The following is a 57,467-nucleotide window of genomic DNA, read 5'->3' on the forward strand; positions in this document are numbered from 1 at the left end:
CTGTCAGGGGAAGGTCCCCGCACCTTGGAGGTGCGGGGACCTTCTGCGTTCTTGGGTTCAGGATTCCTGCGCCGCGCGAACTGGCGGACCGGGTCGAGGCTGGCACCACACCGGCGCACACCACGGCAGCACTTTGGCTCAGCGGAGGCTCAAGCGCTAGGCCGTCTGCGGACCACCCGCACCAGACCTGCAATGGTCAGCCCCAAACCCACTAGCCCAATGAAGCCCCCCACCAGGATCCCGGCCGCACCCACCCAAATGCGAGATTCCACCAGCGCCGGACCAACCAGCACCATGGCCGATGGGGAGACCCCCGGGCAAGTGACGGTGTGCAGGCCAGATTTGGACACCTTGAAAGTGGAGGCTGAGCTCTGGCCGGTTACCGTCGTCACGATGGCGACGCCGTCGGGCCCCTTCACGGAACAGTCACTGGTTTTGTAACCAAACTGGGTGGTGTAGACACCAGCCTGAGTGCCCTGCTGCAGGTAGACAGCACCGGACTCGGGTACTACGGCGGCAGAAGCGGCGTTGCCGCCGGTTACATAGTTAACTGCGCCGACCATCACGGCCATGGGCAGCACCAGCAGGGTGACTAATCCAATTAGGAATAGGCCCCAGCGGCCTTTGGGTTTGGCGGTGCCACCAGCCGCTTGGGAGCGTGCTGACTGCTGATTTGGGGTGCGCACATTGGCACGCCCAAAACCAGCAGCGACGTCGCCGCCCTTGCCAGCGGGAGCTTGGATGCCCTGCTCCCGCATGATCTGGGCCAACTCCTCAGCGCTGACGCGCTTGCCGTAGGCCGGCTCGTCAGCGATCTGCTTGTCCTCTGTCATGCTCATTGCGCTACGGCTATGCCGATGCGCTCAGGGCCGGGCCAGGCTTATTCCTTGCCCTTGCCTAGGTTCGCGGCGATCTCCACCACTAGACGCAGCATGAACAAGTGCACGCCTGCGGCCACTAGGCCTACCAGCAGCTGCTCAATGAAGGCGATGACGGCGGTGCTACCGGCGTAGCTGTCTCCCAGGCGCATGCCGTCGCGGATAAGGCCGAATAGCCAAGCACCGAAGTAAGCCACAGCGCCCAGCATGATGACGATCTTGCCGTACTTCTGCGCGAAGGTGCGGGTGGTGTCAAAGAGGTTGGTGAACAGGGAGTCCTGCGCAGGGCCTGCCGGAGCAGCGGGGACACCGGGCGCACCGGTCATGCCAGGGGCTGAGGGGGCCGAGGGGTAACCGGGTGCGGAGTAGGTGGTCTGCGGCGCCTGGCCACCCTGGTAGGAGGCATATACCGGGGCGGAGCCAGCGGAGGGAACAGAGGCGCCAGCCTGCGGGTTGTAGGGCTGTCCGGGGGTGACGGGGTTAGACATAGTACCTTCCTTCAAAGATGCTTCCCGCACAGGGTACATGGATACGAGCCGGATGCCAGTGGCTTTTTCTCCCCATGGCGGGCCAGCTGCGCGGCAGCAACTGCCAGGGCAGCGTTCAAGCGCGGGCACTCTTGTCTGGGCGGGCAGCTCTAGGTGAGCGCGTAACCAGCTGCACTTCGCCGTCGGCAGCGGCAGCAAAGACGCGCGCCACGGCAGCCTGACGCAGCCGCAGGGCACGATTCTCCCGTTCTAGGCGCTCCACCTGGCGTTCCAGTTCCAGAATGCGGCGGATGCCCTCCAGGTTGATGCCCTCCTGACTGAAGGCCTGCACGCGGCGCAGCCGCTCGACGTCGCGATGTGAGTAGCGGCGGCCCCGGCCCGAGGTGCGGGCGGGACGGACCAAGCCTAAGCGGTCGTATTGACGCAAAGTTTGGGGGTGCATGCCAGCCAGGTCGGCGGCTACGGAAATCACGTAAACCGCCCGCTCTGCCGCGTCAGCAGCCGGGAAGCCGAGGTCCTGGCCGGCGCGCCTCATTTAGTGGCTGCCTCACGTACCGCCGCCCGGAGGTCGCACTCCCCCATTGCGGCATCAAAAGCCTCCAGGGCCTGCTTAGCCTCCTTGGACAGGCGCTTAGGTACCGCCACTTCCAGGATCACCAGCACATCGCAGGGCTTGCCACCCTTGGACTTAGGACCTTTGCCGCGCAGGCGCATGGTGGTGCCAGAAGCCGTGCCGGCTTTGATGCGCATGCGGGCGGTGGCGCCGTCGGGAAGTGGCACCTCGACGTCGCCGCCCAGGGCAGCTTCAGAGAGGGTGACCGGCAGCTTCATGGTCAGGTTGGTGCCGTCAAAGCCGTAGACGGGATGCTCCGCCACCTTAATGGTGACGATCATGTCCCCGGCCTCGCCGCCACCACTGCCGGGACGGCCTTTGCCGCGCAGGCGGATCTTCTTGCCGTCGGTTACGCCCGCGGGGATGCGCACGCGGGTGGTGCGACCATCGGCGGTCAGCTCAGCATCTGTGCCGGAGACGGCGTCGCGCAGGGGCAGGGTGACGGTGGTGGTTACATCCGCGCCGCGCTGGGAGCGCCCCCGGGATCCAAAGCCGCCAAAGCCCCCAAAGTCGAAGGCGCCGGGGCGGCCGTGTTTGCGGGTGGGGCTGGCCTGTCCACCGAACATGCGCAGGAGTTCGTCAATATCTGGCTCGGCGCCGGGGCGACCGGTGGAAGCGCCGCCAAACATGGAGGAAAAGATGTCCTCGAAGCCTGCACTCCCCGCGCCGGAGGCACCGGAGGTGAAGCGAGCACCGCCGCCAGCCATAGAGCGGATGGCGTCGTATTGCTTGCGTTCACCCTCATCGGACAGGACAGCGTAGGCCTCACCAATGTTCTTGAAGCGCTCGGCGGCAGCTTCATCCCCGGGGTTGCGGTCCGGGTGGTACTTCTTGGCGAGCGTGCGATAGGCCTTTTTGATGGCGGCCGCGTCGGCGCCCTTGGAGATACCGAGGACCGCGTAGAAGTCCTTGGTCATCCAGTCCTGGCTGGCCATGGGCCACCGCCTCCTATCTGCTGGCGAATTGGTGTTGCTTTGCTTGCCGTTTGTGCGGCGCGGTAGCTGTGCCGGGGCTGGCCGCAGGGGGTACTGGTCTGCTGCGGGTGGCACCGGTGGTGCGGGTGCCTCGGGCGGAGGCGCCCGCACCACCGGCTGTGTGCAGTTTGAGCCACCTTCGGTAGCTCAGGTGACCGGGGGTTCGACTTAGGTGGGGTTAGCCACCTGGACGCGAGCTGCCCGGATCACCTTTTCCCCCAGCCGGTAACCCGGCTGTAGGACTAGTTTGATGGTTGGCTCCGCGACCTCGGCGTCCTCCACGGCCATAAGGGCCTCGTGTAGGGCCGGATCGAAGAGCTCCCCCACCTCACCAAAGCGTAGTAGACCGTACTTCTCCCCCAAGATGGACTCGAGTTTGACGGCCATGGCCTCAAAGGGGCCAGTAAGGTCCCCGTGCTCGCGAGCTAAAGCCACCTCATCTAGCACTGGGATCAGTGACTCGACGACGGCGGCCTGCCCGGCCTCACGGTGGCCTTGGGCCCCCTCGCGGGAGCGGCGCACGAAGCCTTGGTACTCCTGCTGGAGGTTATACAGGTCCGCCCGGGCTCGCGCTAGGTCTTCAGTCGCTTGAGCTGCGGCAGCCTGGGCCACCTCGACTTCACTGGGTTCTGCCGGGGCCGCCGCGTCCTCGCCGCCCGCGACCGGGTTGGCTGCGGCGGCGTCTAGGTCGACGCCGTCGAAGGCTGATTCCACTGCCTCCGCGAGGTCCGGATCGACCTCGCCCTCGTTGGGCTCTTTGGCGTGCTGGCTCACTTGGTGCCCTCGTCCTCGATGATCTCGGCGTCGACGATGTCATCGTCCGCAGCGGCCTTGGGGGCCTCCTCGGTGGCGCCCGTGTCCTGGGTAGACTGGGCGGCCTGCTCGGAAGCGTACAGGGCCTGGCCGATCTTCTGAGCGACGTCGTTGAGTTTGGTCTGGGCGGCCTTGATGGGCTCGATGTCGGAGCCCTCCAGGGCCTGCTTCAGCTCGTCGACGGCGCCGGAGACCTCCGTGTGGACGTCCTCGGGCAGCTTGTCCTTGTTGTCCTTGAGAAGTTTCTCGATGGAGTAGGCCTGCTGCTCAGCGGAGTTGCGGGTCTCTGCGTCCTCGCGGCGCTTCTTGTCTTCCTCGGCGTGGGCCTCGGCCTCCTTGACCATGCGGTCAATGTCCTCCTTGGGCAGGGCCGAGCCGCCGGAGATAGTCATGGACTGCTCCTTGCCGGTGCCGCGGTCCTTGGCGGAGACGTGGACGATGCCGTTAGCGTCGATGTCGAAGGAGACCTCGATCTGCGGGATGCCGCGCGGGGCGGGGGCGATGCCGGTGAGTTCGAAGGTGCCCAGGGGCTTGTTGTCGCGGGCGAACTCGCGCTCACCCTGGTAGACCTGGATCAGCACGGAGGGCTGGTTGTCCTCGGCGGTGGAGAAGACCTCGGAGCGCTTGGTCGGGATGGCCGTGTTGCGCTCAATGAGGCGGGTCATCACGCCGCCCTTGGTCTCAATGCCCAGGGACAGCGGGGTCACGTCAATCAGCAGGACGTCCTTGCGGTCACCCTGGATGACTCCGGCCTGCAGGGAGGCGCCTACGGCCACGACCTCATCCGGGTTGACTCCCTTGTTGGGCTCCTTGCCACCAGTGAGTTCACGCACGACGTCGGAGACGGCGGGCATGCGGGTGGAGCCACCGACTAGGACCACGTGGTCGATCTCAGAGAGCTGGACGCTGGCGTCCTTGATGACGTTGTGGAAGGGCAGCTTGGTGCGCTCCAGCAGATCGGCGGTCATCTCCTCGAACTGGGCGCGGGTGAGCTTCTCGTCCAGGTGGACGGGCCCGGCCTCGCTCATGGAGAGGTACTGCAGGTTGATATTGGTGCTCATCGCGCTGGAGAGCTCCTTCTTGGCCTGCTCGGCAGCGTCCTTAAGGCGCTGCATGGCGATCTTGTCCTTGGCCAGGTCGACGCCGTTCTTGTCCTTGACCTGCTTGACCAGCCAGTCGACGATGCGGGCGTCCCAGTCGTCGCCGCCTAGGCGGTTGTCACCGTTGGTGGCGCGCACCTGGATGGTGGAGAAGCCGTCCTCGTCTTTGCCAACCTCCAGCAGGGAGACGTCGAAGGTGCCGCCACCCAGGTCGAAGACCAGGATGAGCTCGTCTTCCTTGCCCTTGTCTAGGCCGTAGGCCAGGGCTGCGGCGGTGGGCTCGTTGACGATGCGGTCCACGGTCAGACCGGCGATGGTGCCGGCCTCTTTGGTGGCCTGACGCTCAGCGTCGTTGAAGTAGGCGGGCACGGTGATGACGGCGTTGGTGACGGTCTCACCCAGGTAGGCCTCGGCGTCGGCCTTGAGCTTGGCCAGGATGCGGGCGCTGATCTCCTGGGCGGTGTACTTCTTGTCGTCGATGTCCACCGACCAGTCGGTGCCCATGTGGCGCTTGACGGAGGAGATGGTGCGGTCAACGTTGGTGACCGCCTGGCGCTTGGCGACCTCGCCGACCAGGACCTCACCGGACTTGGAGAAGGCGACGACGGAGGGGGTGGTACGGCCGCCTTCGGCGTTGGGGATGATGGTGGGCTCGCCACCTTCAAGGACGGCGATGGCGGAGTTGGTGGTTCCGAGGTCAATACCGACGGCGCGTGCCATGTGAGGCTCCTAATTGGTGGTTGGACGGTTGAGTCTGATGCACTCAGGATTGTGATTGAGTGAGGTCTTGTCAACTTCATTCGCGACAATCTTGAGTCTGATGCACTCAACCTCCTAGGTGGCGCCGGTATTCCCACGCTAAAGCGAGCTGCGACACACCCTTAGGCGTCATTGGCGTCATCAGTCCTGCCAGAGCCTGCAGCAGCTTGAGCAGCCCCTCAGCTGCCTGCCACCAACAACCGGCCCGCAGCACCTCCTGTCCTGCCTAGCCCTCAGCCGCCCGGCACCACCAGGCCCGCCTCATAGGCAGCGACCACCAACTGAGCACGGTCCCGCGCACCCAGGCGAGACAGCAAAGCCGTGATATGCGTGCGGCAGGTAGCCCGAGTTATCGCCAACTCCGCCTCTATCTGCTGGTTGGACAAGCCCCGGGCGATCAGCACCAGCACCTCTCGCTGGCGAGGCGTCAACCTAGCCACCTGCTCCACCATCCCCTCAGCCATCCCGCCGTCGCAGCCACGCACCCCACGGGCCAACAACCGAGCCATCACCTGTGGACTGAGCAAGGACTGCCCCGCATGAACCGTGCGCACAGCATCCACCACCGCCTGCGGCGCGGCGTCTTTAAGCAAGAAACCGCTAGCCCCGGCGCGCAGCGCCCCCAGCACGTACTCCTCCACCTCAAACATGGTCAACACCAGCACGCGCGTGCCCGCAAGCGCCGGATCCGCACAAATACGCCTGGTGGCCTCCACGCCGTCTAGGCGCGGCATCTGCACATCCATCACGACGACGTCGGGCCGTAGGCTGCCCGCAAGTTCCACTGCTTCCAGGCCATCGGCTGCCTGGGCCGCCACCTCCAGGTCGGGTTCTGCGCCTATAAGGGCGGCCAGCGAGGAGCGCAGGAGGGCCTGGTCCTCCGCGATGAGGACACGGATAGGCGCTGTGCGGTTGGGATGGGAGCTGGTCTTGGCTGCTGGCCTGCCGACCGGTGGCTGGCTCATGCGGCCTCCTTCGCAAGTCGCCAGCGGGCAAGCAGGGCAAAACCGCTGCCGGCAGGCCCGTACTCCAACTGCCCTCCCAGGGCCTCGACCCGCTCTGCCAGGCCTCGCAGCCCCAGCCCGGCGCCGGGCTGGTCTACCCAGGTCGGCGAGGGACCTTCGTCGACGATGCTGATCTGCAGGATTTCACCCTCCTGGCGCACGTTTACTTCAGCTCGGGTGGGACCGGCGTGACGAGCTACATTGGACAGGCCTTCCCGGACTACCGCAAGCACAAGTGGCTCTAGGGGAGAAGGAACCGACCCTTGGACTGTGCAGTCCACCTTTAGACCGGCGGTCTCCAGACAGGTCAGCTCGGCTTGCAGGGCGGCGCTAAAGCTGGGGCCTGCGCCTGCTGCTGCCACGGCAGCTGGCCTGATTGGTGTGCCTGAGGCTGCCGCTGCCCCGGCGTCGCCCGCTCCAATAGCCTCTCCTCGTAGGACCGCGAGCATCCGCCGCAGTGCGTCCGTGGACTGGCGTGAGGCAGATTCGATGTCGGCCAGGGCTGCACGCAGGCCTGCGGCGTCGCCCTCCAGGCGTTGGGCAACCGCGGCGCGCACGGTTATGGCACCCAGGCCGCCGGAGACTAGGTCGTGCAGGTCCCGGGCGATGGCCAGGCGTTCTTCGGCGACGGCGGTACGGGCAGCAGCGCGGGCCAGCTCGGCCTCGTGCGCGCGGCGTTCGCCGCGCCAGGCCCACTGCCCCCAGACGAGCACGGCGGCCAGCAGCAGCCAGGCAATAGTCCGCGTCACCGGACCGGGGGCATGCGGCCAGCCGACCACGCTGAGCAGCAGCATCAGCCCGGCAGCGACGGCGGGGCCGAGCAGGCGGCGCAAGGTCCGATTGGGCATATATGCAGGCTAGCGGGACCGGGTGGCGCCGGCCTCAGACCAGGGTCTGACAGACCCGAGTCCTAAGGTGCCGCAGCACTTCGCCCGCAGGGCCGAGGCGCAGGCCTAACTGCCCGAAGCACGCTGGATTCATGATCCAGATAGCACAGCTCACCAAGCGTTATCGCGGCCAAACCATACTCGATGGGGTCAGCCTGGAGGCGCGGCCGGGCCGCGTCACTGGCTTTGTTGGACCCAACGGCGCCGGCAAGTCCTCCACCCTGCGCTGCTTGCTGGGATTAGACCCGGCTGATGGCGGGATCGCGCTCATCAATGGTCGTCGCTACCGGGATCTGAGTGATCCGTGGCAACACCTTGGTGCGGTGCTAGACGGCTCGGGTGCACATCCTTCGCGCACGGCCCGGGCTCACCTGCGCTGGGTGGCAGCCGGGGCGGGGGTAGGCCGGCAGCGGGTTGCGGAGGTCTTGGAGGAGGTGGGGCTGGCTCAGGCGGCGCGCCAGCGGGTGCGTACTTTTTCTCTGGGGATGAGCCAACGCCTAGGTCTGGCGGCGGCGCTCCTGGGTGAACCTGAGGTGCTGGTGCTTGACGAGCCCATCAACGGCATGGACCCGGAGGGCATGGTTTGGATCCGTTCGCTCCTACGGGAGCGCGCGGCAGCCGGAGGCACCGTGTTGGTTTCCAGCCATATGCTCTCCGAGCTCAGCGAGGTGGCTGACGACGTCGTCGTAATCGCGCAGGGGAGCGTACGGGCGGCGGGAACCTTGGCGGAGGTTGCCGCCGGATACGCCAACTTGGAGGAAGCCTTCTTCGCGCTGACCAGTGGGCACGGTCTGGCGGCAGGCAAGGCCCCTGGCTTGCGTGCTACCGACGAGCCCAGCGGAGCCGCCAGGCCTGGCGCCACCTCGGTTAAAGGAGGGCGGTGATGGGCAAGGCGCTGCGGGCTGAGCTGTTGAAAGCTCTAACCTTGCCGACGACTTGGATTGCGGCACTGATCGCCATCGTGTTGCCGCTGGGATTAGAGATTTACCAGACTCGTGGTCTGGTGGCGCTGTTGGAAGCGAGCGATGCCTATTCGCTGGGCTTTGTGCCAGATGCAGGCTTCATCAGCCTGGTGTTTGGGGCGTCTGCGGCGATCATGCTGGGCACAGGGGTGATGGCCAGCGAGTATCGGGCTAATGCCCCGTCAGTGGGTTCTTCCCGACAGGCGAGCACCACCTTGCTGGTCATGCCTCGTCGGGTTCTGGGGATGACGGCGCGGCTGCTGGTAGTGCTGGGGCTAGTGGCTGTGCTGGCAGCGGCAGCCAGTGGACTGACTTTTGCGTGGACCCATCACGCGCTGGGCAGCTGGTCACAGGTTTTTCCTTTCCCCTGGGGGCGTTGGCTGGCGCTGTTGGGGTGGTGGGAGCTCAATGCCGTGTGGGCGGTGGCCTTGGCGGCGGTGTCGCGGGGCTCGCTGCTGCCTTTGGCCTGGTTAATTCCGACGGCCACGCTGGTCTCTCCCAGCCTGTTGTTCTACCGGATGGGCTCGGCGGTGGTGCAACTGTTGCCGGACTATACGTCATTGCGGCTGATTGCCCACAGCTGGCCGCCTGCGGGAGGGCCGGGCACCGGGCCGGCTCCGTTCATCTCTTCGGCTCTGGCCTTTGGGGTGCAGGGAGTATGGCTGGTGGTTGGGGCACTGGTGGCCTACGCGGCTTGGGTGTGGAGGCGGGCATGAACCCGGCACGGACGAGTCAGCCAGTAGGGGCAGGCCTGGCTGCTGCCGGGCAGTGGCGAGCGGACCGTGTGCCTGGGGCGCCGGTTGGGGGCCGTGGCTGGTCCGGCCCCGCTGCTCCCTGGAAAGTGACGGCTTATCGGGCGCTGGCTGCGCAGTGGTGCCAGGTGGTGACGCTGCCAGCGTCGTGGGGGTGTGGTCTGGCGGCGGTGCTGCTGTCGGTTTTGGCGTCTTTAAGCGTGCGCCAACAGGTGCCTGTGGGGGTCGACTTTGGCTTTAGCCAGGCGGCCTGGGCTTGGGTGATGTTCCCGCAGGTGGCCTTTCTAGCACTGGGACTGGTGCTTTCTGGGGCTGAGCACAGCTGCGCTCAGGGGCGCATGAGTCTGTTGGTTTTGCCGGTGAGGGGAGCCGTGTGGGCGGCACGGGTATTGGTCACTGGTGCGCTCGCGCTGGTGGTGGCCTTGGTGCTGGGGTTACTTGCGGCCTGGGCCTGTCCGGCTGGCCTTACGGGGCAGGTGGTAGTGCTGGCACGGGTGGTGCTGTGGCTAGGGTTGGCTGCTTTGCTGGGGCTGGGGGCTGGCGAGGTGTTGCGTTCACCCACCGCGGCCGGTGTGACAGCGCTGTGCCTGGTGGTGGTGGCTCCGGCAGCCAAGCAAGTTCTGGGCTACGCCGTGGTCTGGCTCCCCGGGGCGGCGGCCAGTGAATGGGTCAGCGGCGTGCACACCAGCCGTGCGGCTGTAGTGCTCGCGGCTTGGGCAGTGGCTGCAGTGCTTGGGGGTGGTGTGCGGCTGATGCGCACGGAGGCTTGAACTCCGCTGCTTCCTCGCACCCTGCGTTTTCACGCACTTAGACCGTGCACCCAGCAAACAGTCCTTCCTTGAGCGAGCCGAAAGTGCGCAGACTTCCAGAGCCTTCACAAGCGTGCGCTTACAGCATGACTGCCATACCGGCCACCACCGCGCGCGCCAACCGGTGAAGCTTCAGGGAAGCCGCGGCCAGCTACTAGTCAGGTAGGCCTCGATTGCCCGGTTGCGGAACCGGTAGGGCTTGCCGCGCTCAATGATGCCGCGCTGTATGTCTAGGCGCCGAGAGGTCGGCCCAGCCGATTCTGGACGACTCAAGCCCATTGCGCGGGAAATATTCGTCAGCATTCTTTCTGAAGCCTCAAGGGAAGACATCGTTTCAAGGAAGTCCCGCTCTCGTTCAGGCAGTCGCTCCAGCAATCTGACCACATGTGCCTCCGCCTCCCCGGCAGCGCTCGCCCACCCAGCTCGCACTTCAGCTGCAGTAATAACCGGCCCTGAGCCTGCGAACCAGGCTCGCTCGCCTGCCAGCTGAAATAGGAAGGGTTCCCCGTGAGCTAGCTCGACAATGGCCCGTTGAGCCTCGGGTTCCATGAAGACTCTTCCGTGAGAGTTATCTTCAGCAACCACCTCCCAGCCTTGGGTGACGAATTCCTGGAGCGCGACTATGAGGGCGTCGTCGTCAATGGCCTGGAGAGTGTTGGTCTGAAAGCGCCGCGCGAAAGTGGCTCCAGTGCGAGTACCGGCCATTTCTGAGAACTCCGGCAATCCCGTTAGGTAGACGGCGATTGGTAAGGCGCGCTGAAAGCTGACGCCGCCGGGGGCCTGAGCTGACTCCTCATGGGTTAGGGCGTCCCCAAGCGCAATGAGCAGCTGAGAACGAACCACTTCATCCTTAATGTTTTGCACCTCATCCAAGTGCACTAACACCATGCGTCCAGGTTCTCGCATGGCCTGGCAACCAATCTCAACCAGCAGGTCAGTCAGCGAGCGATAGGCCTCAGGCCCTTCCTGCTGACGGACTTTCAGGGACACCCCAGAGACTGCCACGGACTCCACTCGACTTAGCATCTGGCCGATACGTCGCTCCGAGGACGCCGCCAGGCCTGCGGCCTCAGCTATGTCAAGCAGCTGCGCAGCCACAAGTTTGATCGGATCGGCACCTAGCGGAACCCTGATCTGCTGCGTGACCCAGGAACCGGCCTCTGCGGCTTCAGCCGCGATCCGACGCACCAGCACGGACTTGCCCGTGCCAGCTTCCCCAAGGATCGTGCGTCCTCGCTCCGCAACTCCCGCTGTGCGCCTTGGCTGGAGGACCGTGCGCCAGTCATTCAATTGAGCGTTCCTGCCAGCCCACACCTGCGGCACGGCGTCAGAGCCTGGGCTGAATGGGGAGTTCACCGGTGAGCGCATGCTGATAAGTTTATCAAGCACATGGCCTGTTGATAAACTTATCAAGGCGCCTCTTAGGGTTGGCGTCAGAGCACTCCCAGCACTCGGAGCTTGCAGTTGGCGCCCCCACCAGTCCACGACGCCCAGCAAGTTTGCCCCTAGTACAGGCCGACAACCGTCCGATGGTAAAAACCGCATGCCGCGCAAGCCAGCCGAATGACTGACCCCAGAAAGCCCATCAACTGATTGCCTCCATGGATGAGTCTCCGTATGGTCGGTGACAGCCGTCACACGCCTTGTGCGTGTAGCGCGGTCCCTGCACAACCGCATAACCCTGAATGTCACCATGGCCCTGAGAGAAACAGTCCGTACCACCACCAGAACCAGAGACAACACCATCCTCATCCGGCGGCCCACCGCGCCGCAGCCCCAGCGCCAGCCGCGCCGTCACGAGCTGGATGTGCTGCGTATCTTCGCGGTCGTCATGGTGGTCATGGCTAACACCAATGCGGGACTCTTCAAAGGCGCGGCTACGCATGACCATGCCTTCGTTGTGGCTGACGTCTGGGCAGCGCTGCAGTGCGCAGGCATCCCCCTGTTCTTCATGATCTCCGGCGCCACGCTTCTGCGCGGCCCAGACCTCGACCGACGTCGTCTGCTGTGGCAAACCATTGGGCGGTTGCTGTTCCTGTACCTGTTCTGGTCGGCCTTCTACGCCGCCTACAAGGTGCACGCTCAGGGCGACTACTCGAAGTACAACATTGCCCTGCAGCTAGCCAAGGGCTATGAACACCTGTGGCTGCTGCTGGCGATGATCATGGCTTACCTGTTGGTTCCGCCAATCCACGCGGCCTTGCACCGAGGACACCTTGAAGTGCGCTGGCTGGTCGCGGCCTTCGTCGTTGTGGTGCTGATCTGGCACGCCTTGAACCTGGTGCCATTGCAATCTGCGTTATGGCACGAGCTCGTCGCGAAGTTCGCCCCCGCGCAGGCCCAGTATGTGGGTTACATGCTGCTGGGCTACTGGTTGGACCATTGGCGCTTCGGCTCTTCCACGCGCTTCCTGGCGCCGATCGTGTTCCTGGCAGCCTCCGCCGCCAGCGCCTACGGCACCTACTGGTACTGCCTGCACCAAAGCAGCTACAAGGTGGAGTGGCTTTTTGGTCCCTTCTCCCCGACGACGGTCCTGCAGGCCGTCTCCTTGTTCTGCTTGGCCTTGAGTTGGCGCAGTTGGAAGCCCGACGCGATCGCCTCACGGGCGGTGCGGGAGGTCTCCGGCGCCGCGCTTGGCGTGTACCTACTCCACCCCTACATCCTGGAGGTGCTCAAGAATCGCGGCATCCAGGCGCAGCAGCTTGGGGTGATATTTGGGGTGCCGCGCCTGGCCTTGATTGTGGCCTTCGGCTGCCTGGTGGTGACCTTCACGGCCAGGCACCTACCCCTGGTGCGTAGAACGGTGTGAGGTACCGCCGCGCGTCGACGTCGTGATTAGGCGGCGGGGCCGCCCACCACATCAGGCCTGCTGTTCAGCAGCCTTGGCCTTGACCTCATCCATGTTGAGTTCGCGAACCTGGGTGATCAGCGCATCCAGGGCCTTGGCAGGCAGGGCGCCGGCCTCGCGGTAGACCAGTACGTCATCACGGAAAACCATGACCATTGGAATGGAGGAGACGCCCAGGGCCATGGCTAGGCCTTGTTCAGCCTCCGTGTCCACCTTGGCGAAAGTGATGTCCGGGTTGGCCTCCGAGGCCTTCTCAAAGACGGGGCTGAAGCGCTGGCACGGACCGCACCAGGTGGCCCAGAAGTCGACGATGGTGATGCCCTCGCCGCGAACGGTCTCGTTGAACTTCTCCTCAGTGAGGTTGACGGTAGCCATGGGTTGTCCTTTCAGAACGATTGCGTGACAGCCACCCCAACCGGCCAAGCCCGCTCCGTATTCCAGCCGAGCCAGCCAAGTTTGTCAGCTGCGCCGGTGCAGGCAACGGAGCGCCCCTGAGATCGCTCTGACGATATGAGCCAATCTGCGAGACCGGCTTATGTTGTTAATTGGGGCCGCACACCGGGAGTACTCACACCACCTGCACAAGATGGAGAAACTATCCAGAGAATGCACGCGTCCCTAAAGGAGGTTCCAACCAGCCCAAATCCTGTCCAGCCTCCCGTTAAGGGTTACCCCTCATTACAGGCACGCGGGCCGTCTCAATGTTGCGCTGGCCACAATGAACGGCCGCAGACTGATTGGTCTGCGGCCGTTCGTTTGCTCAGACACTGGGTCTGGTGAAGTGAGAAAAGACGTCGACCTCAGTTCTCACTTACCCTGGGTACAGACTGCTCCCTCCTCTGGGAGCTTACCTTCATTTAGGTAAGCCGTTGCAGCTGCGTCAACGCAGGTGGACAGTTGGCTAAAGGAGGCTCCGTGACCGATTCCCTTCAGAGTAAGAAAACTGGCGTTTCCAAGCTGTCTCGCGAGCTCCTTGCCGTGCTGGAAAGGGGTAGCGTGGTCGCCAGTGATACCGATGACAAGGAGAGGATTCTTCGTCTTTGAGGCATCGAAATCCGTAAGTTCAGTACCTGTTCCTGGAAGAGGTGCACAATCGAAAGAGGTAAACTCAGAAAGAAGGTCATCAGTAAGTTCAGGGCCACCAAGGTACTCGGGGACACCGACCTTCTTGATGTGTGCGATGAGCCCATTAAGGTCGGGGGTCTTCGGCGCGGAGGGGCAGAAAACAAGCTGTCCGGCTGTATCGATTTCGGCTCCTCCGCCCTTAATTTGAGTGGCCATCTCATCAATGGCTTGCTGATCACCGGACTTGGCGCGACCGAGGAGGTCGAAGGCGTCACCAGGTATTGAATAGAGGGCAGCCTGGAGGAAGTCACGAAGGGCCTTCTCATTGATCTCGGTACCGTCGCTCGCCTTCATGGGATTGTCATTCAGCGACTTCTTGTAGTCGAGCATCTCACGTTCAGTGGCGAATGGGCAGCTGACCGACCCGCCCGTGCTGGTGGTCAACGAGGAGCAGTTCTCCACCAGCTCACCAACTGTCCGGGCGATTGCGACCTGTTGATCATAGCTGTGTTCGAGCGTTGCCCACTTTGAGTTCTCAGCTGAATCAAGGATCATGCGTCCCGCATTCTCGGGGAAGAGGGTCGCGTAGGTAGCACCAAGCATCGTGCCGTAGGAGTAGCCGATATAGTCGAGACGGGGAGCACCTGAAAGGTTGCGGAGCAGTTCGAGGTCACGGGCGACTTGGGAACTACCCATATAATGCCCAACCGGATGGGAGTTGGCGCATTCGGCAACCTGGACTGAGCTGATATTTGACTTGGACTCACAGGTGACTGGGGTGGAGCGACCGATGCCACGCGGGTCAAATCCCCAGAGCTCATGGGTTTTCATGACTTCTCCAAAGGAAGCATTGGTCGTCATGAGAATCGCATCCTTAATACCGCTGACTCCTGGTCCGCCAGGGTTCGTGAAGATCGGGACCGCTTTGGCGGTATCACCGGTAGATGGGACCCTCATCACGCCTAGGTCAATGGTTCTGGTGTCAGAGGGGTCTGCCCAATTCAGAGGCGCTTTTACCGTTCCGCACTTGAACGCGGAGGAGTCGCCCCCTGTTTGCTTGAGGGCCTCGGAGACTTCTTCGTCCAACCCGTCTTCTGATGTGCAGGCGCGCCATTCGATCTTCTGCTTATAGAAATCAGCATAGGAGGCCTGTTGCCATGCTGCATCGAGCGCTATACTGGATGCGAGTTGTTTGCCAGTTTCTTTGGGTTTTGCTATTTCAGTGGTCGAAATTGAACATGCTGACAATACCAGGGATATGAGTGTAGCGCTAATTACGGCGAAGGGTCGGCGCCAAGCGACACGGCCAGTCATCATTGCGGGCACGAGGTCATTCTCCTTATCGAGGTTGTTGGTTTTAAAATGGAGGAGGAACGTTCAGATGATGTCTTATTAGACTTACATTTAATTGCTCCATCTATGACGGCGACGCCCTCCTCGGGCAAGTAGCCTTTAGGAGATAGTCAGCGACCGTTGCATCTAGGGGCGGGAAAAGGTACAGCGAAGGAGAGACAGTGTCCGTGCGCATCGAAGGTTAAGAGACGATCTTTACCAAACTGACCGACGAGGCATTGTAGGTACTCGGTAGTGTGGTCACTCTTAGTACTGATGACGAGGATTGGCGTTGTCGTGTTGAGGACATGGAGGGAATCGGTAATGCTTGAAGGTACCTCAGGCGGGATGGTACAACACAAGTCAATATAGTCACCGAGAGTTTTGTTGTCGATTTTAGGTCAACCGAAGAACTCAGGCATGCCCTTCTCTTTGATGCATGCAATGACATTCGCAATGTCAGTGTTCTTGGGGAAGGAGTTGCACTTGACAATCTCTCCGCTCGGGTCGATCTTGGGAGCCCCACCCTCATTACCGGATTTTCTAGAACCGGGCTGAGCTGCATCTGTCGGAGCTATCTTATCTACGGAAGTCACCAGGCCAGCGAGAACGAGAAGCACGTCAATATCTTTCTGATCACCTCTCTTAGCCTTTCCGGTTGCCCCAAGGCGTTCATTGCGCTCCGTTGGGGCTTTGTAGAGGGAGCCAACGAGAAACTGGGTTAGAATTTCGCTTGACAAGCCAATGTCTTCCACCGCCTTCCCGGGAGTGACATCCAGACAGCCGGGTAGTGTGATGAGCTTAGAAGTCGACACGAAGGGGTAGTCCGAACCCATGCCTGACGTTATCATCTTTTTGATCTCAGTGGCCAGTGCCACCTGCTGATCGAAGCCTACAGTGAAGGATGCCCGGTCGGCCACGAGGGTTGAATCGAAGACCATACCTCCAGCCTTGGCAGGGAACAGGGTTGCATAGGTGTCATCCAGGATCGTTGCGTAGGAGAAACCAAGGTAGTCAAAATGCTCAGCTCCACTGAGAGAACGCATCATTTCCATTTCCCACACAACCTGGGAGTTGGCCACGAAGTGCGTTCGAACGTTCTCCGCATGGACGCCTTCTTCCTTCACCTTCTTTTGTTTGCAGAAACCAGCGTAGGAGGCCTGCTGCTAGGACACATCTAGGGAAGTGTCGTAGGCGAGAGTAGATGTAGCTGTTTTTTGCCAACTTATTTGACACTGTCGCGACTGGGGTGCGAGCGCCGAGCGCAAGCACTGTTACCGTGAAGATAGCGGTGAGGAAAGAGCCGGTGCGACGGTTGACGATGTCGCCGATCGTCGTTTTGGAAAAAGGGAAGGGCTCCTTGTATGGTCGCGACATTGCTTTCCAAGCAAGCCAGGCATAACGATTACGGTAGCCGGGCCTAAGGCAGCTTACTCAGGCCTGCCGGGCAACAACTGTTACAGTTTTTCCTGAGAATTTCCTGAATAAACGTAGGGTGGTGGTCGCGTTTGTTGCGCATCACACTTGCTTACAAGACCATTCTGCGGGCTACTCATAGTTGAGTATGTCTGAAGCATTCTTGCTTAGGCGCGCAGTTCGTCGGCCAGTAGCTCCGCGATCTGCACAGCGTTAAGGGCCGCGCCCTTGCGCAGGTTGTCCCCCACCGCAAACAGCGCAATCCCGTGCCCCGGCTCATAAGCCTGGTCAGCGCGCACCCGGCCCACAAAGGTGCCATCACGGCCAGCAGCCCGCAGTGGGCTAGGCACCTGTTCAAAGGTCACCCCCGGCGCCGCACGCAGCAGCTCAATGGCCCGCTCGGCACTAATCTCCCGCTCAAACTCCCCAGAAACGCTCACACCATGCCCGGAGAACACCGGGATGCGCACGCAGGTGCCAGAGACCAACAGTCCTGGAATACCAAGGATCTTGCGGGACTCATAGCGCAGCTTCTGCTCCTCATCCGTCTCCCCCGAGCCATCACCGGCATCTCCCCCCGCCCAGGCCACCGCGTTGAACGCAATCGTGTCCACATAGACCTGCTTCTCGGGGAAAGTCACCGCGCGGCCATCCAGCGCTAGGACCTCAAAATCCTGATCGACGGCGGCACGCACCTGGCTAGCCAACTCAGCCACACCCGCACGCCCAGAACCGGATACTGCCTGGTAGGTAGAGGCCACCAGGCGCTTAAGCCCGGCTTCCTCGTGCAGCACCTTCAGCGCCGGCATGATCGCCATGGTGGTGCAGTTAGGGTTAGCGATTATGCCCTTGGGGCGGTGGGCCAACGCATCCGGATTGACCTCAGCAACCACCAGGGGTACCTCTGGGTCTTTGCGCCAAGCCGAAGAGTTGTCCACCACCACGGCTCCGGCCACAGCAAACTTGGGTGCGTACTCCTTGGAGGCGGCGCCCCCGGCGGAGAAGATGGCGACGTCGATGCCAGCAAAGTCAGCGGTGGCCACGTCCTCCACCTCAACCTTGGCGCCCCGGAACTCCACAAGCTGCCCGGCAGAGCGGGCGGAAGAGAAGAAACGCACGGCGCGGGCGGGGAAGTCGCGCTCCTCCAACATGGTGCGCATGACGCGGCCAACCTGGCCGGTAGCGCCTACAACTGCGACGACGACGCCGTCGGTAGGTCCGTGGTACTCGTTAACGGGGCTGTGGCTCATGATGGCTCCTGAGGTTTGAAAATCTGGGGTGGGCGCTGGCAATAACTGGCATTAGGCGGTGCCCACAAGCGGGACCGCGGCGTCCTTTAACGCCCGGTGCCGCCGTAGACGACGGCTTCAGCGGTGTCGGCGTCCAGGCCAAAGGCAGTGTGAACCGCGCGCACAGCCTCGTCCAGGACGGCGTCGTCAACCACCACAGAGATGCGAATCTCAGAGGTGGAAATCATGTGAATGTTGACGCCAGCGTCACTTAGGGCCGAGAAAAGGCGGGCAGAAACGCCCGGGTGGGAACGCATACCGGCACCCACCAGGGAGAGCTTGCCGATATTCGGGTTGAAGTGCAGGGACTTGAAGCCAAGCTCACCCTGGGCCGTCACCAGGGCCTCGCGGGCGGCGGCAGAATCGCCGTCGGGGCAAGTGAAAGAGATATTGGTAAGGCCTGTGCCCTCCGCGGAGACGTCCTGCACGATCATGTCGATATTGGCGTCGGTACCGGCCACGATCGCAAAGATGCGGGCGGCGGTGCCAGGCACGTCAGGCACGCCCACCAGAGTGATCTTGTTCTGGCTGCGGTCGTGGGCGATTCCGGAGATGACTGGGGCTTCCACGTTGGTCTCCTTGGCGGATTTGCGGGCGCGGGCGCCCGCACGGGTGGCGATTGCGGTCTGGTGGGCGGCGTCAACGTTAATGAGATTGGGCTGCTCAGCGCCCTCGGGGGCCACGACAGCGCCGGTCACAGCGTCCATGGAGGCGACGCCAAGGGCAGACAGGTGGCGGGGGCGGGGGCGGGCTCCACCGGGGCGGGGCAGGGAGTCAGCGGGATGCGCCTCAGGGTCGGCGTCAACCACCTCATCCAGGCGCTGGGCGACGGCCGGGAGGGTGAAGCCTTCCCCGCGGGAGCCGTCGTAGATCCACGTGCCGGTCTTATCGGAGAAGGAGGAGCGCACGTGAATCGGCACCCCAAAGCGCCGCGCATACTCCACGGCCCGCAGGTGCAGGATCTTGGCGCCATTGGCGGCCAACTCCAGGGTCTCCTCGCTGGAGAGCGCCGCAATGCGGTGGGCGGTGGGGACGATGCGCGGGTCAGCGGAAAACAGGCCATCGACGTCGGTGTAGATCTCACAGACATCCGCGTTTAGGGCGGCGGCCAGGGCCACGGCGGTGGTGTCTGAGCCACCGCGCCCCAGGGTGGTGACGTCCTCCACCTCGTTGAGGCCTTGGAACCCGGCGACGACAGCTACGGCTCCCATCTGGATGGCGCGGGCCACGCGCTCAGGCAGCACGCCCACGATGGAAGCACGCCCGTAGTGGGAGTCTGTCAGGACGCCAGCCTGGGCGCCGGTATAAGCGCGGGCAGGCACGCCCAGCTCGTTGATAGCCATGGCCAGTAGCGCCATGGAGATGCGCTCACCGGCGGACAGGAGGATGTCCATTTCCCGGCCCGGGGCGTCAGTGGTGAGGGCGTCGGCCATGTCTAGAAGCTCATCGGTGGTGTCACCCATGGCGGAGACCACCACGACGACGGTGTTGCCAGCGTTGCGGGTGGCCACCACACGTTTCGCGATGCGCCGCATCGCCTCAATGTCGCTCACAGACGAGCCGCCGTACTTCTGCACCACCAGTGCCATTGGTTGCGCTCCTCTGGGTCAGGGCCGCAGCAGCGCCCATTGCGTGGGCAGGCACGCGCTTGGGGTTTGCGCGTTGGGCACGACGGCGGCCGGTTGGCGTCGCGCTGCCGTGGGTGGTCAGGCCCGCCGTAGCGGACTGATTCCACGACGGCGTGACATCACGCCCAGCATACGGCTAGACCGGTCAGCGAGCGTGTTGAGTCTCCCATAGCGATACGGCCGGAGGCTGCTTATCCACCACCGGTATGCATTCCCGCACAATTCCCTCCTCTACCAAAGCAGCGGGGTTTGAGAGATGAACAAAAGGCCGCAGTTTCGTAACATGGCCGAATGAGCATTGAGGTCAGCGGAGTCACCAGGTTCTTTGGCTCCACCCGCGCCGTCTGGCAGCTGGACATGTCTGTGCCTGCAGGCACCATCACTGGCCTAGTTGGGCCCAATGGGGCCGGAAAGACCACCCTGCTGCTGATGTTGGCCGCCTTGCTGGCCCCTGACACCGGTGAGATCAGAGTGGCGGGACTGGACCCGGTCACCCAGCCCCGCGACGTGCACCGCACGGTCGGCTGGATGCCTGACACCTTTGGCACCTGGGACACCCTGACCTGCAGCGAGATCCTGCAGACCTTTGCGGCCGCACAGGGACTGGACCGCACTGCTGGCAAGGCCCGCGCCGAGGAGATGCTTTCCGCCGTCCACCTGGACGAGCTGGCCCGTACCACCGCCCGGGTTCTGTCCCGCGGGCAGAAACAACGCCTGGGCTTGGCTCGCGCCCTGATCCACAACCCCAAAGTGCTGCTGCTAGACGAGCCTGCCGCCGGCATGGACCCCCGCTCACGCGCCGACCTGCGCAATCTGCTGCGGGACCTAGCCGACGACGGCGTCACCGTCTTGATCTCCAGCCACATCCTGTCCGAACTGGAGCAGATGGTGGACGGCGTGGTCTTCATGGCTGAAGGCAAGTCAGTCAGACCGCAACCCGCCAAAGAGAAACCTGAGGTTCAGGAGGCTGATAACGGCACGGATTCCGACGCCGTAGCCGTAGTCCCACCGAATAAGTCAGTCCACAATCAGCACGATCTGGCCACCTTGGTGCATCCCCAGTGGGGTATGAAGGCGCTGAACGCCCAGCGGCTGAACTCCTGGGCAGCCACACTCGACATTGAGACCAGCACCGGGCCGGATGGCTCCCTGCGCCTGGACGTCCCGGAGCATGTGACGGCCTCCCGTCTGCTGCGTGAGGCCGTGGAGGCGGGGGTTCACGTAGTGTCCTTTGGCCCAGTGGGCGGCAGCCTGGAAGAGATCTACCTGTCAATTGAGGGGGAGCGCCGATGAGCCTGTCAGCGATTCGCACGGTGGCGGTGCTGGAACTCCGCCAACGCGTCAGGTCCACCCGTTGGCGGGTAATGCTGGTGGTGTGGGCGATTGTCCTGATCTTGGTGACCGGGGGCTTGAGCTACGTGGCTTGGGCTTATAACGACGGCGCAGCCAACTTCGCCCCGCCCCTGTATGACCTGATCGTGTGCTTTGTGCTGGGCATTGGCCTGGTGGTGGCACCGACCCTGTCCGCCTCCTCCATCAACGGTGACCGGGCTGACGCCACCCTGGCCCTCCTACAAGCCACAGCGCTGCGTTCCCGCGAGATCGTGGTGGGCAAGTTGGTGGCTGCGTGGCTGGCGGTGCTGGCATTCCTGGCGATAGCGATGCCCTTCCTGGTGACCCTGATGGCCTACGGAGGCACGTCCAAGCGAGCCTTACTCGGGCATGTGCTGGTTCTGGTGGTAACCCTGGGGGCAGTATGCGCCGTGGGCCTGGGCTGCTCGGCGGCGACGGCGCGGCCTTCGGCGTCGACAGTGCTGACCTACCTGGTGGTGGCGGTGCTGGTGGTAGGCACGCCCTTGACGATGGCGGTATCCTCCCCGCTGGTGCGCAGTGAGCAGGAGCGGGTGACCTACAAGCTGGATTACGCGAACTCCACAAGCCAGCGGCAGGTGTGTTTGCCCGATCCTGAGGTGACTACTTCACAGATCATGCACGAGGACCGCATCTGGTGGGTGTTGACAGCCAACCCCTTTGTGGCGCTTGGTGATATCTCCCTGCGAGCGCCGGGGCCAGCCGCTGGTTCTACTTGGTTGAACTGGTCACCGCTGACGGTAACTGGCGTGACGGTCAACGATCTGCGCCGTCATGATCCGGAGCAGGTGGTGGTGAATCCTTGTGATCCGGAGAATGTGCAGGCTATTGCGGCGGCTACGGTAGCTGAAGCAGAACCGCATCTGCGGTTTTGGCCTGTGACGCTGGGAATCTTGCTGCTTTTGGGCTTGTGGGCGACGGTGGGTGCTTCGCGGGCGCTGCGCACGCCAGTGCGCAAGCTGCACCGTGGGACTCGCGTGGCCTAAGTGCTTGTGGGGCGCCTCGCGTCTGTGGGCTTTGCTTAGGCGTCGACGCGACGGCGGCCTTCAAAGGCGCGGCCGAGAGTGACCTCGTCGGCGTACTCCAGGTCGCTGCCCATGGGCAGGCCGGAGGCCAGGCGGGTTACGGGCACTTCCATGGTGGAGAGCATGCGGGTCAGGTAAGCGGCGGTTGCCTCCCCTTCGACGTCAGGGTCGGTGGCCAGAATGACCTCCTGTACTTCCGCACCTAGGCGGGCGAAGAGCTGGCGCATGCGCAAGTCGTCCGGGCCGATGCCTGCCAGCGGGTTAATCGCCCCGCCGAGCACGTGGTACAGGCCGCGGTACTCGCGGGTGCGTTCCACCGCGACGACGTCTTTGGGCTCTTCCACCACGCAGATAACTGACTGGTCGCGGCGGGGATCCCGGCAGATGGGGCACTGGCTGGCCTCCGCGATATTGCCGCAGGTTTCGCAGAAGCGGACCTTGGCTTTAACGGCGTGCAGGGCGGCCACGAGTCGCTCGACGTCGGCAGAGTCCATGGACAGAATATGGAAAGCGAGGCGCTGAGCCGATTTAGGGCCGATGCTGGGGAGGTTGCCGAGCTCGTCGATGAGGTCTTGGACGGCGCCTTCGTAGACGGCGGGCATGCGTTATTTGCCTTCCTGGGTCACGATGACCTCTTCAATCACGGTGGCACCCAGCACCCGCTTGACCACCTCAATGCCGACGACGCCCGCTTCCTCCGCGTCCTCATCGTCCTCACTGGGGATGTCCTCTTCCAGGGGGACGGCAGCTTGGCTGGCAGCCAGGGCGCTGACCCGGGAGGCGGCGCTGCGGGCAGCGGCCACACGAGAGCCAGGACTGTGCTGGGGGCTGGCTGACTGCGGGCTGCTGGCACTCTGCTTGGCGACGCCGCTGGCCTGGCTGGCAGGGGCGTCGGTGGGAACCTTGGTGGTGGCCTCAGCCTTGGGGGCGCCGGGAGATTGGGGGGCGACTCCGGGCAGGTCCGCGGGGTCAGACCAGGAGACAGGGGCAAGCGGTGCGAAGCGCGGCGTGGGCTCTGGTGCGGCCTCAGCTTGAGCGAGGGCGCTAGCCATCTGCTTGTCTCCAGCATTTGGTTTGGCGGGGGGCAAGTCTGGCAGGGCGTGGAGGCGGTGCACGCTGGCGAGCTTCGGCTCAGCGGCAACAGCGGGGCTGCTGGTGGCCTGGGCCGGGCGGGACTGTTGCACTGCAACGGGCGCAGCCGCTTGGCTCGTGACGGGTGCAGCCGCCTTATTGGCAGTGAATGCTGAGCTTGGTCGAGATTGCTCGCCTGCGGCAGGGCTTGCCGCTTGGTCATCGGCGGGGGCTGGGAATGGTGCCGAGGGGTGCCATTCGTCAGGCGGGGGTGGGGCGTCCCAGTCCGACTCGTACTCATAAAAGGGGTTGAAGCCGGGGTCCCCACTGGGGGTTTCCGGCTGCCTCTGCGGCTGGATGCTTGCGGTGGATTCGGGCGGGGCAGGCGGTGCCGTGGGGCGGCTCGGCTTGGGTGCTGGTGCAGCATTCCCCTGCTCCGCAGGAGGCTGGGAACGCATGGCGGTGTTACCGCCGCGCGCCTGCGCGGAGGCCGGAACTTCAGCACTGGTCTCGGTGGTGCTTCGAGAACTTGTCTCGGTGCCCGGTGAAGAAGCCGACCTGGCAGCGGTATTTTTCTCAGCCCTTGCTGGGGCCTCGGACGCAGCTGCGGCGAAAGGGTTCATGGGCCCGGTGGCGGGGCTACGAGTAGCAGTGGGCGGGTTCTGCTTTGCAGCTGGCTTAGGTGCCGGTGAGCCGCTGGGCTGGTTGGGGCCGCCTTGGTTGCCGCCGCCTCCGCCGTCACCCCCTGAAAGCACGGCGCGCACTTGGGCCTGCACGCCAAGGGCCTGATGCAGAGCAGTGGCAACCACGGGCGCGTGACCGCCACCCTCAAAGGTGCTGATGAGCCCTTGGGAGGGCAGTAAGAGCGAGAAGACACCGTTTTCCAAAGTGCCTGGCTGGCCGTAAGGGCTGACTAGGGCCCAACTCATGCGGCGTTCCCGCTTGATGATCTCCAGCACCTCACCCCAGCGCTGGCGGATCATCTCCGCCTCAGCCGCGCCACCGGCCGGATTTGCGGGTGTACCACCGGCAGGACCAGCAGGTGTATGCCCAGCTAGGCTAGTGTGAGCAGCCGGAATGCCGGGGCCATCTGCCTCAGAGTGCGCGGCAGGGGCAGGTCGCGAATTGTGGGAGGGGGCATCCGTGGGTCCCTTGGATGCTGGGTCTGCTGCCTGACTGCGGGCAGCGCCCGTTTCCGGGGCCTCCGGGGGCTCCTCACGCAGGAAGGGATTGGGACCGGCGGGCACAGTCACTGCTGCCTGCGCGCCACGCTGAGCCGTGGTCTCTTGGCCGCCGCCCGCCCTAGTGCCTTGCTTCTGTGGGCTCGCGCTTGGGGTCCTGGGACTCTGTTCGCTGCGCATGGCAGCGCTCCGGCCTGGCTGGCCTTGGGACTCACTCACCCCACCTGGCTGCGCCACAGCAGCGCCAGGCCGCCCCGCTGCAGGCCCGCCAACTACCGGTGCGGAGCCGCCAACAGCAGTGCCTACGGCGCTGCCCGCCGTCGTCGGCACTAGGAGCCGGGCCATGAGCAACTCCAACTGCAGGCGGGGGGAGGTGGCGCCAACCATCTGCCCTAGGGCCTTGGAAGTTGCGTCGGCGGCGCGAGACAGTACCACCCCACCGAGGGCGCGTGCCTGAACCTCCATGCGGCCCAGCTCATCGGTGGGCAGGGAGCCGAGCGCAGGCCCAGCCTCCTCCCCCGCCAGGGAGATGACCAGTAGGTCGCGCAGACGCTGCAGCAGGTCCTCCACAAAACGGCGCGGGTCATGACCGGAAGAGACCACGCGGTCCACCACTCGGAAAACGCCAGCGCCGTCGGCCGCCGCGATAGCGTCCACACACTGGTCCAGGAGTGTGGTGTCCGTGTAACCGAGCAGCGCGACGGCCCGCTGGTAATCCACAGAGCCGTCAACCGCGCCACCGATCAGCTGATCCATGACGGAGAGGGTGTCTCGCACTGAGCCACCGCCCGCGCGCGTAACCAGGGGGAAGACGCCGGGACCAACCTCCACCTGCTCAGCCTGGCAAAGGTGCGCCAAATACCCCTCCAGGACATCTGGCGGGACTAGGCGGAAGGGGTAGTGGTGGGTGCGGGAGCGGATGGTGCCGATGACTTTCTCAGGCTCCGTGGTGGCAAAGATGAACTTCACATGTGCTGGCGGCTCCTCCACCAGCTTCAGCAGGGCGTTAAAGCCCTGCGGGGTGACCATATGAGCCTCATCCAGGATGAAGATCTTGTAGCGGTCACGGGCGGGGGCGAAGGCCGCGCGTTCACGCAGGTCGCGAGCGTCGTCCACGCCATTGTGGCTGGCGGCGTCGATCTCCACCACGTCCAGGCTGCCCGGGCCACCGGTGGCTAGGTCTCGGCAGGAGGGACAGCTGCCGCAGGGGGAGTCTGTGGGGGCTTGCTCGCAGTTGAGGCAGCGAGCCAGGATGCGAGCAGAGGTGGTTTTGCCGCAGCCGCGCGGGCCGGAGAAGAGATAAGCGTGGGTGACCCGGTCACCGCGCAGGGCCGCCATAAGCGGGACGGTCACGTGGTCCTGCCCGATCACATCCTGGAAGGTGTCGGGGCGGTAGCGACGGTAGAGCGCAGTGGTCACAGTCCGACTCTAAACGGGAGCACTGACACTAACCACTGCCTGGCGGCAGGACGTCGTCAGCAGGTAGGAACCGGGGTGGGTAGATGAGGACCCCCCGTGCACCCGCCAGAGCCCGCTTACCCTTGCTACCTTCCGGTCCTGGGGGATTCACTGGATGACGCCGCACGAGGGGCCGGGGGTGAGTGTACCTGACCTAGGGCACGGTGGTCACCGTCGTCGGCTTGCACGGGGAACTGGGCTGGGTTGTGGTCTCCGACTGTCCCGTGGGTTGCTTGGCTAGGTCTTGCTGGGCTGCGTGACCGATGCCACCTGGGCAAAGTGGCCGCAGCAGGGGCCCTTCAGATATATTCGCGTTTCGTTGCACGTGCCCGTTTGCGGGAGCGTGGAGCGCCTGGAGGATTCGCCTAGTGGCCTATGGCGCACGCTTGGAAAGCGTGTTGGGTGCAAGCCCTCGGGGGTTCGAATCCCCCATCCTCCGCCACAAACACCCCGGAGCCCCAGCGGCTTTCCGGGGTTTTGTTTTGCCTAGCCTGGACTACCACCCGATGGCGCATTGCGGACCTAGGTACCTAAAGAGCCTGCTGTTGAGTTAGCATCGTTAGCGTCATAGCGTCGTATGGAAAGAGCGCGATCATGGCAAACATCGATACGAAGGATTGGTCGAACACAGATCTGAACGTCTTGTACGACATTTTCTTTGAGACCGGCACGCGGCTCGGTGGCGAGTTCGTCGCCTTGGGATATGCCGCCGAAAGCGCAGGCGACGAGGAACAGGCGCAGTTCTGGAGGGACGAGGACATGCGCATGATGCGTGAGCGCAGCGCGGTAGACTCTAGCGACCGTGAGGCGATCATCGCCCAGATGAAGGCATTCGATCGCGAGTGGCGCTACCTGCGCTATGCCCAGGGCGAGAGAGCTATTGCATGATCGACGAGGCTATCCGCGCCCGCGCATGGCGTGACACGCGCGAGAAGCTGTTCAGTTCGGCTGCCCCGTCACCTTCCCAGGTCCTGTTGTCGATTGGTGCACAACCCGGCGCAGGCAAAACCCGAGCTTTGGACTCCTCCCTGCGGCGCTTCTACCCGGGCCAGAGCTTCGTGCAGGTAATCGGCGATGATCTACGTCGACAACACCCCGCTTACGCACAGCTGTGCGCCTCCCCAGACCCAGAGTTAATGCCGCGCCAGACGGCGGAGCTTTCCGCGTGGTTGGTTGGCCAAGCACTGGAATACGCCGCCGCGCACAGCTACTCGACTGTAGTCGAGGGCACTTTACGCAGACCTGAGACGACACTGGGCACAATTCACCAATTTGCCACAGCCGGTGCGTCAACACATCTGGTCGTGCTAGGTGTGAGCCCAGCCGACTCGTGGACCGGATGTATAGACCGTTATCTAAGCGCTCTGGAGGTCGGACAGGCGGCCCGCTGGACCACACTAGAGGCGCACGACGCTGGCCTTGAGGGAACACCAGGAACTCTAAGGGCTGCCGAAAGCGACCCTGCGGTACACCACATAAGCGTTGTCGACCGGTCAGGGACCGTCCACTATGACAACACCCGCAGCCCAGACGGAGCGTGGCGGAACCCTGCGCGCGCCGTCGAGATGCTCGAAAAGCTGCGGCAGCACCCCACTGATCCGCAGGAACTAGCCGCCCGCATCGAGGCACTCGCAGAGCGTGCCGCCCGTCTAGGTGCCCCTACGTCCGTCCGTGCCGGAATCGAGCGCGCCCGTGAACTCGCACAGCACAAACCGACCGCAGTAGTGGGCACAAAAGCAGAGGTCCTGGAAGCCCTTCACAGCAAAGCACGCGCTCACACCATGGAGCCTCGCGCGAACAGCGTAGCCCGGAATAACGCCCACAGGCTCTAGAGCAGCCCCCAAGGAACCGTGGGTATCGCTGCAATGCTCCCATTGTCTTGCGATGAACAGTGGTCAGGACTGAGCCCGCCAGCACCCCATCAACGGGCAAAGCTCAGGCGTCGCACCGGCACCGCCCCAGCGGCCAGCGCCGCCCCATAAGAGCAGCCTCCTAAGCCACGAGACTCCAGTCCCGACAGCACTTCTTCCAGCAGCCGCGGCTTATCCACCCCGGTCACCGGCAAGTCCACCGCCCCGTCACTAGCGTCAGCTGCGCCGTCGTGTGCCAGCAGAATCGCCCCCGGCACAGCATCACGCATAGCCTTAGCCACCCGCTGCTCGTGACTGACATCCTTCCAATCCCACGTGGTCCCCGACCACAGCACCGGCGCCAGCCCCAAGCGCCCCGCCGCAATCCGGTTAGCTACGCTCTGCGCGCCATGCGGCGGGCGGAACCAACGCACTGGCTGCCCCAGGATTTCCTGCAGCTCATTGTGCCCCCGCTTCAGCCACTCGGTGGCCTCGGCGGCAGGCAGAGTGGTCATGCGCCGGTGGTCCAGGCCGTGCAGCGCCACCTCATGGCCCGCAGCCGCTACCTCCCGCACCAAGGACGGCGCTTTGCGGGCCCGGGTCAGCAGCATGAAGAAGGTGGCGGTCATCTGGTGCGCCGTCAACACCTCCACCAGCTGCTCGGTAACCCCAGGCAGAGGTCCGTCGTCGAAAGTCACCACTACGCGGCGCCCTCCACCGCGCACCCGCACCACCGACCCCAGGCTGGGGCCCAGGGCAGCATCCAGAGGCCTGCGCACCGCACGCTTCACCGCGGAAACAGCGCTCATTCGCTTTGCTCCTGACTTGCGGCAGCATCCTGGTTGGCAGCCTCATCTCCGACGCCGTCGGCAGGCTCGGCAGGCTCATGCCGTTTAGGCGGCTCAAGCTGCTTTTGCACGCGCGCAGGCTCCACCTTGATCCGGGGGGCGCGCACCAGGCGCTTGCCTTCGCGGGAGTACTCGTTCCAAGACAGGCCCAGCCCTGCCAGCGCCATCCCGGCACCGCGTGAGGCCGTCCGCCAACCCTTTGCATCCTTAGCTAGATCATGGGTTACGGCGCCAATCCCAGCCTTAGCCACTCCCGCAACCATGCGGGCAGCACCACCGACCACCACTTTGGCGCGTGCCCCTACCCCGGAGCGCAGATACAGGTCCATCAGCCCGGCGCTGTTGCCTTGGCTGAGCTGGCGTTGCAACACCCAGCGGCGAGTCACTCGGTTGACCGCCACCTGGTCCACCACTACGGCATTGGGTGCGAATACGATCTTGCCGCCTCGCGCCACAAGCATGCGGGTGAAAAGCGTGTCTTCACCACCGCTGAGCCCCAGGCTGCGCGCAAAACGCAGGTTACCCACCTGTTCCAGGTCCAGCAGCAGGTTGCCGCAAGCCGCCGCCGGCCGCTCCACGCCGTCTTCAAAACGACGCCGTTCAAAAAAGCCCCCAGCCAGAATCCAAGGACTGGGCTCCCCTAAGTAACGGGTGTCCACCCAGCCAGCCACCGCCGCAGGCTTAGTTTTGCGCCAACGCTTAATCATGGAGACCACCCAGCCTGAGCCGGGGCGGCCGTCGTCGTCCATGAACAGCAGGACATCGCGGCCAGCAGACTGGCACTCGTCCAGCGCACGGTTGCGGCCAGCGGAAATACCGGGAGTGGGCTCGACGACGCAGCGCACGCCGCCACGCCCCAGGGCCTCCACGGCACGGCGGCCAGAGCCTGCAGGGTCATTGTCAACCACCAGAACGTCTACCTCGCACCAGCGGGGTGCGGCGAGGGCCTGCGCCAAAAGCTGGCGCACGGTCTCGCGGATTTGCTCGGGCCGGTGGAAAGTGAGGACCGCAACGGTGGCCTTGATGCGCGGCGGCGGTTGGGTGGCCTCATCGAATTGTTCCCGGCGGTTCATAACGCAAGGCTAGCGGAGCGATGCCTCCTTGCGGTTGAGGATCGCACTCGTGACAGTTGCGGACTTGAAGCAAAGCGGATACAGCGGTTACCGGCTTGTGGCACCAGTGACGGCTTAGAGACTGCCGGTGGGGTGGCAGCTGGGCGCTAGCCTCAGGGCATGAGTGAGGCGGAAGCAGCAGTAAACAGGCCGCCGGGTCTAACAGGAGTGGAACTGGCATTGCAGGTGGGTGAGCGTTACCCCGTCAAGGAACGCCAGCACCAGCTCACCCCGCGCCTGGCCGCAGCAACTGCCGCAGCGCGCGAGGTGCTGGTGGATGTGGCCAAGCATCGAGAGACCATCACCTATGGCGAACTCAGTGAAGCGATTGGCGGAGCGGTGCTGCCCCGCCACCTGGGACCGTTGCTGTGGATGCTTGGCCACGACTGTGCTGCCCGCGATGAACCGAATCTGCCAGCGCTTGTGGTCTCTGCAGCCACCGGTGAGGTGGGCACCTCGGATACCCGTTGGGCTACCCCCGCGCGGCAAGCCTGCTGGGAATACTGGGCCAAGTAGCATCCATTCGCCAGAACGCCCGTTTGTGACCAAAACGCCCGCACTGCAGGCGAACTCGTCACAAACGGGCGTTTTCAGCACAAAGGGGCGCCCCAGTGAGCAAGGTTCCAAGTGCGTTAAGCGCCACATCCACTAACCTGTCTATGTGACCTCTGATCCCCGCACCGCTTACCGTCGTCGCCTCCAGCACCGGCAGACCACTGTCATTGGAGCCGTGCTAGTGGCTATGGCCGCGATAGCCGTCGGTGGCCTGACGGTATGGACCGGCATGGTGCCGCCACCTTATGAGCCCGGCTTCTCCACCCCGTCGCCTAAGAACGACAAGCTTGTGCGCACCTGCCCTGCCGACGGCGCCGTCACCAGCACCGTCGCCCAGATCCAGATCAACGTCTACAACGGCACGGCTCAGGCTGGCCTAGCTGGCGGTGTGGCGGACCGTTTCCGGGACGCTGGTCTAAGCGTGGCCAACACGGCTGACTGGCCCCACGGCACCTTCAACGGCGACGTGCTGATTACCGCCGGAGTTGATGGCCTAACCAACGCTTACACGATTGCCAGGGCCTTCGACACAGATGTCTATGTGGGGATTGACCCCACCATCGCTGCCGGTGAGGCAACCGTCAATGTGGTGCTGGGCAAGAACTACTCGCAGACCGTCAAGGTCAAGGAAGCCATCGCCGCGATCCCGGCCGGTGAGGCAATTCAGGCCCCGGCTGACTGCAAGCCCGCAGTCGCCACCGCCGCACCCAGTGCCTAAGGCAGAGCCCGCCCGCAGGCCAAGCACAATCGCACGAACCTAGGCGATCTGTGCGATACGTCCAGGGGTCAGGCCGACGGCGCCAGCGACGTCACGCACGGACCAACCGGCACCAAGCAGATCGTGAACTGTGGCGAGAGTGTCATCACGCAAGGCATTTTCAGCAGCGCGCAGGTCTGCACGACGATTGCCAAGCTCGATGGCACGTGCCACGGCGTCGTTGACGCCGTCACCTGCGGTCAGGCGGACGGTAACACTGACGTCGTCCGGCAGATCGGCAGCCAGGATGATGGCGTCGGCAATCTCTCGACGCAGGGCGGTTAACGTAGTGGCCCAAGTGTGAGCAGTGGGCTCCTGATCGCATTCAGCAAGCCAGGCCTCACCCTCACGGGTCACGGTCGCGGTGTAGGTGCTCATTTCAGCCATCCCTTCCCCAATGCTGGTGCCAGGTCGCGGGCGATCGCCGCAAGAGTCCCGAACCTGCGGAACAACGAGCGCCTCAGACCGTCGTGGAGCAACACCGATAAGGAACACCTTTATTTTGCGTCAGCTGGCCCCGGTCGGGACAGGCCTGCGTAACGATCAGGCTGTCAGGACCGGGGCCAGGCCGCGAAACGAGGGCTCAGGCCTCCGGCTCGACCGTCACTTTGCGATGGCGCTCGCGGTAGGAGGGGCTGTCCAGGTCAGCGCCCGCCGGGGCAGAAGCCGGGGAGACCTCTTCTAGGTTGGTGCCGCGCAGGTTAGAAATCCAGCGCATCAGGTGGTAGACGGCGATCGCCGCCACAGAGCCCAGGGCGATACCGGTGAAGGTCATCTCGCCCCAAACCAGCGTGTAGTTCGCGATGGCTACCACCATCGAGACGGCGGCGGTGTTCAGGTTCACCGGGTCAGAGAAGTCCACGCGGTTCTGCACCCAGATGCGCACCCCCAGCATGCCGATCATGCCGTACAGGATGGTGGCGGCCCCGCCCAGCACCCCGGCCGGAATAGTGGCGATAATCTGCCCGAACTTAGGCAGCATGGACAGGCCTAGAGCAGTCAGCGCGGCGATGACGTAGGCAACCGTGGAGTACACGCGGGTGGCAGCCATAACGCCGATATTCTCCGCGTAGGTGGTGGTACCAGAGCCACCGCCAGCACCAGCCAGCACCGTGGACAGGCCATCCGCGAAGAGCGCGCGGCCAGTTACGTCGTCGAGATTCTGGCCGGTCATGGCAGACACGGACTTCACGTGGCCGATATTCTCCGCCACCAACACCAGCACCACCGGCACGAACAGGCCCAGCAGCGTTACATCAAAGCTAGGGGCACGGAAGCTTGGAGCCCCCACCCAACCCGCTGAAGCAATCGCGGAGAAGTCCACCTCACCGCGCACACAAGCGGTGGCGTAACCGATCAGCACACCGATGAGAATGGCTAGGCGCCCAACGATCCCCTTGAACAGCACGGTGATCAGCAGGATGGAGATAATCGTGACTACCGCTGTGATGGGCGCGGACTTGACGTTGTTCCAGGCGGCAGGCGCCAGGTTGAAGCCGATCAGGGAGACGATCGCGCCGGTGACCACCGGGGGCATCAGCATGTCGATCCAGTGCGTGCCTGCAAAGTGCACCAAGACGCCCACCAGGGCCAAGGAAGCACCCGCAGCGATGATGCCGCCCTGCGCCAAAGAGGCTTTGGCGGCGTCGATGGGGCCTCCACCATCAGCTATATAACCGGTAACGGCGCCAATGGGGGCGATCAGGGCAAAGGAAGAGCCCAGGTAGGAGGGCAGGCGCCCCGCGGTGACCAGCAGGAAGAGGAGCGTGCCGAAGCCGGTGAAGAACAGCGTGGTGGCGGGGTCAAATCCGGTGAGAAGGGGCACCAGGAAAGTGGCGCCAAACATAGCGACCACGTGCTGCACACCAATGCCGATGGTGCGCGGCCAGGTCAAGCGCTCGTCAGGGTTAACGACCTCACCGGGGGCGATGGAGCGGCCGTCGCCGTGCAGGGTCCAGCCTTTCCAGCTGGGGCGCTCGGGGGTGGAGGAGGTTGACACAAGGTCTCCTGTCGCGGTGGGGATGGGGGTACCGCCGGGTCCCGGCTGGCTGGTAGCCAACTCCAAAACGCCGACGTCTCGCGGCAGGACCTTGAGGAGAACCTGGCAGAACCTGCCAGGCCACCAGTGTAGGCCGACTGACTTCACCGTCCGGCAACATTTGGGTCGGTGGGTCTGTGGGCAGGCGTCGCGGCCGGGAGGGGCGGGGTGGCAGGCAGGCGGGTGGCAGGCGTCCGGGCGGGGCAGCGGGAGGCGGCCAGGGGCGGCAGCAGGCGTCCGGACGGCGCCACTTCATCCGCCGGGAGGATGAGCCCAGCCTGCATCTCAAGGCATCATGAGGCTATGACGACGTCGCCCAGCGCCCCGGCCCCACAGGCTATGCCTGCGGTTGAGCCATTTCCGGGCACAGAGGACCTAGACCCGGCAGTCGTCTTCTCCGGCCCCGGTTACACTCCGCCGCCATTGCGCACAGACCCCGTATGCCTTATCGCGCTAGTGGTGACGCTCTTTTCAGCGGTGCCCTTTGTGGGGCTGCTTGCGGCGGGGCTCGGCTGGTGGGGGCTACGGCGTCTGCGCGACACTTGGGCCACCGGTGAGACTATGGCTTGGGCTGGGGTGGTTGTGGGCCTGGTTTCCTCCGTGATTTGGGCCTGGGGCTTAGCGCTTGTAAAGCTCTAGGGCCCGCGAGCACCTAGCCGCCCCCCCCCCGCATCCCAAGCCCTGAAGCTCTTAGGTAGTTGTCAGCCCTATTCCGTAAGGTCAGTGATATGAAGCCTTTCATCATGGTGTCCACCCGCCCCGAGCAGGAGGCGGCGGAGGCGGAGTTTGAGTCCTTCTTAAGCCAAGGCGGACTGGCTCGTGAGGAACTCCAGCATGTGCAGATCGCCGAGTTGGACATCCTGGCCTCTTTGCACCCTGAGGATGTCTCCGGCGTCATTATTGGCGGCAGTCCCTATGACGCTTCCACCCCGAATGGCTCTAAAACCCGCACCCAGCTGCGCGTGGAGGAGGAGGTCCGCGAGATCTTGGCGCAGGGGCTGAAGGACAGTGTTCCGGTGCTGGCCACGGGTTTTGGTCTGGAGGTGCTGGCCACCTACTTGGGTACCTCTATGAGTCCGCTATTTGGTGAGCATTTCGGCACAACTGAGCTTTTCCTGACCGAGGCGGGCCGGGAGGACCCGCTGCTGGCGGGCCTGCCCCAGACTTTTACGGTGCTGGTGGGCCACCACGAGGGCGCCGTCGATGTTCCTGCGCACGCCACCTTATTGGCTTCCTCCCCGGACTGCCCTGTGCAGATGATCCGGGTGGGCCGCGGAGTCTATGGCACTCAGTTCAATCCTGAATTGGATGGCCAGCTTTTTGCACAGCGCGCCTCCGTGTACACCGACGCTGGCTACGGCACCCCTGATTTGGTCGACGATGTGCTTGAGCTGGCCCGTTCCAGCACTGAGCACCTGTCCGGGCGCATTATCCGCAACTTCGTTGAGCATTTCGCCCGCGACTAAGGCTGCCCGCTGTGAACGAGGCCCCGAGGGAGACGACGCCGTCGCCTAGCACCCAGGAATCTGAGGTGACTGCGGCCGCCCAAGCTTTGGCGGCGCTTATGGCTGGCGCTCGCACTCTGGCGGTCACGGGTGCAGGCATCTCTACCGACGCCGGTATCCCCGATTATCGGGGCCTTGGGACCACCCCGGTTTCCCCGGTGGATTACAGCCAATTCGTTTCTGACCCCCTGTGGTACCGGTGGGTTTGGGCGCGCAATCACGCCACTTGGCGCCTGTTGGAGTCGCTCAGCCCGACGCCGGGACATGCGGCCTTGGCTCGTCTGGAAGAGGCGGGCTTGGTGACGGGTGTGGCCACGCAGAACGTGGACCGCTTGCACTCGCGCGCGGGTCAGGCAACAGTCTGGGAGCTGCACGGCGCTTACGACCGGGTGGTCTGCCTGGAGTGTGCGGCCGTAACCAGCCGCTCCGCCTTAGATAAGCGTCTGTACGCTGCCAACCCGCATTACCCGCGTGAAAGCGACCCTCGCCGCGTGGAGATCACCCCGGAGGCGAACCGCACTGCCGCCACCGCCTGCGACTTCCAAGTGGTCTACTGTCAGGACTGCGGCGGTCCCCTTAAGCCTGACATTGTGTTTTTTGGGGAGGGCTTGCCTCCGGCCATGGATCTGGCGATGGAGGCTGCGGGGAACTGCGATGTGGTGCTGGTGGCGGGCACTAGCCTGACGGTGCTCACGGGTTTGTGGATTGTGCGCCAGGCGGTGGCCAAGGGAGCGCGGCTCGCCGTCGTGAATCGTGGCGCCACGGCAGTGGATGGGGCGGCTGACCTGCGCGTGGAGGGCGGTACCAGCCAGGTGTTGGCGGCGACGGCGGAGCTACTTCTGGGCTGAGGCCTGCGGTTCTTTGAGGCAGGCCATCATGGCCTCAATGGCAGCTAAAACCAGAACGGTCGGTTCGGCGACGGCGTCGGAGCGCTCGGGGCGGGTATTGGCCCGCTTACCACGGGAGGCGCCACTGCTGCTAACTTGCGAGTCCACAATTGCGAGCCCAGCCACCCGCGCTCCGCGGGAGCACAAGAGCATGGCCTCGGCTACGGAGTCGGTTACGGCGGCATCTGCCCCCAGGCTGGAGAGCATGCGCGCTTCCAGGGGAGTGGGCAGAGTGGGGCCCGGCACCAGGGCCACACCGGTGGGCGCACCCATGCCCTTGATTCCCGAGATGGCTTTGAGGCAGCCCTCGTCCCAGCCGGTGCGCACGCGCCCCTTGGAGGTGAAGAAGGGGGAACCGGTGAGGTTTACATGGTCGGCCACGGGCAGCACTTCACCGATGCGCGGGTCTCCTAGGGAGGTGGCGCGGCCGACCAGCAGGGCACCGCGCACGCGTGCGGAGGCGGCCAGTCGGGCTAGGGCGAGGATGCGGTGGGAGGACTTGCCTTCAAAGATGGCGCTGCGGCCGCGGGCCACCAGGATGCCCATGCCGTCGCGCTCGTAGCTGCGCAGGTCGTCAGCCTGGCCGCGTACTCCGGGCACAGCCACACCCGGTAGGAAGGAGAGGCGGGCGCGGGTTAGGGGCCGACCCCATTCGGCGTCGAGCTCGGTGAGGAAGGCGGGCTCAGCCACCACCAGCAGGTCGTGGCTGGCGCGTCCGGTGGCCAGAAGGATCGAGGCCCCGTCGGGGTCATCCTCCCAGACGGTCCGGGGCTGCGCCGTCATCTCTGCTCACCTTTCAGATCAGTCCATCCGCCGGTGTTTGGGCGACTCCAGCGGTCAGGCACTTGGGTGCGGCGTGGTGCACCCGGGCTTGGGACATATTTGTCTGATCTGAGCCTAACGCCTACTTGCCGTTGTTATGGTAACGCGCCCATGAGGTAACAATCTTGTTTGGCTGCTGTCTGTCGATCAGCACCAGAGCTACGGCCTTGAAGTTGCGTCGACGGCGGTTCTGGTGCGCAGAGGTGGGCATTGTGCGCGAGGCTGATTCAGGCCTGGAAGATCTCCTCTACTGTCCGATCGAAGTAACGGGCGATAGCGATGGCTAGAGGTAGGGAGGGGTCATACCGGCCCTTCTCGATGGAGTTAATGGACTGGCGCGACACCCCCAGGGCCTCACCCAGCTGAGCTTGGGTGAGGCCTCTGGCTTCGCGAAGCTCACGAACGGAGTTGTCCATCAGACCGCCTTCAAATGGTTGAGATAACCGAGATCAGGATTCCCTGCTATGTCTAGTGTGCTTGACATAGGCCGCCATGTCAAGCTTCCTTACCAATCTGGCTCTCGCACTCAGGGAGCAGCCCAGCACTTAGGCTCGGATCATGCCGACGCTAACCGCCTACCTCGCGCACGCCCCTATCGACGTCGTCCTACCTCTGGTGCAGGGCGTCTTCACTGACGCCGGCTGGCGCCTCAGCACCACCTCCACCCCCGACGCCACCCAACTCACCGCGGAGCGCGGTAGCCGCACCAAAACCTTTCTGCTGGCGGGCGCCGCAGGCGAAGACTTCCATCTGCGCCAAGAGCTGACCCTCACCTCCCAGGCCGAGGCCACCTCAGACCTGTCCCTGCTCGGCTCGGCCGCGTCAAGCAGCACCGCCACCCGCATCGACTACCCCACCGCTGGCGCCCGCGCCATCAACTGCGGCGGCGTCTACGGCGCAGACCAGGAGATGCGTGCCCACGACGACCTCGCCGAACAGATCGTCACCGCCCTGCGGCAGGCTGGGATCGACGTCGGGCACCTGTAAGCGCCGAAACTGCCGGAGCACCATGGCGGCAGGCGGTGCGGCAGGCAAGATGAGCTGGTGAGCCATCCCGACGCCGTCGCCCGCCTGCTTGCCGCTCCCCCAGACCTCCCGGTCGTGGCCGCCCTGCCACGACTGCGCGCGTTGCTGTCGGCACACGCGGACGATCCAGGAGCCGCGAGCGCCCCTCCTCCAGGGGCTGGCGCCGCCGTAGTGGTGACGGCACCACCGGGTACCGGCAAGACCACGCTGGTCCCGCCCTTGGTGGCAGACGTGCTGCGGGAGCGGACGGCACCGGCCTTGCCCGCGGCTTCAACCCCGCCAGCTGTACCAATAACTCGGCCCGATACACCCGCAGTGGCCCTGCCGCCCGCAACCACGCCACCGCTTGGAGGGAAGGTGCTGGTCACCCAGCCACGGCGGATCGCCGCCCGCGCTGCCGCTAGACGCCTGGCGGCACTGCTAGGTGAGCCGGTCGGCCAGACGGTTGGTTATGCCGTGCGCGGTGAGCGGCGGGCGGGCCCGGCCACGCGCATTGAGGTGGTGACGGCGGGTTTGCTGCTGCGGCGTCTGCAGGCTGATCCGGCCCTGGAGGGCGTAGGGGCGGTGGTGTTGGATGAGGTCCACGAACGTTCTCTGGATTCGGACCTGCTGCTGGCCTTGCTGCTAGATGCCCGCGCCGCCCTGCGCGAGGACCTGCTGCTGGTGGCTATGTCCGCCACCTTAGACGCCGAAAAGCTGTGCATCCTGTTGAGCGACGGCACTGCCCCGGCGCCCTTAGTGGAGGCATCGGCGCGGGCATATCCGGTGGCTGAGCACTGGTGTCCACCCCCGGCTAGGGTGCCCCGGCTGGGGCCGCGCGGGGTACCGCGTGAGTTCCTGGCCCATGTGACGGCCATGGTGCTGCGGGCACTGGCGGAGTCCGGGTCCGCTGTGGGCGGTGGCGACGTGTTGGTGTTCCTGCCTGGTGTACGGGAGGTGGAGGCGGTAGTCGCCGCCCTGCGCGCGGCGCTGCCGGAGCGCCCGGGCGCAGACCTGGTGGAGGTGCTGCCTTTGCACGGGCGCCTGAACTCCAAGCAGCAGGACGCCGCCCTGGCAGCAAGTAGCCCGGGGCGGCGGCGCGTCGTCGTCGCCACCAATGTGGCTGAGTCTTCGCTGACCGTGCCGGGGGTGCGAGTGGTGGTGGATTCGACGCTGGCGCGCGAACCACGCCTGGATGTGGCGCGCGACATCAGCGGTCTAGTGACAGTGGGGGTGTCACGGGCGGCGGGCATGCAGCGTGCCGGGCGGGCGGGGCGCGAGAGGCCGGGCATAGTGTTCCGCTGCTGCTCGCAGGTGGACTGGGCGCAGGCTGCGCTAGCGCCTACGCCGGAGATTCTGTCCGCAGATCTGACGCGCACGGCCTTGGAATTGGCCGCCTGGGGTACGCCCAGCGCTGCGGGCCTGGCGTGGCTTGACGCGCCCCCGGCGGCGGCATTCGCAGCAGCCCAGGAGACGCTGCGGAGCCTGGGGCTTTGTGGCGACGACGGCGCTGTGACGCCACTGGGCCGGGCGGTCGCGGCGGTCCCGGCCCCGGTGCGTGAGGCGCGGGCTTTGCTGGCTGCTTGGCCAAGGTTGGGGGTGCGGCGCGCAGCCGAGGCGACGGCGCTGCTGACCGGTGATCTGCGTGCCCCCGGCGGTAACCTGACCGCTTTGGCGCGGCAGGTACATGCTGGCGGGCCTGCTTCGGGCACTTGGCGGGCGGAGGTCGAACGCTTGCAGCAGGCCGTGCGTGCGGCGGACTACGGCGTCGATCAATTGGCGACTGCGGCAGATGACGCGGGGGCAGGCTGTGCAGAAGAAGCTGGAGTGGCAGCAAACGGTCTTGCGGCCAGCAGCACAGATGCACTGCCTGGCGCAGCCTCGGGGACGCTGGCGGAGGCCGTCGCACTGGTGGCCGGGCTGGCGCACCCGGAATGGGTGGCGTGGCGGCGTGGGGAAGCGCCGCGCGCGGGCGAGGAGGCGCACTACCTGACGGTGGCGGGCGTGGGCGTGCGGCTGCCTGCGGGGGCGCCTTTGTCGGGGTCGCGCTGGTTAGCGGTGGCTGAATTGGAGCGGGCGCCGGGTGGGGCTGGCCGGAGTGCGGATGCGCTGGTGCGGGCGGCGGCGCCTTTGGGGGAGGCTGAGGCCTTGCATTTGGCGGCGCCGTGGCTGGTTACGGAGGAGCGGGCGCTGTGGGAGGAGGGGCGGCTGCGCGCTGAGCGGGTGCGGCGGCTCGGCGCGATCACGCTGGACTCGGCGCCGTCGGGAGCATTGGAGCCTGCGGTGGTGGCGGCTGCCGTGGTGAGTGCTTGCGAGGCGGAGGCGGCAGCTGGGCGGGAGGCTTTGGGGCTGCTGCCTTGGGACCAGGAGGCGCGTAACTTGCGGGCGCGCTTGGCTCTGCTGCACCGGACGCTGGGGGAACCCTGGCCTGAGGTTGACGATGCCGCCCTTTTGACGCGGGCCAACGAGTGGCTGATACCTGCGGTGACTGCGCTGGCGGAAGCTAGGGGTGGGAGGCGCTTTGACTTGAGGCGGCTAGAGGTGGCGGCAGCGCTGCAGGCTTTACTGCCGTGGCCTGCGGCGGCGAACTTGGAGCAGCTGGCGCCCGAGCGGCTGGAGGTGCCTTCAGGTTCAGCGGTACGGCTGGATTATGTGGGCGAGCAGGGCGAAGTGTTGGAGCGGCCGGTGCTGGCGGTGCGGGTGCAGGAGTGTTTTGGTTGGGCGGCGACGCCGTCGGTGGTGGATGGGCGCGTGCCGGTGCTGTTGCACTTGTTGTCCCCGGCGCGGCGGCCTGTGGCGGTGACCGATGACCTGCGGTCCTTCTGGGAAGGGCCCTACCGGCAGGTACGCGCAGAACTACGGGGCCGCTACCCCAAGCACTCTTGGCCGGAAGATCCCTGGACAGCCCCGGCCCTGCGCGGCACCAAAAAGCGAGGTTGAACCTTGAAAGCTGCGAACCGCAAAACAGCGATTGCTAAGCGGTTCTGGTGCCAGTAATTACGAGCTTCTGGTACTGCGAGCCTGAGGGTAGCAGGACTTGCTGGCAGTCATAGACCGTTGCCGTCGGAGCTTTCATCCGCGATAGTCGTGGCGGTCTCTAAAGGGCCGTGTAAGCGCCAGGCATGATGCTACGAGTATGGCCGCCTAACGGCATGCCGTGGACGAGGCTTCTCTGTGAGTTACGGGTTAAGCAGTGGCGGGATTGCCTTGATCTATCACCCGCGAGCGCGTGATACTGGATAGGCCCCGCATCAAGGTGCGGTGCGGAAGTAAACGCCGGAGTACCTGTGAGGTCATAGGGCCCGGCGTTCGCGCTACCTAGAGCAGATTCACGCGCCCACCCGCCTGCAGGCCTCCAAGCGCTCCTAGGCTCGGAGGTCACCGACCTCTACCGCGACCTCATTCCTCCCGCCGACCAGGGCCTCTGAGATGAGAAAGGCATACATATGACTATCCACCGCACCACCTTCAGTGACGCTGACCAGGCCTACTACGACCAGCTCGACGAGGATGTCACCGCAGGGCTGATCCCCACCATCGCCCGAGGCGCTCCCCGTGACGGCTCCCGCATCAGCGACGAAGAGCTCGACGCGATCCTTGGAGGCCGCCCTAACCTCGGCGAAGCTCGTGCCACCGGAAAGGGACGCTCTCCACGCCGCCAGGTGCGTCTACCCGAGGCCACCAGCGACGCCCTGGATGCCTACGCCGCCGCTAACGGCACCACCCCCAGCGCCGTCATGCGCGAAGCGCTGGAAGCATATTTACAGGGCAAGGTGCCCGCCTGACCCAAGAAGCTGGACGCTGAGCAGGTGAGGCCAATTCCCTTAACCCGCCTGCAGGCCTCCAGGTGCTACACGCGAAAACCCCGCCTTTCCGACTTTTCGCTGGAATGGCGGGGTTTTCTGTGGCGGTAGCGCTGGGATTCGAACCCAGGGTGGCTATGAACCACACAGACTTTCGAGATCTGCACCTTCGGCCGCTCGGACACGCTACCTCGGGCATTGAGGTTACACGGCGCCACGTACGCCGCCCAATCGCAGGCTGGTGCGAGGTCGCTCACGCGCACAACAAACACCCTCAAGCCACGCCCGCCGCATACCCCAGCACTTCACCGCCGCTGCTCGAAGAACTCCCGCAGCAACCCCTCACACTGCGCTGCACGCAGGCCCGCCAACACCTCCACCTGATGGTTGGCGCGCGGGTCACGCAGCACGTCGCGCACACTGCCGCAAGCCCCCGTGCGCGGCTCCCAGGCCCCAAAAACCACTCGCGTCACACGCGCCAGCACCACCGCCCCCGCACACATCGTGCAGGGCTCCAAAGTCACCACCAGCGTGCAACCCTCCAGGTGAGAGTCACCCAGGGCCGCCCCGGCAGCCCGCAGCGCCCGCAACTCGGCGTGCGCCGTCGGATCGTGCTCGGCCTCGCGGGCATTGGCTGCCTCCGCGATAACGACGCCGTCGGGCCCCAAAACCACTGCCCCCACCGGCACCTCGCCCGCGTCCCCAGCCCTAGCCGCGAGCGCCAGCGCCCGCTGCATCGCAGCGTCGTAGCGCGCCACCACCAGCCCGGCGCCTGCCTGCTTTTCACTCACACACCCAGCCTGCCCACATCACCGCAGCGGCCACAAGCCACCCCCTGGTGCACTGCTCGCCTTGCGAAGCCATCGAGTTCCTGAAAGGCTCAAGCAGGCTATCTATGAACAATGGAGGAGACTCATGACAGAAAAACCTATTGAAGTGCTCCCTCCCCAAAGCTCCGCAAGCACCACCTCCCACGCGGCAACCCCCACCCCTATCTCCCCCAAAACCACCCCGGAGGGCCTAAATCTCCCGGTTTTCCTGGTCTCTGCCGCCGTCATCCTGGTGGTGGCAATTGGCGCAATCCTGGCCCCGGAGACCATCCAAATGGTCTTTGACCATGCGGTAGCTTGGACCGGCCGCTGGTTCGGCTCCTTCTACATCCTGCTGGTCACGGCGGTGCTGGTATTCGTGGTCATCCTGGCCATGTCCCGCTTCGGCCGGATCCGGCTAGGCCCAGACAACTCCACCCCAGACTTCTCCACCTTCTCCTGGGCCGCCATGCTCTTCGCCGCAGGTGTGGGCACCGCCATAATGTTCTATGCCGTGGCGGAGCCCGTCTCCCAGTACCTGAGCCCACCAACCGGCACGGGTGAGACCACCCAAGCCGCCCGCCAAGCCGTCGTCCTGACTCTCTTCCACTACGGCATCTCCGGCTGGGGCCTGTACTCCCTGGTGGGCATGGCCCTGGGGTATATGGCTTACCGGCATCACCAGCCGCTGGCGGTCCGTTCCACCCTGCGCCCGCTGCTCGGGGACCGGGTGGATGGTCTGCTGGGCGACGCCGTCGATGCGGCGGCACTCATCGGTGGGGTCTTCGGCATCGCCGCCTCACTGGGGGTGGGTGTGGTGCAGCTAAATGTGGCCCTGGGTATCCTTTTCCATATCCCCCAAGGCACCCCCGCCCAGATCGGCCTGATCCTGTTGAGCGTCCTGATGGCTACTGTCTCTGCCATTTCTGGCGTGGACCGCGGCGTGCGTGCGCTATCTAATATCAACGTGCTGCTGGCGATTGGTCTGGCCCTGTGGGTGCTGCTTACCGGCAACACGGCCTTCCTGCTGGATGCGCTGGTGGCCAATATTGGGGACTTCGCTACCCAGTTCCCCATGCTGACCTTGGAGACCTACCCTTACAACCAGCCCACCGAGTGGCTGGCCTCCTGGACTCTGTTCTTCTGGGCCTGGTGGATCACCTGGGCGGCTTTCGTGGGCATGTTCCTGGCGCGGATTTCGCGGGGCCGGACCATCCGCGAATTCGTGCTGGGCTCCCTAGTACTGCCTTTCAGCTACGTGCTCATGTGGGTGTCCGTGTTCGGCAACTCGGCCCTGGACCTGATCCGCGCGGGGAAGGCCCCAGGCTTTGCGGAAGCCACCACCAAAGCCCCCGAGCAGGGACTATATGAGTTGCTGGGGCGGCTGCCGGGCGGGCCGGGCCTGATCGCCATGGCGCTATTTGTGGGCATTTTGTTCTATGTGACCAGTGCCGACTCCGGCGCCCTGGTCATGGCTAATCTCTCCAGTCGTGTTCGTCTGGAACGCAAGGACGCGGCCGCCTGGCTGCGGGTCTTTTGGGCGGCGCTTACCGGCATGCTGACCATCGCAATGCTGGTGGCTGGGGGAATCCCGATCCTGCAGCAAGCCACCATCGTCATGGCCTTGCCCTTCTCTTTGGTTGTAATTGCAGTGATGGCAGGCCTGTGGAAGGCCCTGCGCGCCGAATTGCGGCATGAAGATGCGCGTCATATCGCCCACCGCAACCGCCTGCTGGCAGCCTCCGGCTCTGCAGCTGGGGCCTCGCGCTCCTCCTGGCGGGACCGCCTGTCGCACACCTTCGACCTGGTCAGCCCGGCCCGTGCTCAGCGGGCCCTGGAACAGCGCGTGGTCCCAGCCCTGGAGGCGGTGGCGGTGGAGCTACGCAAGGAGAACCTCACCGCAGAGGTGCTGGTGGAGGGCCCCGAGGCACAGGATCCCGACGACGAACGGCAGTTCTTGGGGCGCGCCTCCTTGGTGGTTACCAGTCCCGAGGTGGTCGAGTACGCGGCACAGGAGGGCCGTGCGGTCACCGAACACGTGGAGCGAGCCAGTGGGACGCGCGTGTTCCGCTATGTGGTGCGATTGGTTGAGGTCCCGGCCCCCGCCTACGGTGCCGTCGTCCATGAGGCCGACGACGTATCCGTGCGTCTGGAGGTGCGGCCGCGCGGTGGCGGGCAGGGCTACGACGTCATGGATTGGTCTGCGGACCAGGTGGCGCACGATGTGCTGGACCACTATGAACGCTGGCTGGAGTTCCTGGCCAGCACCAATGCGGTCAGCAGCTAATACTGAGGCAACAGCGGCATTTCGAGCCTGTGGGCGGGTGAGACGACCCGCACCCTGAGCTGGCGCCGGGACCTCGGACGGTACCGGGCGCGGCGGCGACGCCGTAGGCTGGGCGCATGCGTCTGCACGTTGCTTCCCACCCGCTGATCGACCACAAGCTTTCTGTCCTGCGTGACGAGAAGACTCCTTCGGCGGTCTTCCGTCAGCTCGTTGACGAGCTTGTCACCCTATTGGCTTACGAGGCCACACGGGAGGTGAGCACTGAAGAGGTGGACATTAAGACGCCGGTGGCGGTGGCGCACTGCCGTCGTCTTGCGGACCCGCGTCCCATCCTGGTGCCGATCCTGCGCGCTGGCTTAGGAATGCTGGAGGGCATGACTCGCCTGCTGCCCACTGCGGAGGTCGGTTTCCTGGGTATGAAGCGTGATGAGGACACCCTGGAGGTGGAGACCTACGCTAACCGTCTACCCGACGATCTTTCGGGCCGCCAGTGCTTCATCGTGGACCCCATGCTGGCCACCGGCCACACCCTGGTGGCAGCCATTGAGTACCTGCTGCAGCGCGGTGCCCGCGACGTCACCGCCCTGTGCTTGATTGCGGCACCTGAGGGTCTAAAGACTTTGGAGCAGGCCATTGGTGAGCGCGCGAATGTCACTATCGTGACGGCGCATGTGGACGAGTGCCTCAATGAGCACGCCTATATCGTTCCCGGTCTGGGTGACGCCGGAGACCGCCTCTACGGCATCGTCGACTGACACCTGCACCCAGCCTCCCGCGCTAAACCGGGCGCCCTGTCTCAGCGTTCGAAGAACACTGCCGCCGTGCGGGCGGGCACGTAGAAAGTGCCCGTCTGGGCGTTGAACCAGCTCTCTCGCACGCGCTCATCAGCCCCCTGCGCCTGCACGGGGCTGAGTTGGAAGCTCCGCCCCACCAGCACGTCCACTCGCCGTTCCACCGGATTGGGGGTGGCATTAATGACCACCAGCACTCCGTCCAGGGCTAGGTCCACGTCCCCGTCGCCAGCGCCGTCGTCAATCACCATCACCACCACCCCAGGCGTGGCGCCTGGCCCCGCGCAGGGGAAGGAGACGCGCTCGTGAATCAGGGCGGCTGAGCCGAGGGTCAGCAGCGGGGTGGAGCGGCGCAGACGCAGCAGGTCCAGCGCGCCCTCCCGGGAGGCAGTGATATCTGCCGGGGCAGGGCGCAGTCCAGGGGTGGTCAGCAGCTCGGCCTGCACCAGCCAGCGGTCAAAATTGCGCCAAGCGGCAGGCAGTCCGCGCCCCCAACCGTTGTCTGTGCCGGTCCAGTCGATCGCATTGAACCAGTCCCCCGAGTCGTAGGAGTCGCGGTCCAGGGATTTGGAACGCAGCAGTTCGCAGCCTGCCGCCCACAGCACCGGCGACTGGGAGAGAGTCACGCAAGCTAAAGCCACGGTGTTCATCCGCACCCGCTCGCTCATGGGCGTGTCCACGGGCAGTTTGTAGGTCAGCAGGTCAAAGAGGGTGGTGTCGTCGTGGGAGGAAACATAGGCCAAGGAGTCAAGTGGCTCTGCCCCGTAGGCGGCCTGACCGCCGCCGTAGCCCAGTTCGGCTGCTCGCCGCCAGTGGCCATCAGCGTCAGTCAGGCAGTAGTCAGCTAGGTTCCCGGCCAGGCCGGCGCGCAGCAGGTCAGAGCGCCAGCCCAAATCACGGCGGGCCACCACGGCTGGACGCTCGTCATGCCCATTGGGGTCAGTCAGCTCGCCGGTGCCAAAGCCCTGGTGGGTGCGCGGGTCAGCGTCGGAGATGAATCCGCCGTGGATGGCGTCGCGCAGACGGTCGTTAAAGGTGGCTAGCCGCAAGCCATTAACTTGCCTTTGGGTGGCTTGGGTGAAACGGGCGTTGTCCGCCACCTCCCCCATATTCCAACCCTCCCCGTACAGGAAAACCTCATGACCGACAGCGTCCTGCACCTCGGCTAAGGCCTCGCGCAGGCGGCGCATAGTGTCCACGGAGTGGTAGCCCATGAGGTCGAAGCGCAGCCCGTCCACGCGGTAGTCCCGCACCCAGGCGACGGCGGCGTCGATCATGAGGCGCTCCGCCATGAGATGCTCGGTGGCCACGTTGGCCCCCGCAGCGGAGGTGCAGACGGCGCCGTCAGTGTCTAGGCGGTGGTAGTAGCCGGGCACGATCCGGTCCAGGACGCTGTGTGGGTCCTGCCCGGAGGCGGCGGTGTGGTTGTATACCTGGTCCAGCACCACCTGCATGCCCAGCTCGTGGATTGCGCCAATAGCCTCCCGCAGCTCGGCCACCCGCACGCCGCCATCTTGATGTCCGGGGGTGGCGTAAGAACCTTCAGGAACCAGCCAGTGCCAGGGGTCGTAGCCCCAGTTGTAGGAGTCGCGGCGACGGATCCGGCCGATCTCCGCCTGGGGGCGGTGCGTGGCGGGGGAAGTGAAGTCGGGGATATGGGCGGTCAGCTGCTCGGAGCGGTCCTCGGGCACGGTGGTGAAGTCGAAGACGGGCAGCAGGTGGAGCGTGTCCACGCCCGCTTCCGCTAGGCGCCGCAGGTGGCGGGTGCCGGCAGAGTCCAGATTGAAGGCCCGGTAGGTGCCGCGCAGCTCGGCTGGGACGGTGGGGTCGGCGGCGGAGAAGTCCCGCACATGCAATTCGTAGATGACGCGGGCGGAGTCATTGGCGACGACGGGCGCGGGCGTGCTGGCCCAGTTGTCAGGAGCCAGTTGGGAGGCGGCCCCGGCGGCTGGCGCCTCAGTTTCGGCGTCAGCGGCGACGGCGTCAGCGCCACTGCTGCTGAGGTCCACGGCCACAGAACGGCGCGAGTCGGTGGTCAGGGCACGCGAGTAGGGGTCGGTGACGCAGTTGACGCCAGTGCGGCCAGTTGCGGGAATGTGCAGCTCCAGCTCCCACAGGTATTGGCAGCCGGCACCCGCTGCCCCGGCATCCACGGTCCAAACGCCGTCCGCGCCCCAGGTGGCAGGGGTGCGGGTGGGCTCGCCCGGGACCAGTGGCGTAGAGCCGGTGGGGTCGCCGGTCTCCCAGCTCAGGAGGGTGGCGTTGCGGGCGGTTGGGGCCCACAGGTGGAAGGCAGGGAGGCCTTCGTGGAAGGTGACGCCTAGAGGGCGGGAGCGTTCGGCGGCGGCGCCGTAGAAGTGGTCGAGCAGGGCCCAGATCTGCACGCCGGTGAGCAGGCTCTGGGCGCCGCCGGGCAGGGGCTGGTGACTGCGTAGGACGACGGCGACTTGCCCGGTCAGGATGCTGCGCACGTCTTCGGTGTCAAAGCGGGGCGTGCCGTCGGCGTCGGTGAGGCTGAGGGCTAGGTAGTCCTGCAGGTGGGGGTGGCGGGCGAGCTGCGCGGCGGGGAGGTCGCCGATGATGCGCAGGGGGATCTCCGCCTCCTGGTAGGACAGCTCGGAAACGCCAGCACTCAGGCGCAGGCCGCCGTCGGGAGAGGTCAACAGGGAGAGGGTGAGGTCCGCAGCGGCGGCGATCTGCTCGGCGGGGGCCTTGCTGAGCCGGGCGGGTAGGTGCTTGCGAGGCCAGGCGATGAGGTCGGGCTCTAGCCAGATGGCCCGCGCATGCCGCAGGGGTCGGGGCAGGGGTGCGGGGCCGCGCGCGCTGCCGTTACGCCGGGTGGGGCGCGGGGGTTCGGCGCGGTTTGGGGAAATTGATCGGGTCAGGGCTCCGGGCATGGGCCGCCTCTCTGCTTTACGCCCCAACTCTGGCATGTTGAAGTGACGGAAGCCATAGATGAAAGGTCCTAGGCGGCAGCCAATCCTGCTGTTGTCCCGCCGCTGCCCCTCCTCCACACCCGTCCGATAGCGCATTTCGGCTCTACTGGTGCCGGAAAAGCGCACCAGTAGAGCCGAAATGTCTTGCTCGTGGCAGGTTAGGCCCTAAGGCCTCACTCCGCCAGCACTATTTGGTCTGGACGACCGTCCTTGACCGCCAGCTTCGCCGTCGCGGTGATACCAGGCACCTTGACCGGCTCAGTGGCTGCGGAGGTTAACCGCAACTGCTTGAGCACCGTGGTGCTCCGGCGCAGTGCAAGCGTGTCCTTGCCATTGCCGTCCCAGTCACCCACCAGCACCTCGTCAGTGGCGCGGCCAATGGAGATTGAGGCGTAGACCGGCGCATCCACGCGGTTCTCCGTGTAGAACACCACGCGGGTGCCCACGCGCACGGCCCAGTTGACGTCGCCGTCGCCATCCCAGTCACCCACCAGCAGCGTACCGGTCTTGCCGGTCTCGACGGCGGAGACGTAGGCGGGCTTAGCGCCGTCAGGCTGGATCTGCTCCGGCGCCTGCTTCTCCACGAAGACAGCGGCGGTGCGGGCAGGCACCGTGAAGGCACCGCTGGCAGCCTCGAAGCCGGAGCCCTTGACCACCTCGTCCGCGCCCCCGGCCTGCACGGCGTGCAAGGCGAAGGCCCCACCCTCAGTGCCCGCCACCTTCTGGGTGACCTGCTGGTCGTTGAGGTTCAGGACCACGACGACGCGCTTGGTGGCCTTGTCCACGTCCGCGCCCTTGGTGTCATCCACCAGCATCGTGATGACGCCGGGGCTGGCCTGGGACTGGCCGGGGTTCACAAAGCTGACCTTCTCCTTGACCAGTTCCGCCGTCCCGAGGGTCAGCAGCGGCGTGGAGGAGCGGACCTTGAGCAGGTCTAGCGCCTGAGCGTGAGCCTGCTTGATCTGCTCGCTGTTGGGCTTGAGCGCGGGGTTGGCCAGCAGGGTCCGCTGGGCGTCCCAGTGGTCCTTCTGGTTCTTGCCCGCCACTGGCAGGCCCTTGCCAAAGCCGTTGTCCTGCAGGGACCAGTCAATGGAGTTGAACCAGTCCCCAGAGTTGTAGGAGTCCACGTCCAGCGACTTGGAGCGCAGGATGTCCGTGCCCGCGTGCCAGAAGGACGGGGACTGGCCTAGGGCTGTGGTCGCTAGAGACAGGGTGTTGAGGCGGATGCGCTGGTCCATCGGGGTGTCCACCGGCAGGTGGCGCACCGCCATGTCGAACAGCGTCTCCTTGTCGTGGGCGTCCACATAGTTGACGCTCTCCTGGGGCTGACTGGCGTAGCCGGCCTTGCCGGAGCCATAGCTGACATCGCCACCAGTCCAGTGGTGGGCGCCGTCAGTGAACTGGTAGTCCTTGAGGTTGCCGGTCAGGCCCACCTCAATGAGTTCCTTGGAGTTGACGTCCTGCGGCTTGCCAGCAAGCAGGCCCTTGTGGACGCCGTCGCGCAGGCGGTCGTTGAAGGAACCGATGCCGGTGCCGTCCAGCTGCCCCTGGGTGGCCTGGGTGAACAGGGCGTTGTCCTTCACTTCGCCGAAGTTCCAGCCCTCCCCGTATAGGTAGATGGCTTTGCCGTCCACGCCGTCCTGCTCCGGGGTGAGCCCGTCCAAAGCCGTGCGCAGGCGCTTCATGGTGTCCGCCGAGTGGTGACCCATGAGGTCAAAGCGGAAACCGTCGATCTTGTACTGCTTGGCCCACCAGAGCACGGAGTCGATCATGAGCTGTTCGGTCATGGCGTTCTCGGTGGCGGTGTTGGAGCAGCAGGTGGAGGTCTCCACGCCGCCGTTGGCGTTCAGCCGCTGGTAGTAGCTGGGCACCACCCGGTCCAGGACGCTCTTGTCGTCCTGCCCGGCGGCGAAGGTGTGGTTGTAGACCTGGTCCAGGACCACCTGGTAGCCGGTGGCGTGCAGCGCCCCGACCATCTCACGCATCTCGTAGCTGCGCTTGCCGCCCTCTTGGTTGGCTGCGGTGGCGTAGGAGCCCTCGGGGGCCATCCAGTGGTAGGGGTCGTAGCCCCAGTTGAAGCCGTCCTTGGTGTCGACGGCGGTGACGGCGGCCTGCTGCGCCTCGTCGGCGGGACCGGCCTGGGGCACCTGGGGATTCTGCTGGTCGGCACGGTTCTCCGGGATGGAGGCGATGTCGTTGACCGGCAGCAGGTGGATGGTGTTCATACCCGCCTCAGCGAGCTGGCGCAGGTGCTTCATTCCAGCGGAGTCCGCGTGGGTGAAGGCCTTGTAGGTGCCGCGCTCCGCCTCGGGGACGGTCTGGTCCGCGATGGAGAAGTCACGCACGTGCAGCTCGTAGATGCTGCGGGCAGAGTCGTTGCGGATGGCGGGGCCACGCGCGCTCTTCCACTGCTGGGGAGCGAGTTCGGCGCTGCTCAGGTCCACGGCCACAGAGCGCTTGGAGTCCAGGGTGAGGGCCACCGAGTAGGGGTCGGTGACGTCGTTGCTCTCGATTTTGCCGGTGGTGGGGGCGTAGACCTTGACGCGCCACTGGTACTGCGAACCAGCAGCAATGGCGCCATCGGTGTTGGCGACGGTCCAGCGGCCATCCGCCTGGCGGGCTGCCGTCTGGACGGTGGGCTCACCGGCGCCGTCGGGTCCCCAGCTCAACAGGGAGACTGCCTGGGCGGTGGGGGCCCACAGGGCGAAGGCGGGCGAGCCGCCAGTGAAACTGACGCCCTTGGGGGCCTTGGCGGCCTCCTTGGCGTAGAGGGCGTCTAGGACGGGGGCTACCTGCACGCCGGTGGCGGCAGTGACCTTGCTGTCCTTGACCTGGGCGACGGTGAGCTGGCTGGCTAGAGCCTTCTCCACGGCAGCCCGCTCCAGGGCGCTGCCGGTGCTCAGGGCGATGTAGCCCCGGAGGTTCGGGCGGGCGTTGGTGGTCTCTGCGGGCAGGTCCCCGGTGACGGTTAGGTCAATGCGGGTGAACTGGCCGGCGGCTTGTCCAGCGGCCAGGGTGGTGCTGGCGTCAGCGGAGCTGAGCAGCTGGTAGCTCAGGCCAGCGTTGCCTGCGGCCACGGCTTGGTCGCGGGTGATGCCCTGGGGCAGGAGGGAGACGGGCCAGGCTAGGGTGTGCTCGTCCACCCAGTAGGCACGCAGTTCACCGGTGCCGGGGGCCACGCCCTCCACACTGATGTCCAGCAGGTGGGTGGAGCGGTGGTAGGTGAAGGTGACGGTCTTACCTGCGGGCACGCTAAAGGTGTAGTTGGAGCCCTTTGGCTGGCCGCCGACGCCGTAGTTCTCGTCCCAGCTGCCGCCGTGGGTGACCTTCGCTTCGTAGGTGCCCTGGGTGAGGGCGGGCGAGGTGTAGGTCCAGGTGTCGGGGTCTCCGGGCACCTGGGTCATGCGGGTGGCGGCACAGCCGGGCTCCCAGTTGCCGCCATGGTTTTCCGTGTCAGGGCAGGAGGCCTGCGCCTGGAAGGTGCCCGCCAGGGTGATGATTTCCGTGGCCGGAGGCTCTGGGGTTGGCGACTGGGGCTCGTCTGGCAGATCAGCAGCACAAGGGCTGGTGGTGGAAGCGGTGGCGACGCCGTTCTTGACGCTTATGTAGCGGGCGGTGGCGGGCCAGGTGAAGTTACCGCCACCGCTGGCGTGGTACCAGTCAGCGTTCTCGCGGTTGAACAGGCCGGTGACCACTTTGCCGTCGTTCTTAACGTCGGCGTAGAAGGAGCCGGTGCAGGCGGAGGCCGTCATGGCCTGACCCGGAGGGTTGGTCCAGGTGCCATCCACGGCGTAGTGGATATTGGCAGAACTCCAGTCGGTGCCTTCCAGGTAGACGCGCATGCTGCTGACGGGGGTGGGGTCCGCCGCCTTGAGCAGGGAGTTGGAGGCGACGTCAATGGCCACAGCGCCCTGCTTCGGGATGCTGAGCTTGGCTTTGCCGCCCTGGACCTCCACGGTGGTGCCCACACAGGCGTTGCCGCTGACCCCGCCGCTGACGACGTCGCAATAAGTGCCGTCGGGCAGGCCGGTGGACAGCTCCAGGTTGCGAGCCTGATCGTAGTTGTTCAGGGCGATGAAGCCGCGGTCACCACGGTTGAAGGCAACTAGGCGGTTGCCATCGTCGTACCAGTTGCGCAGGGGCGCACCGGCGACGGCGTTGCGGAAGCCGACCATGCCGGTGATCGGCCGCCAGGAGTGGACGCAGGTGAAGACGCCGTCGTTGTAGCCGACGCCGTCCTCAGTCTGGCAGCGAGGCGTAATGACCAGGCCCTGAGCGTCCTGGGGGGCACCCTTGTCCCGCTCAGCCTCCACGTCCTTGTTGAAGCGGTAGCCGGAGTAAACATTCACGTCCCCGTAGGGGTGGGCCAACATGAAGATATTGCCCAGGGTGTAGACGTCATTCCAGTGGTAGGTCATGGTTGAGTTGTTGCGCTCAGTGTCCCAGTTGTCCACAAAGACGTGGGCTTGCTCAGAAGGCAACAGGTCTGACCGGGTGGGCAGGTCTTTAAGGCTGGCTAGCTTGTCCGAGAAGGCCTGCTTTAAGTGACGCCCGTAGTCGAACTCGTCTACCTTGCCGATGCCGGTGTATTCCTTGTCGCTAACTGCTTCACCAGCGGAGCCAATGACCTCTTGCTGGATATACACGTCCTGCTTCTTGAGCTTGGCTTTGATGGCGGCCATGTCCTCAACGGAGATGTGCTTGACGGCGTCGATGCGCAGGGCGTCTACGCCCAGGTCCGTCAGTCCGTTCAGGTAGTCGGCAATGCGCTGCCGCACCTTCTCCTTGCCGGTGTTCAGGTCTGCCAACCCGACTAGGTCGCACTCCTGGACCTTGGTCCGGTCGTGGTAGGCGTCGCCGATGTTCTGCTGGCAGCTGTGGAAGTCGTCAGCTTCCTCGTAGATGCCCGGGTAGCGGTGCCACTCATAGGGGGTGCCGAGGATGCCTTTGCCGCCACGGTTCTTATCCATGTCACGGCCGGTCATGTGGTTAATGACGGCGTCGGCCATGACCTTGACCCCGGCCTGGTGGCAGGTGTTGACCATGTCCTTGAACTCGGCCTCCGTGCCGAGCTTATTGCCGATCTTGTAGGAGACGGTCTGATAGCTGGTCCACCATTCAGAGCCGGTGATGTTCTCCTGGGGTGGGGAGACCTGCACGTAGGTGTAGCCAGCGGGGCCAAGCACCTTGGTGCACTGGGAAGCGACGTCCTTCCAGGGCCACTGGAAGAGGGTGGCGGTCACTTCTCCAGCGCGGGAAGTGACCGGAGTTGCCGGTGCCGCTGGAGCAGCTTGAGCCGCCAGTGCGGGGGCTGCGGCGGTGGCCTCCTGGGCCTGCGCTGCGGGGGCGACCGGGAGGGCCGCAGCACCCAGCAGGCCGAGCGAAAGGCTTAGGGCGCCAGTTAGGACGCGCCTGTACCTCCGGCCTCGGGATAAGGGAATGGGGGCAGGTAAGGGCATAACTCCTCCTAGGAACTTCTTTGTTCGATCCCGTCCAAGTAACGGACTTGCTACGAATGTAATCCTTTGCAGGCATTTCTGCAAGATTTTGCAAGGCGGGCACTAGCCCCCGAGGAGCTCAGGCACGACGTCGCCTAGCCAGCAGCATTCCAGCGACCACCAGGCCGCCAGCCACCGTCAGCAGGCCGACGACGTTGGCGCCGGTAACCGACAAGCCCTGCGGACGCTGCGGCTTCTGCCCCGGCGTCGCCAAGGCAGTGGCTGGCGCCAGCGGCGTCGCAGTTGCCTCCGCAGTCGCCTCGGAGCTAGGCGTCGGCTTCAGCTCCGGGGACTGACTGGGCTTTGGCTCCAGCGGCGTTTCCTGCGGGCTGGGCTCGGCGGTAGCCGCCGTCGCGCTGGGCTGCGGCTCCGGCTGATCCCCAGCAGCCTCAATCCAGACCAGGTGCGTACGGGCGTCGTAGACAAAGGTGATCTTCCCGCCCTTGGACTCGTAGCGGATATTGTCTCCGCCAGCGACGCCGTTAGCGCCGTAGTTCTCATCCCAGGAGCCGCCAATCGCCACCTTGTAGTCCCACTCGCCAGCGGGGATTTCAAAGGTGCCGCGGTACAGCTTGGTCTGCGGGTCCTGGGTGAGGCGAGCCTGCTTGCAGTCGGGGGCCCAGTCGGTGGGGCAACCCATCTCCGTGTTGTGAGTACCCGGGAGGGTTACCTCCAGGCCGTCGATCGGACCAGCGGGCGGCGGTGGCGGAACCTCACCGGTTAAATCCGCCCCAACGACGGCGGTCGTGGAGACGGCGGCCTTATTGCCCGCCGCATCAGTGGTGACGGCGCGCAGCTCAAGCACCGTGCCCGCGGGGAGGGCGGAGACATCCGCAAAGACGCGCGGGGTGTCATCCTCAGCAGTGCCCACCGTGGTCCATTCGGTGGTGCCCACGGGCCGGTAGGAGAAGGTCGTCTCCGCCCAGCGGTGAGCGGTGGTGGTGGCAGTGATCTCTGCGGTGGGGCCGAAGAGGTTGGCTCCCGCCTGGGTAGTGAAGGCAACCTCGGGGCTGCCGGAGGCCACTTGGCGGTCGGCTTTCAAGACCACGGCGGACAGGGCCGGGACCGTGAGGGTCACCGAGCCGGCGGCGTCGGCGGTCACGGTCTTGGGCGTGCCGTACAGGGCGGTGTAGGTGGCACCTGGAGTGAGCGTGTTGAAGGTGGCGGTGGCATCCGCAGTGGCGTTGTTCAGTGCCACCAGGTGCTCAATCTTCTCGGTGCGGTCCACGCGAGCGAAGGCGTATAGGCCAGCGTCGTCGTGAGCGTAAAGCTCCACCTGGCTGCCGGAGGCCAGAGCCTTGTGTTCAGCGCGAAGCTTGGCCAAGCCAGCGATGTGCTGGTACAGCGGGGTGGTGGTGGAGTAGTGCTCCCCCGCCCCAGCGGTGCCGCCGTCAACCAGGGGCTGGTTGGCGTAGGCGCCCACCTGGGTGGGGAACATGTCTTGGCGGGCGGCCTTGTCACCGCCGGTGCCCGCAAAGCCCTGCTCGTCGCCGTAGTAGACCACCGGCTGTCCGCGGGTGAGGTACATAAGCGAGTGCGCCAGCTGATCGCGCTGGAGAGTCTCGGCTGAACCGGTGCCGCCCGCCAGCAGGTAGCCGATGCGGCCCATGTCGTGGTTGCCCAGGAAGGTGGGCTGGCCGTGCACGGAGGAGTGCGTGGTGGTGTAGTAGTCGTCCGAGTTGAAGAGCTTGCTCAGGTTGTTGGTGGCGCGACCCTTCGCGAAGCCCAGGGCGCTGGCTTGGAAAGCGAAGTCCAAGGTGGCGTCCATGCCGGTGCGGCGCGGGTAGGGGCTGGTCTTGGTGGCGTCAGCGTCGTAAACCTCACCGAAGGTGAAGAAATTCGGGTTGGTGCTGGCGGCGTGGGCGTCGATGGCGGCGGTCCACTTCTGCCAGAACTCAAAGTTCACGTGCTTAGCGGTGTCGATGCGGAAGCCGTCCACCCCAAAGTCCATCCAGGTCTTGTAAACCTCTTCAAAAGTCTTCTCCACCTTGGGGTTTTCGGTCATGAGGTCATCCAGGCCCACAAAGTCACCCATGGTCACAGACTCGCCGGCCCAGGTGGAGTCGCCACGGTTGTGGTACAGGGTGACGTCGTTGAGTGCCTCAGGAATGACCTTGCCCCGACGCACCGGGGTGTAGGGGAAGGAGGTGGCGGCGTCCAGGGTGGGGAAAGCGTCGGTGTTGGCCACCGCAGAGATGTCCACCGGCTTGCCGGCGGCGTCCTTATAGGGCTTGGTGGCGGTGTCTACGTAGGTGTAGGTCTTCTCCTGGTAGTCGATCAGATCTGCCGTGTGGTTGGTGACAATGTCCAGGTAGAGCCGCATGCCGCGAGCGTGCAGGGCGTCGCGCAGCTCAGCCAGGGCGGCATTACCGCCCAGGTGCGGGTCAATGCTGGTGAAGTCCGTGATCCAGTAGCCGTGGTAGCCAGCGGACTGGTTGGCGCCCTCGCCTTGCACGGGCTGGTTGGTGAAGGAGGGGGTGAGCCAGACGGCGGTGGTGCCCAAGGACTGGATGTAGTCCAGTTTGCTTAGCAGGCCGCGCAGGTCACCGCCGTGGTAGTAGCCCTCGTTGCTGGGGTCGAATCCGGTCACAGAGGCGTCGCCCGTGAGCCCACCCTTGTCATTGGAGGGGTCACCGTTGGCAAAGCGGTCTGTGAGCACGAAGTAGAAGTGCTCCCCCATGCCCTGGCGGATGGGGGCGGCGGCCAGGGCAGCGTCGGCGGCGGTGTAGGCGCCGGTGAGTTCAGCGGCGCGCACACCTAGGCGGTGGTTGGTTTTGTTCCAGGTGAAGGTGAGCTTGGCTGGGCCTGCCAGGGTCAGGGGGATATTGTCCCCGCCAGCAGCACCGTTCTTGCCGTAGGACAGGTCCCAGGTGCCATTGAGGGCCACCTTGATTTCGTAGGAGCCAGCGGGGATGGTGGCGGTGTAGCTGTAGACGCCGTCGCCGTCAGGATCGGTCATGGCGGTGCTGGTGCAGGCGGGGGCCCAATCAGCCTCGCAGCCCAGCTCGTTTTGCAGGCTGCCGACCAGCGCCACGGAGGTGGGAGTTTCCTCAGCGACGGCGGTGGTAGCGGCCGCACCGGTGAGTGCCAGGGCGGCGGTGCCCAGCAGGGCGCTGAAGCGGGTCAGGCGGCTGTGGCGCCTCTCCCGGCGCCAGACCGCAGGTGCTTGCATGTGTTTCATATGCCTTATGACTCCTTTGTCATTGCGTGGAAACTCCACAGGACGCGCATCCACTTAAGGGAAATGGCAGGGCGGCCAGCAGTGTGGGTTTGCTTGAGGCTACGGCGGCACGGTAGATATTGCAAGGGTTTGCAGCTCTTGCACGCTGGGGCTGGTGAACTTCCGGGTGCAGACAGAAGCAGGCAAGCTGGCCGCTGCGCAAAATGGAAAACGCCCCGCTTCCGACTGTTACAGCCGATAGCGAGGCGTTGGTGCGCCAGAAGGGACTCGAACCCCCAACCTTCTGATCCGTAGTCAGATGCTCTATCCATTGAGCTACTGGCGCATGTCGTTTCCGACGGATGGAACTTTACCCGCGCACCTGATGACAGCCAAACCGCCGAGCCGTGAAGCGCGGCACACCAGAAGCAGCATACATCTGCAAAAGCTAATGAGCTTGGGCCCTAGGAACCAGGTTCCTAGGGCCCAAGCTCATAGCAGCGGCTCAGACGCCGCATATATCTCCGGGATCAGGCCTCGGCGTGACGACGGCGGTACATCACGACTGCTCCCGTAGCCAGCAGGCCACCGGCCAGAAGCACCAAGGTGAAGGAGACACCGGTGACGGACAGGGACTTCCGGTTGTTCTTACCGGGGGTGTTCTTGCCCTCTTCAGCGCTCTTTGAGTCCCCCGGCGCAGGAGTCAGCGGCGTCGGCGAAGCCTCCGGTGCCGGCGAGGTCTCCGGTGCCGGAGAAGCCTCCGGCGTCGGAGCGACGCTGCCGCTACCGGCGGCCACGCGGATCTCCCCCACGACCGTATTCGCGGAGTCCTTCTGCGTGTTCGACGCGGTCACTCGCACGTAGCGTGCGTTGACACCCGCCGGGGCTTTCAAAATGGCCTGCTCGTGGTTCTCGGGCTTGTCCCAGGCCAGCTCAGCGAACTGAGTCCAGTTCTGCCCATCAACAGACCACTCGCCAAGGACCTTGGTGAAGACCTTGCTGTCCACCACCTGCTCCGGCGTGACTGCCACCTGCTTCAGCTCGCGGGTCTGACCCAAGTCCACAACCCAGCTGTTCTGGC

General features: G+C 65.0%; 45 protein-coding genes, 3 tRNA genes and 1 other RNA gene (1 of these 49 cut by a window edge). 19 read left to right on the forward strand and 30 right to left on the reverse strand.

All coding sequences use genetic code 11. The annotated features are described in order from the left end of the window. Positions 1-149: 149 nt before the first annotated feature. The 8 genes from DR039_RS06595 to DR039_RS06630 form a co-directional block, all read right to left on the reverse strand. Entirely contained in the window at positions 150-839 is a 690-nt protein-coding gene (locus DR039_RS06595; RefSeq protein WP_126622363.1) for a hypothetical protein, read from the reverse strand. A 41-nt stretch (positions 840-880) separates the two neighbouring features. Then, positions 881-1,366 carry a hypothetical protein gene (locus DR039_RS06600; RefSeq protein ID WP_111836609.1) on the reverse strand — a complete coding sequence of 162 codons (486 nt, stop codon included), beginning with the start codon at positions 1,364-1,366 and terminating at the stop codon, positions 881-883. A gap of 115 nt (positions 1,367-1,481) precedes the next feature. Then, entirely contained in the window at positions 1,482-1,901 is a 420-nt protein-coding gene (locus DR039_RS06605) for a heat shock protein transcriptional repressor HspR (RefSeq protein ID WP_111836610.1), read from the reverse strand. After that, complete coding sequence (locus DR039_RS06610; protein ID WP_111836611.1) at positions 1,898-2,914, reverse strand: DnaJ C-terminal domain-containing protein; 1,017 nt, start codon at positions 2,912-2,914, stop codon at positions 1,898-1,900. The genes DR039_RS06605 and DR039_RS06610 overlap by 4 nt, the downstream gene beginning before the upstream one ends. 207 nt (positions 2,915-3,121) lie before the next feature. Continuing rightward, the gene (gene grpE / locus DR039_RS06615; protein ID WP_111836612.1) at positions 3,122-3,727 is read right to left on the reverse strand and encodes a nucleotide exchange factor GrpE; all 606 of its coding nucleotides are present in this window, start codon (positions 3,725-3,727) and stop codon (positions 3,122-3,124) included. Further along, positions 3,724-5,586 (reverse strand): molecular chaperone DnaK, encoded by a 1,863-nt coding sequence (gene dnaK / locus DR039_RS06620; protein WP_111836613.1) that lies wholly within the window; start codon positions 5,584-5,586, stop codon positions 3,724-3,726. The genes grpE and dnaK overlap by 4 nt, the downstream gene beginning before the upstream one ends. 272 nt (positions 5,587-5,858) lie before the next feature. Then, on the reverse strand, positions 5,859-6,590 hold the full coding sequence (locus DR039_RS06625; RefSeq protein WP_111836614.1) for a response regulator: 732 nt from the start codon (positions 6,588-6,590) through the stop codon (positions 5,859-5,861). Further along, positions 6,587-7,477 (reverse strand): sensor histidine kinase, encoded by an 891-nt coding sequence (locus tag DR039_RS06630; RefSeq protein WP_111836615.1) that lies wholly within the window; start codon positions 7,475-7,477, stop codon positions 6,587-6,589. Before DR039_RS06630 ends, DR039_RS06625 begins: the two co-directional genes overlap by 4 nt. Positions 7,478-7,608: 131 nt before the next feature. Here DR039_RS06630 and DR039_RS06635 point away from each other — a divergent pair, with 131 nt between their 5' ends. Genes DR039_RS06635 through DR039_RS06645 form a run of 3 tightly spaced genes read left to right on the forward strand, consistent with a single transcriptional unit; the run spans position 7,609 to position 10,000 of the window. After that, positions 7,609-8,400 carry an ABC transporter ATP-binding protein gene (locus DR039_RS06635; protein WP_111836616.1) on the forward strand — a complete coding sequence of 264 codons (792 nt, stop codon included), beginning with the start codon at positions 7,609-7,611 and terminating at the stop codon, positions 8,398-8,400. Beyond that, on the forward strand, positions 8,400-9,194 hold the full coding sequence (locus DR039_RS06640; RefSeq protein WP_111836617.1) for a hypothetical protein: 795 nt from the start codon (positions 8,400-8,402) through the stop codon (positions 9,192-9,194). Before DR039_RS06635 ends, DR039_RS06640 begins: the two co-directional genes overlap by 1 nt. Next, a complete protein-coding gene (locus DR039_RS06645) occupies positions 9,191-10,000 on the forward strand; it encodes a cupin (RefSeq protein ID WP_111836618.1) in 810 nt (269 codons plus the stop codon). The genes DR039_RS06640 and DR039_RS06645 overlap by 4 nt, the downstream gene beginning before the upstream one ends. Positions 10,001-10,171: 171 nt before the next feature. On the opposite strand, the gene DR039_RS06650 is transcribed toward DR039_RS06645, so the two are convergent. Further along, on the reverse strand, positions 10,172-11,407 hold the full coding sequence (locus DR039_RS06650; RefSeq protein ID WP_111836684.1) for an AAA family ATPase: 1,236 nt from the start codon (positions 11,405-11,407) through the stop codon (positions 10,172-10,174). A gap of 325 nt (positions 11,408-11,732) precedes the next feature. Here DR039_RS06650 and DR039_RS06655 point away from each other — a divergent pair, with 325 nt between their 5' ends. Continuing rightward, positions 11,733-12,848: an acyltransferase gene (locus tag DR039_RS06655; RefSeq protein ID WP_126622365.1), complete on the forward strand. Its 1,116-nt coding sequence runs from the start codon at positions 11,733-11,735 to the stop codon at positions 12,846-12,848. A gap of 51 nt (positions 12,849-12,899) precedes the next feature. Here DR039_RS06655 and DR039_RS06660 read toward each other — a convergent pair whose 3' ends face one another. The 5 genes from DR039_RS06660 to DR039_RS06680 all read right to left on the reverse strand — a co-directional run bounded on the left by DR039_RS06660 (position 12,900) and on the right by DR039_RS06680 (position 19,578). Beyond that, positions 12,900-13,262 (reverse strand): thioredoxin family protein, encoded by a 363-nt coding sequence (locus DR039_RS06660; protein ID WP_111836620.1) that lies wholly within the window; start codon positions 13,260-13,262, stop codon positions 12,900-12,902. A gap of 432 nt (positions 13,263-13,694) precedes the next feature. Further along, positions 13,695-15,269 (reverse strand): alpha/beta hydrolase, encoded by a 1,575-nt coding sequence (locus DR039_RS06665; protein ID WP_111836621.1) that lies wholly within the window; start codon positions 15,267-15,269, stop codon positions 13,695-13,697. A 416-nt stretch (positions 15,270-15,685) separates the two neighbouring features. Then, positions 15,686-16,411, reverse strand: a complete 726-nt coding sequence (locus DR039_RS06670) for a hypothetical protein (RefSeq protein ID WP_111836622.1) — start codon at positions 16,409-16,411, stop codon at positions 15,686-15,688. A gap of 456 nt (positions 16,412-16,867) precedes the next feature. Next, positions 16,868-17,950 (reverse strand): aspartate-semialdehyde dehydrogenase, encoded by a 1,083-nt coding sequence (locus DR039_RS06675; RefSeq protein ID WP_111836623.1) that lies wholly within the window; start codon positions 17,948-17,950, stop codon positions 16,868-16,870. 86 nt (positions 17,951-18,036) lie between these two features. Continuing rightward, a complete protein-coding gene (locus DR039_RS06680) occupies positions 18,037-19,578 on the reverse strand; it encodes an aspartate kinase (protein WP_111836624.1) in 1,542 nt (513 codons plus the stop codon). Positions 19,579-19,908: 330 nt separating this feature from the next. Here DR039_RS06680 and DR039_RS06685 point away from each other — a divergent pair, with 330 nt between their 5' ends. Further along, complete coding sequence (locus DR039_RS06685; RefSeq protein WP_111836625.1) at positions 19,909-20,910, forward strand: ATP-binding cassette domain-containing protein; 1,002 nt, start codon at positions 19,909-19,911, stop codon at positions 20,908-20,910. Beyond that, positions 20,907-21,974 (forward strand): ABC transporter permease, encoded by a 1,068-nt coding sequence (locus DR039_RS06690; RefSeq protein WP_111836626.1) that lies wholly within the window; start codon positions 20,907-20,909, stop codon positions 21,972-21,974. The genes DR039_RS06685 and DR039_RS06690 overlap by 4 nt, the downstream gene beginning before the upstream one ends. A gap of 35 nt (positions 21,975-22,009) precedes the next feature. On the opposite strand, the gene recR is transcribed toward DR039_RS06690, so the two are convergent. The 3 genes from recR to ffs all read right to left on the reverse strand — a co-directional run bounded on the left by recR (position 22,010) and on the right by ffs (position 25,861). Continuing rightward, complete coding sequence (recR, locus tag DR039_RS06695) at positions 22,010-22,615, reverse strand: recombination mediator RecR (protein WP_111836627.1); 606 nt, start codon at positions 22,613-22,615, stop codon at positions 22,010-22,012. A gap of 3 nt (positions 22,616-22,618) precedes the next feature. Continuing rightward, the gene (locus tag DR039_RS06700; RefSeq protein ID WP_111836628.1) at positions 22,619-25,684 is read right to left on the reverse strand and encodes a DNA polymerase III subunit gamma and tau; all 3,066 of its coding nucleotides are present in this window, start codon (positions 25,682-25,684) and stop codon (positions 22,619-22,621) included. 82 nt (positions 25,685-25,766) lie between these two features. Beyond that, positions 25,767-25,861: signal recognition particle sRNA small type (gene ffs, locus DR039_RS06705), an RNA gene on the reverse strand. Between the two features lie 216 nt (positions 25,862-26,077). On the opposite strand from ffs, the gene DR039_RS06710 reads away from it, so the two are divergent. From DR039_RS06710 to DR039_RS06720, 3 genes are all read left to right on the forward strand, one after another. Continuing rightward, positions 26,078-26,165: transfer RNA gene (locus DR039_RS06710), tRNA-Ser, on the forward strand. Positions 26,166-26,317: 152 nt separating this feature from the next. Continuing rightward, a complete protein-coding gene (locus DR039_RS06715; protein WP_111836629.1) occupies positions 26,318-26,611 on the forward strand; it encodes a hypothetical protein in 294 nt (97 codons plus the stop codon). Next, entirely contained in the window at positions 26,608-27,555 is a 948-nt protein-coding gene (locus DR039_RS06720; protein ID WP_111836630.1) for a zeta toxin family protein, read from the forward strand. Before DR039_RS06715 ends, DR039_RS06720 begins: the two co-directional genes overlap by 4 nt. Before the next feature lie 89 nt (positions 27,556-27,644). Here DR039_RS06720 and DR039_RS06725 read toward each other — a convergent pair whose 3' ends face one another. Together DR039_RS06725 and DR039_RS06730 are read right to left on the reverse strand one after the other, a co-directional pair. Further along, the gene (locus DR039_RS06725; RefSeq protein ID WP_111836631.1) at positions 27,645-28,382 is read right to left on the reverse strand and encodes a polysaccharide deacetylase family protein; all 738 of its coding nucleotides are present in this window, start codon (positions 28,380-28,382) and stop codon (positions 27,645-27,647) included. Then, positions 28,379-29,494 carry a glycosyltransferase family 2 protein gene (locus tag DR039_RS06730; RefSeq protein WP_111836632.1) on the reverse strand — a complete coding sequence of 372 codons (1,116 nt, stop codon included), beginning with the start codon at positions 29,492-29,494 and terminating at the stop codon, positions 28,379-28,381. The genes DR039_RS06725 and DR039_RS06730 overlap by 4 nt, the downstream gene beginning before the upstream one ends. Positions 29,495-29,653: 159 nt before the next feature. Here DR039_RS06730 and DR039_RS06735 point away from each other — a divergent pair, with 159 nt between their 5' ends. Both DR039_RS06735 and DR039_RS06740 read left to right on the forward strand, forming a co-directional pair. Continuing rightward, positions 29,654-30,049, forward strand: a complete 396-nt coding sequence (locus DR039_RS06735) for a hypothetical protein (RefSeq protein ID WP_111836633.1) — start codon at positions 29,654-29,656, stop codon at positions 30,047-30,049. A gap of 145 nt (positions 30,050-30,194) precedes the next feature. After that, positions 30,195-30,806, forward strand: coding sequence for a LytR C-terminal domain-containing protein (locus DR039_RS06740; RefSeq protein WP_111836634.1), 612 nt, complete (start codon positions 30,195-30,197; stop codon positions 30,804-30,806). A 39-nt stretch (positions 30,807-30,845) separates the two neighbouring features. Here DR039_RS06740 and DR039_RS06745 read toward each other — a convergent pair whose 3' ends face one another. Together DR039_RS06745 and DR039_RS06750 are read right to left on the reverse strand one after the other, a co-directional pair. Continuing rightward, positions 30,846-31,223 (reverse strand): hypothetical protein, encoded by a 378-nt coding sequence (locus DR039_RS06745; protein ID WP_111836685.1) that lies wholly within the window; start codon positions 31,221-31,223, stop codon positions 30,846-30,848. Positions 31,224-31,428: 205 nt separating this feature from the next. After that, entirely contained in the window at positions 31,429-32,844 is a 1,416-nt protein-coding gene (locus tag DR039_RS06750; RefSeq protein WP_172458369.1) for a uracil-xanthine permease family protein, read from the reverse strand. Between the two features lie 342 nt (positions 32,845-33,186). On the opposite strand from DR039_RS06750, the gene DR039_RS06755 reads away from it, so the two are divergent. The 3 genes from DR039_RS06755 (at position 33,187) to DR039_RS06765 (ending at position 35,236) form a co-directional block, all read left to right on the forward strand. Continuing rightward, positions 33,187-33,522 (forward strand): DUF4190 domain-containing protein, encoded by a 336-nt coding sequence (locus tag DR039_RS06755; protein WP_111836635.1) that lies wholly within the window; start codon positions 33,187-33,189, stop codon positions 33,520-33,522. Between the two features lie 89 nt (positions 33,523-33,611). Continuing rightward, complete coding sequence (locus tag DR039_RS06760) at positions 33,612-34,349, forward strand: glutamine amidotransferase-related protein (protein ID WP_111836636.1); 738 nt, start codon at positions 33,612-33,614, stop codon at positions 34,347-34,349. A 98-nt stretch (positions 34,350-34,447) separates the two neighbouring features. Beyond that, the gene (locus DR039_RS06765; protein WP_111836687.1) at positions 34,448-35,236 is read left to right on the forward strand and encodes a Sir2 family NAD-dependent protein deacetylase; all 789 of its coding nucleotides are present in this window, start codon (positions 34,448-34,450) and stop codon (positions 35,234-35,236) included. On the opposite strand, the gene DR039_RS06770 is transcribed toward DR039_RS06765, so the two are convergent. Next, on the reverse strand, positions 35,222-36,058 hold the full coding sequence (locus tag DR039_RS06770) for a nucleoside phosphorylase-I family protein (protein ID WP_111836637.1): 837 nt from the start codon (positions 36,056-36,058) through the stop codon (positions 35,222-35,224). The two genes, DR039_RS06765 and DR039_RS06770, sit on opposite strands and share 15 nt — an antisense overlap. 266 nt (positions 36,059-36,324) lie before the next feature. Beyond that, positions 36,325-36,513, reverse strand: a complete 189-nt coding sequence (locus DR039_RS06775; RefSeq protein ID WP_111836638.1) for a helix-turn-helix transcriptional regulator — start codon at positions 36,511-36,513, stop codon at positions 36,325-36,327. Positions 36,514-36,655: 142 nt separating this feature from the next. Between DR039_RS06775 and DR039_RS06780 the strand changes: the two genes are divergently transcribed. The 3 genes from DR039_RS06780 (at position 36,656) to DR039_RS06790 (ending at position 40,887) form a co-directional block, all read left to right on the forward strand. Beyond that, positions 36,656-37,084: a hypothetical protein gene (locus tag DR039_RS06780; protein ID WP_111836639.1), complete on the forward strand. Its 429-nt coding sequence runs from the start codon at positions 36,656-36,658 to the stop codon at positions 37,082-37,084. 57 nt (positions 37,085-37,141) lie between these two features. Next, complete coding sequence (gene hrpB / locus DR039_RS06785; protein WP_229116861.1) at positions 37,142-40,042, forward strand: ATP-dependent helicase HrpB; 2,901 nt, start codon at positions 37,142-37,144, stop codon at positions 40,040-40,042. Positions 40,043-40,548: 506 nt separating this feature from the next. Continuing rightward, positions 40,549-40,887 (forward strand): ribbon-helix-helix protein, CopG family, encoded by a 339-nt coding sequence (locus DR039_RS06790; protein WP_111836641.1) that lies wholly within the window; start codon positions 40,549-40,551, stop codon positions 40,885-40,887. A 120-nt stretch (positions 40,888-41,007) separates the two neighbouring features. Here the strand turns inward: DR039_RS06790 and DR039_RS11275 are convergent. Next, positions 41,008-41,096: transfer RNA gene (locus DR039_RS11275), tRNA-Ser, on the reverse strand. Positions 41,097-41,210: 114 nt separating this feature from the next. Next, positions 41,211-41,642 carry a tRNA adenosine(34) deaminase TadA gene (gene tadA, locus DR039_RS06795; RefSeq protein WP_111836688.1) on the reverse strand — a complete coding sequence of 144 codons (432 nt, stop codon included), beginning with the start codon at positions 41,640-41,642 and terminating at the stop codon, positions 41,211-41,213. 178 nt (positions 41,643-41,820) lie between these two features. Between tadA and betT the strand changes: the two genes are divergently transcribed. Then, positions 41,821-44,001: a choline BCCT transporter BetT gene (betT, locus tag DR039_RS06800; RefSeq protein WP_111836642.1), complete on the forward strand. Its 2,181-nt coding sequence runs from the start codon at positions 41,821-41,823 to the stop codon at positions 43,999-44,001. Between the two features lie 116 nt (positions 44,002-44,117). Further along, entirely contained in the window at positions 44,118-44,756 is a 639-nt protein-coding gene (upp, locus tag DR039_RS06805; protein WP_111836643.1) for a uracil phosphoribosyltransferase, read from the forward strand. Between the two features lie 41 nt (positions 44,757-44,797). Here the strand turns inward: upp and DR039_RS06810 are convergent, their stop codons facing one another. The 5 genes from DR039_RS06810 to DR039_RS06830 form a co-directional block, all read right to left on the reverse strand. Further along, positions 44,798-47,689, reverse strand: a complete 2,892-nt coding sequence (locus DR039_RS06810) for an alpha-1,6-glucosidase domain-containing protein (protein WP_111836644.1) — start codon at positions 47,687-47,689, stop codon at positions 44,798-44,800. A gap of 212 nt (positions 47,690-47,901) precedes the next feature. Next, positions 47,902-53,187: an alpha-1,6-glucosidase domain-containing protein gene (locus tag DR039_RS06815; RefSeq protein WP_111836645.1), complete on the reverse strand. Its 5,286-nt coding sequence runs from the start codon at positions 53,185-53,187 to the stop codon at positions 47,902-47,904. Positions 53,188-53,305: 118 nt separating this feature from the next. Then, positions 53,306-56,407 (reverse strand): alpha-amylase family glycosyl hydrolase, encoded by a 3,102-nt coding sequence (locus tag DR039_RS06820; RefSeq protein ID WP_197719035.1) that lies wholly within the window; start codon positions 56,405-56,407, stop codon positions 53,306-53,308. 249 nt (positions 56,408-56,656) lie between these two features. After that, positions 56,657-56,732: transfer RNA gene (locus DR039_RS06825), tRNA-Arg, on the reverse strand. 184 nt (positions 56,733-56,916) lie between these two features. After that, positions 56,917-57,467, reverse strand: the 3' portion of a protein-coding gene (locus tag DR039_RS06830) for a S8 family serine peptidase (RefSeq protein WP_126622369.1). The gene runs 2,317 nt beyond the window's last position; the window shows 551 of its 2,868 coding nt (coding positions 2,318-2,868); the start codon falls outside the window, past its right edge; it ends in the stop codon at positions 56,917-56,919.

Source organism: Actinomyces bovis, assembly GCF_900444995.1.
Lineage (GTDB): Bacteria > Actinomycetota > Actinomycetes > Actinomycetales > Actinomycetaceae > Actinomyces > Actinomyces bovis.

Excerpts from the sequence above, each read along its gene's own strand:
- DR039_RS06595 (WP_126622363.1), bottom strand. The coding sequence starts at position 839 with ATGAGCATGACAGAGGACAAGCAGATCGCTGACGAGCCGGCCTACGGC.
- DR039_RS06600 (WP_111836609.1), bottom strand. The coding sequence starts at position 1,366 with ATGTCTAACCCCGTCACCCCCGGACAGCCCTACAACCCGCAGGCTGGC.
- DR039_RS06605 (WP_111836610.1), bottom strand. The coding sequence starts at position 1,901 with ATGAGGCGCGCCGGCCAGGACCTCGGCTTCCCGGCTGCTGACGCGGCA.
- DR039_RS06610 (WP_111836611.1), bottom strand. The coding sequence starts at position 2,914 with ATGGCCAGCCAGGACTGGATGACCAAGGACTTCTACGCGGTCCTCGGT.
- dnaK (WP_111836613.1), bottom strand. The coding sequence starts at position 5,586 with ATGGCACGCGCCGTCGGTATTGACCTCGGAACCACCAACTCCGCCATC.
- DR039_RS06625 (WP_111836614.1), bottom strand. The coding sequence starts at position 6,590 with ATGAGCCAGCCACCGGTCGGCAGGCCAGCAGCCAAGACCAGCTCCCAT.
- DR039_RS06630 (WP_111836615.1), bottom strand. The coding sequence starts at position 7,477 with ATGCCCAATCGGACCTTGCGCCGCCTGCTCGGCCCCGCCGTCGCTGCC.
- DR039_RS06635 (WP_111836616.1), top strand. The coding sequence starts at position 7,609 with ATGATCCAGATAGCACAGCTCACCAAGCGTTATCGCGGCCAAACCATA.
- DR039_RS06640 (WP_111836617.1), top strand. The coding sequence starts at position 8,400 with ATGGGCAAGGCGCTGCGGGCTGAGCTGTTGAAAGCTCTAACCTTGCCG.
- DR039_RS06645 (WP_111836618.1), top strand. The coding sequence starts at position 9,191 with ATGAACCCGGCACGGACGAGTCAGCCAGTAGGGGCAGGCCTGGCTGCT.
- DR039_RS06650 (WP_111836684.1), bottom strand. The coding sequence starts at position 11,407 with ATGCGCTCACCGGTGAACTCCCCATTCAGCCCAGGCTCTGACGCCGTG.
- DR039_RS06655 (WP_126622365.1), top strand. The coding sequence starts at position 11,733 with ATGGCCCTGAGAGAAACAGTCCGTACCACCACCAGAACCAGAGACAAC.
- DR039_RS06660 (WP_111836620.1), bottom strand. The coding sequence starts at position 13,262 with ATGGCTACCGTCAACCTCACTGAGGAGAAGTTCAACGAGACCGTTCGC.
- DR039_RS06665 (WP_111836621.1), bottom strand. The coding sequence starts at position 15,269 with ATGATGACTGGCCGTGTCGCTTGGCGCCGACCCTTCGCCGTAATTAGC.
- DR039_RS06675 (WP_111836623.1), bottom strand. The coding sequence starts at position 17,950 with ATGAGCCACAGCCCCGTTAACGAGTACCACGGACCTACCGACGGCGTC.
- DR039_RS06680 (WP_111836624.1), bottom strand. The coding sequence starts at position 19,578 with ATGGCACTGGTGGTGCAGAAGTACGGCGGCTCGTCTGTGAGCGACATT.
- DR039_RS06685 (WP_111836625.1), top strand. The coding sequence starts at position 19,909 with ATGAGCATTGAGGTCAGCGGAGTCACCAGGTTCTTTGGCTCCACCCGC.
- DR039_RS06690 (WP_111836626.1), top strand. The coding sequence starts at position 20,907 with ATGAGCCTGTCAGCGATTCGCACGGTGGCGGTGCTGGAACTCCGCCAA.
- recR (WP_111836627.1), bottom strand. The coding sequence starts at position 22,615 with ATGCCCGCCGTCTACGAAGGCGCCGTCCAAGACCTCATCGACGAGCTC.
- DR039_RS06715 (WP_111836629.1), top strand. The coding sequence starts at position 26,318 with ATGGCAAACATCGATACGAAGGATTGGTCGAACACAGATCTGAACGTC.
- DR039_RS06720 (WP_111836630.1), top strand. The coding sequence starts at position 26,608 with ATGATCGACGAGGCTATCCGCGCCCGCGCATGGCGTGACACGCGCGAG.
- DR039_RS06725 (WP_111836631.1), bottom strand. The coding sequence starts at position 28,382 with ATGAGCGCTGTTTCCGCGGTGAAGCGTGCGGTGCGCAGGCCTCTGGAT.
- DR039_RS06730 (WP_111836632.1), bottom strand. The coding sequence starts at position 29,494 with ATGAACCGCCGGGAACAATTCGATGAGGCCACCCAACCGCCGCCGCGC.
- DR039_RS06735 (WP_111836633.1), top strand. The coding sequence starts at position 29,654 with ATGAGTGAGGCGGAAGCAGCAGTAAACAGGCCGCCGGGTCTAACAGGA.
- DR039_RS06745 (WP_111836685.1), bottom strand. The coding sequence starts at position 31,223 with ATGAGCACCTACACCGCGACCGTGACCCGTGAGGGTGAGGCCTGGCTT.
- DR039_RS06755 (WP_111836635.1), top strand. The coding sequence starts at position 33,187 with ATGACGACGTCGCCCAGCGCCCCGGCCCCACAGGCTATGCCTGCGGTT.
- DR039_RS06760 (WP_111836636.1), top strand. The coding sequence starts at position 33,612 with ATGAAGCCTTTCATCATGGTGTCCACCCGCCCCGAGCAGGAGGCGGCG.
- DR039_RS06765 (WP_111836687.1), top strand. The coding sequence starts at position 34,448 with ATGGCTGGCGCTCGCACTCTGGCGGTCACGGGTGCAGGCATCTCTACC.
- DR039_RS06770 (WP_111836637.1), bottom strand. The coding sequence starts at position 36,058 with ATGACGGCGCAGCCCCGGACCGTCTGGGAGGATGACCCCGACGGGGCC.
- DR039_RS06775 (WP_111836638.1), bottom strand. The coding sequence starts at position 36,513 with ATGGACAACTCCGTTCGTGAGCTTCGCGAAGCCAGAGGCCTCACCCAA.
- DR039_RS06780 (WP_111836639.1), top strand. The coding sequence starts at position 36,656 with ATGCCGACGCTAACCGCCTACCTCGCGCACGCCCCTATCGACGTCGTC.
- DR039_RS06790 (WP_111836641.1), top strand. The coding sequence starts at position 40,549 with ATGACTATCCACCGCACCACCTTCAGTGACGCTGACCAGGCCTACTAC.
- tadA (WP_111836688.1), bottom strand. The coding sequence starts at position 41,642 with ATGCAGCGGGCGCTGGCGCTCGCGGCTAGGGCTGGGGACGCGGGCGAG.
- betT (WP_111836642.1), top strand. The coding sequence starts at position 41,821 with ATGACAGAAAAACCTATTGAAGTGCTCCCTCCCCAAAGCTCCGCAAGC.
- upp (WP_111836643.1), top strand. The coding sequence starts at position 44,118 with ATGCGTCTGCACGTTGCTTCCCACCCGCTGATCGACCACAAGCTTTCT.
- DR039_RS06810 (WP_111836644.1), bottom strand. The coding sequence starts at position 47,689 with ATGCCCGGAGCCCTGACCCGATCAATTTCCCCAAACCGCGCCGAACCC.
- DR039_RS06815 (WP_111836645.1), bottom strand. The coding sequence starts at position 53,187 with ATGCCCTTACCTGCCCCCATTCCCTTATCCCGAGGCCGGAGGTACAGG.
- DR039_RS06820 (WP_197719035.1), bottom strand. The coding sequence starts at position 56,407 with ATGAAACACATGCAAGCACCTGCGGTCTGGCGCCGGGAGAGGCGCCAC.